Raw genomic sequence first — 56,889 nt, forward strand, 5'->3', positions numbered from 1 at the left:
AGGCGGCGCTGTACTACCACTTCCCGACGAAGGACGACATCGTGTCGAGCCTGATCGAGCAGCGGATCGCGGCGGTGGACGCCCTGCTGGACTGGGCCGAGTCGGAGCCGCGCGACACGGCGCTGCGGCTGCGGTTCATCGAGCGCTACTCGGTCCTGCACGACGAGTTCGCGCACGAGAACGTGATCCGCTTCTTCGAGCGCAACCAGACGCTGGTCAACACCCTGCCGGCGGGCAAGCGCATGCGCGAGCAGATGCTGCGCGTGTTCGCCCTGCTGTGCGACCCGGAGGAGTCCCTGGCGCAGCAGCTACGCCGGGCGATGGCCCTGTTCTCGATCCACGCGAGCTGGTTCCTGCTGCGCGAGCGACCGGGCACCCCGGAGGAACGCCGAGCGGCGGCCTTGGAGGTGGCGTCGGAGCTGATGTCGTCGGCGGACGAACACGGCATTTCACCCAAACCCGACGAACCGCCGACGGATCACTCAGACGACTGATTCCCGCGCAATTGCGGCTTTTCGCTCCCAGGCTTGCTGGCGCTCCGCGTGATCCACATGATCCACGTGATCCGCGCCATTCCCTCGCAGCCATGCCGGAAGCTCAGCCGCCACCTCGGGTCCGGCGATCACTCTTTACATCGCCGGACATATCCCCCGACGGTCGATAAAGGCGAAATATACCCTATTTATCGGAGTTCGCCAGCTCCAGCCGCAGGCCAAGCAGGTTGACCTTGGGCACCGGCGACCAGTCCAACGAGGGTTCCCGCACAAACCCGAACCGCTCGTACAGCGCAAACGCCCCCGAATTGTCATCCCGCACGCAAATCACAACAGCGCGACACCCAAACCCGGCGGCCCGCTCGAGGCAGGCCTGCACCAGCGCCCGGGCGACCCCACGCCGCTGAGCGGCGGGATCGACGGCGAGCGTACGGAACTCAGCCTCCCCGGCCCGCGAAACCTCCGCGTACTTCCCGCCGGCGAGCGTGAACGTCACCGCCCCGAGCAGCACCCCGTCAACCTCGGCGACGAGCGTGTCGGCCGCCTCGGCCCGGCTGGCAACGTCGGCGAGCACCGCCGCGTACTCGGGGGCCGCCTCCAACTGCCCGTCCGCCCGATAGGCCTCGACCGTCAGCCGCGACACGTCCGCGTAGTCGCTCACCGCGATCATGCGGACCCGCACACCATCCACCGGGGCACCAACCGCCCGGACACCATCCAGCCGGGCATCGACGCCGCCCGCGCCCGCCCCGCCGGCATCATCCAGCCGGACAACATCCACCCGGACAGAAGCCGTCCGGGCATCATCCGTGGCCGGCGCCGCGGTCCGGCCTTGCACCGGCACGCGGCCGGCCGTGCGGTCCGAACCCGTCGAAGTCACCACCGTCGCGGCAGACCCCAAAGACGGCGCCCCCGAAGACAAGGCCCCCGAAGACGCGACCCCCGGAGACGCGACCCCCGGTGACGGGAAGCCCGAAGACGGGATCGCCGCGGAATCGGCCGGCGGCGGGAGCGAACTCACCCGATCACGGCGATCAGGTCGCCCTCCTGCACCACGTCGCCCTCGTGCACGGCGATCTGGCTCACCGTGCCGTCCGACTCGGCCATCACCGGGATCTCCATCTTCATGGACTCCAGGATCACCACGGTGTCGCCCTCGGCCACCTCGGCGCCCACCTCCGTCGTGATCTTCCAGACGTTGGCGACCATCTCGGCACGGATCTCGTCGGACATCCCGGTCTCCCTCGAGGGCACGGCTGCATCGTGTGCGCTCGCAGCATATCGGGGCCACCACCCGCCGCGGAGCCCTACCGCGACGGGGGTACGCAACCCAAAGACCAAGAGGACGCGCAACCCAAAGACCAAGAGAGGACCAGCGCGCGCCCCCGGGGGGAAAAGAGACTCGGGCGGTGCGGGCCGATCAAACCTAAGCCTACACAAGCCATCCAAATCTGACGATCAAGGTTCTACGCGATGGCAACGACAAGGCACACAGCGTGAACTAGTCCGTCCGCAGTTCTCGCGAGTCGGCGTTCACCACGAACTCCGAGAGCTTCGCGCGCAGCCGGGCCTTCAGCTCGGCCGGCGCCAGCTCCGAGCCGCAGCAGCGCGCGACAAGGGCCTTGACCTCCTGCTCGATGCCGAACTCGCGCAGGCACGGCGAGCACTCGTCCAAGTGCTCGCGAATCATGCCGCGCCGGTCGTCGGTGCACTCCAGGTCGAGGTAGAGGTACACCTCGGCGAGCACGTCACTGCAGTCGGTCTCGTGCGGGTCTCCACAGCTCATCGGATCTCAGACCTCGCTCGGCTCAGCGGACGGGGTGCGGGTGAACCCACGGTCGGCAGCATAAGTCTCGAGTTGCTTGCGCAGGTTGCGCCGGCCTCGGTGCAGGCGGGACATCACGGTGCCGATCGGCGTGTTCATGATGTCGGCGATCTCCTTGTAGGAGAAGCCCTCGACGTCGGCGAGGTAGACCGCGAGGCGGAACTCCTCGGGCAGCGACTGCAGGGCCTCCTTCACGTCGGAGTCGGGCAGCCGGTCCAGGGCCTCGGTCTCGGCCGAGCGCAGGCCGCTGGACGTGTGCGACTCCGCCTCGGCGAGCTGCCAGTCGGTGATCTCCTCCGTGGGCGCCTGGACGGGCTGGCGCTGCCGGCGACGGTAGGAGTTGATGTATGTGTTGGTGAGGATGCGGTACAGCCACGCCTTGAGGTTCGTGCCCGACTCGAACTGGTGGAATGCCGCGTAGGCCTTCAGGAAGGTCTCCTGCACCAGGTCCTCGGCGTCGGACGGGTTGCGCGTCATCCGCAGCGCGGCGGCGTACAGCTGGTCGATGAAGGGCAGCGCGTCGTGCTCGAACCGGACCCGCTGCTGCTCCGCGCTCTCGCTGCTGACCACTCGTGCGACCCCCACCCTCGACCGTCCGGTCGAGGATACGCCGAGTTGCTGGACGAATTCTGTGTTTGTGGCGCCCGTCAACCGCTCCCGGGTGATCGGCTGCCACGCCGGATCCGGCTCGGCATCGGATGCCGCCGGCCACGCCGGGCTGAACAGCAGCTCGCGGATCCGCAGGTCATCACGCTCAAGTGTTGCCACGCTCTGGTTCCCTCCGCTGGCGGCGCCGTCGGCAGCGTCGCACGGCTGGTGTAACACCGGAGCCGGCGTGGTCATTCCACCGCGAAGGGGACCTGCCTCACCTGCCCCGGCGGCCGGTCGCGCTTGGGACCGGACCGGCCGCCGGGAGCAGGAAGGGCCTGGGAGTTGTGGCACTGTGACCGGCGCAACCGGCCACGTTCCCTACAACGAGGCGGCCCCGTCGCCGGTGACGAAGCCGGCGGCGGCCGCCGCGAGGGCCGCGGGATTCTTGGACAGCGCGTGCGTCTCCCCGGGCAGAACCTGCACCTGTACCCCGGGGGAAGCCGCCGGCACCCCGAAGGCGTCCCGGTCGCCGTTGAGCACCAGCGTGGGCACCCCGGTCAGGAGCTCGTCCGCCCGCGACTTGTCGGGCTTGCCCGGCGGGTGCAGCGGGAACGCCAGCGCCAGGATGCGGGCGGCGCCGGCCTCGCGCGCGGTGCGGCAGGCGACCCGCGCGCCGCTGGAGCGGCCGCCGACGACGAGCGCCGAGAACTCGAGGTTCTTGCGCAGCCGGGCGACGACGGCGAGCCAGGCGGCGTCGAGCTGGGCGGCGGGTGCGGGCGCACGCCGACCGGCGACGCGGTAGGGCTGCGTCACCAGCGCCACGGCCACCCCGCGGGCGAGGGCCTCGGCGCGCACGGCCACCAGGTCGGGCGCGTCGACGTCGCCGCCCGCCCCGTGGCCGAGCACGAGCAGCGTCCCGCCGTAGTTCTCGGGCACGTCGAGGCGATACCGCGCCGGCCCGTGCGGTGTGGCGACCGACCGTCCGCCGCCCGGACGTGACCGGGCGGCGGACGGGGACGGCTTTATTGCGGAGCGCCCACCCCGACCGGGTCCGGCTTCTCCTGGCTCCGAGCCGATCGCTGCAGGGGCAGGATCGGCAGGTACGCCACTGCGCCGAGTCTTGGGTCGCTCTGGCCGGGAACCCCCGGCCCCTGCCCCTCGTTGCGCCATGCGACGAGCATCGCACGCCGCTCGCGGGGTGTTGTGGCTCCCCAGACGCCGTGGCAGTCGCCGACGTCGAGCGCCCACGCTAGGCAGGCCCCCTGGACGTCGCACGTGCGGCACAGGGCCACCGCGGCATCGGCCGGCTCGGTCGGAGCCGGGAAGAACGTTTCTGGATCGACGGCCTGGCATGCGCCGCGGATCCGCCAGGCCCCGTCGCCTTGCTGCTCCTTGACGGCTCTGAGCAGTCGCGGGTCTCGCCGCGCGGCTGCGACTTCATGAGGGCGTGGCATCCTCGCCCGGGTCATACACCCACCTCCCCCGTGGGTCAAACGAATGCAAGGTGGATGAACGTCGGGATGCCCCCATCCGACATAGACCCACCGGCGCTGTGTTCTATCGCACTAACGATGGCAAATTCAAGAGTTAGTTGGCCGATCCGCAAAAACGGTCTGATTTTTATCTGGACTTACAGCCTAAAAAAGGGTCAGATCGATCGGATCCACATCCCCGGAACGCAGCGGAGGGGCCGGAACTTTCGCTACCAAGTCAGGTCCGTCGTTGCGTACGTCACCCACGCGAGCCCCTACAGGGCGTAGTTCCAGGCGTGCGACGTGCGACGATGGCGTCGGCAACAGGAGGCTCGCATCCGCTTCCGCGGAAAGCCAGTCGCCCCATCGCTCGGCCGGCAGCAGCAACGGCATGCGGTCGTGGATGAGCGTCAGGTCATCCACGGCCGGCGTGGTGATGATGCTGCACGTGAGGAGCCGGTCGTCGCCTTTGCCCCACACGGTCCACAGCCCCGCGAATACGCACGGCTCGGCGTCGCCGAGCGTCATGAAGTACGGCTGCTTGGATTTTCCGTCGTCACTGCGGACCCACTCGTACCAGCCGTCGGCGGGCACCAGGCACCGGCGGCGCGTGAACGACTGCGCGAAGGCGCTGGAGGACTCGACGGTCTCGGCGCGCGCGTTGATCATCCGCGCGCCGACCTTCGGGTCCTTGGCCCACGACGGCACGAGCCCCCAGCGGGCCGTGGACAGGACCTTTCCGCCCGCGGACTGCGAGATCCGCACGACCGGCACCGGATCGGTGGGGGCCACGTTGTAGTCGGGCTCCAGGCCGTCGGTGTCGTCGGCCGCCTCGAAGAGCGTGCTGAGGTCGACGTTGCTGCGCGAGGTCGCATACCTGCCACACATGCCGTCACCGTATCCGCGGGGTGTGACAAAAAACCCCGCCGCTTCCGCGGATGGTCGCTACATATCGAAACTGATTGCACACTGAGCGCGTGGAAACGCACTTACCGTGGCCGGCTCCGACCGCCTCGGGCCCGCTGAACGCGGCGCTGCGGCTGCCGGGTTCGAAGTCGATGACCGCGCGGGCGCTCGTCCTCGGGGCCGTCTCGCACGGCGCGAGCACGCTGCGGGCCCCGCTGCGGGCCCGCGACACCGAGCTGATGGCGGCCGGCCTGCGCGCGATGGGCTGCCACGTGTCGACCGCCGACGACAACCTGTGGCTGCTGCGCTCGCGGCCGCTGGAGGGCCCGGCCCGGGTCGATGTCGGGCTGGCCGGCACCGTGCTGCGCTTCCTGCCGCCGGTCGCGGGCCTGGCCACCGGCGCGGTGTCGTTCGACGGCCAGCCCGCGGCCCGGCGCCGCCCGATGGCCCCGCTGATCGGCGCGCTGCGGACGCTTGGCGCGCGCATCGACACCGCCAACGGGCTGCCGTTCACCGTGCACGGCCACGGGCGGATCGCGGGCGGCCCGGTGACCATGGATGCCTCGGCGTCCAGCCAGCTCGTCTCCGGGCTGCTGCTGTCGGCGGCCGGCTACGACCGCGGGATGGTGCTGCGCCACGTCGGCGCCCCGGTCCCCCACCCGCACGTGGCCCTGACGGTGCACATGCTGCGCTCGGCCGGCGCCGGCGTCGACGACACCCGCCCGGACGTGTGGGCGGTCGAGCCCGGCCGGCTCAAGGGACGGGCCTGGGACATCGAGCCCGACCTCGCCAGCGCCGCCCCGTTCCTGGCCGCGGCCCTGGTCGCCGGCGGGACGGTCACCGTGCAGGGCTGGCCGGCCGCGACCAACCAGCCGACCCGGCGCCTGCTCGACGTGCTGCGGCAGATGGGCGGCGAGGCGGCCCTGACCGCGCGGGGGCTGGTGGTGCGGGGCTCCGGGGCGGTACACGGGGTCAGCGCCGACCTCTCCGGCCTGGCCGACGTGTCGGCGGTACTGGCGGCGGTGGCCGCGCTCGCCGACTCGCCGTCGCACCTGCGCGGCCAGGAGCCCCCGGACCGCCTCGCCCAGGTGGCCTCGGCGCTGGCCGGCCTGGGCACCGACGTCACCCAGGAGGCCGACGGCCTGCGCATCCGGCCGCGGCCCCTGCGGGGCGGCACGCTGCGCACGCACGGCGACCGGCGCCTCGCCCACGCCGGCGCGGTGCTCGGGCTCGCCGTCGCCGGACTGCGCCTCGACGACGTGGCATGCACCGCGAAGACGCTGCCGGAGTTTCCCCGGCTATGGTCAAGCATGGTGTCGAGCTACGAGGGAGGCCCGGCTGACGCGGAAGCGCGAGTACGACGAGGATGACGTGCGGGTGCGCCCCAGCCGGTCCTCGCGACCGCGCACGCGCACACGCCCCAAGCACAACGACGCCGTCGAGGGCTTCGTGGTCGCCGTCGACCGCGGGCGGTACACCTGTGACATCGCCGGCACCGGCGCGACCGTGACCGCCATGCGCGCCCGGGAGCTCGGGCGGCGCGGCGTGGTCGTCGGCGACCACGTGCAGATCGTCGGCGACGTGACCGGGCGCCCGGACACGCTGGCCCGCATCGTGCGCATCGACGAGCGCAGTTCGATGCTCATGCGCACGGCCGACGACGAGGAGGGCGGCACCGAGGGCCGCTTCGAGCGCGTGGTGGTGGCCAACGCGGAGCAGCTGGTCATCGTCAACTCGCTGCACGACCCGCCGCCGCGGACCGGGTTCATCGACCGGTGCCTGGTCGCGGCCTACGACGCCGACATCGACCCGCTGCTGTGCCTGACCAAGGGCGACCTCGCCGGGCCGGAGGCCGTGCTGGACTACTACGCCGAGCTGGACCTGCCCTATGTGCTGTGCTTCCCCGACCGCCCGCTGGACGACCTCGTCGCCGAGCTCACCGGGCGGGTGTCGGTGATGATCGGGCACTCCGGCGTCGGCAAGTCCACGCTCGTCAACCGGCTGGTGCCGGGCACCGACCGGGCGGTGGGCGTGGTCAGCGCGGTCGGCAAGGGCCGGCACACGTCGACCAGCGCCCTGGCCCTGCGCATGCCGGGCGATCCCGCCGGCAACCCCGGCTGGATCATCGACACGCCGGGCATCCGCTCGTTCGGCCTGGCCCACGTCTCCGCCGACAGCCTCCTGCACGGCTTCCCCGACCTGGTGGAGGCCTCGACGCGCTGCGCGCCGAACTGCGACCACACCGGCGCCGGGGGCGACTGCGGCCTGGACAAGATCGTGGCCGAGGGCACGGCCGACGCGCGCCGCCTGGCCTCGTTCCGCCGGCTGCTGGCCTCCAAGGAGGGCACGCCCTCAGACGACGACGGGGCCGCCTGAGCGCCAGTACACGTTGCTGTCCCGGGACAGCAGCCCGCCGTCCACGAGGTACCGGCGCAGGGCGGCGTGGTCGTCGTGCCAGGCGCGCAGGATCGCGTCGACCTCGCGCTCGGGGTAGCGCACCCCGGGCTCGAAGGACGAGACGATGTGCTCGAGCACGACCATGCGCTTGCCCTGCGCGGCGGGGATCTGGGTCAGCCGGCCGTCGTTGATGAAGGTGCGCAGCACGAGGTCGCGCTGCCGGTCGGGGTCGAGCCGCGGCTGGGGACCGGCGGGCACCGCGGCCGTACGGACGGCGTCCTTGAACGTCTCCGCCGACGCGGCGAGCTCGCCGCCGGCGACGCCGAGCAGCCCGCCCTGCTGGAGACGGCGGATCGCGGGCTCGACGACGCGGGCGGGCAGCCCGGTGGCCGACTCGACGGCGCTGGGCGTGCGCGCGCCGAGCACGACGGCCGCGAAGACCCGCAGGCGGTCGGACTCGGCGAGCAGGCCGCACAGGGCAGTGGGAGTCACAAACGGCGACAGTACTGCCAGAAGGTGGCGATCGTCGGCTAAGTTTCCGCCCATGGCTCGCTACGCGGACGATCTGGCCCTCGCTCATATGCTCGCCGACACCGCGGACGCGATCGCCGTGCCCCGCTTCCGCGCCCAGGATCTGCACGTGACCGAGAAGCCGGACCTGACACCGGTGACGGACGCGGACACCGCGGTGGAAAGGGCGCTGCGGGCCACCCTCGGCCGGGCGCGCCCGCGCGACGGGGTGCTCGGCGAGGAGTTCGGCGCGACCGAGGCCGCCGCGGGCCCCGGCAGCCGCCAGTGGGTCATCGACCCGATCGACGGCACCAAGAACTTCGTGCGCGGGGTACCGATCTGGGCCACGCTCATCGCGCTCATGGAGGGCGACCATCCGGTCGTCGGCCTCGTGTCGGCGCCGGCACTCGGGCGGCGCTGGTGGGGTGCGCTCGGCCACGGGGCGTACGCCGGGCGCCACACCGCCGCCGCCACGCCGATCCGGGTGTCGGGGGTGTCACGGCTCGCCGACGCGTCGTTCTGCTATTCGTCGCTCGGCGGCTGGGAGGAGGCCGGGCGGCTGGGCGCCATCCTCGACATCAGCCGCCGCACGTGGCGGCAGCGGGCGTACGGGGACTTCTACGGGTACATGCTGCTGGCCGAGGGCGCCGTGGACATCATGGTGGAGCCGGAGCTCTCGCTGTGGGACCTGGCCGCCCTGATGCCGATCGTGACCGAGGCCGGCGGCACCTTCACCGACCTGCAGGGCAACCCGAGCCCGGGCGGCGGGAGCGCGGTGGCGACGAACGGCCCGCTGCACGAGGACGTACTCACCCGTTTGGGCACGACCCGGCTGTCCGGTTTGTCAGGATAACACCAAAGGTCCGTATGCTCAGCACCCGCGCGGGGTCTATCCTGCCCGGGTGGCATCTTGGAGTTGGCTGTTCCTCGGCGCGATGATCGCCGCCTATGGCGTCGCCAACCTGCTGCAGTCCGTCGCCGCCGCGCGCACCGACCTGCACCAGGGCTTCCAGCCGATGCTCCTGCTGCGCCTGGGCCGCCACAAGTCCTACCTGGTCGGCGTCGCCTGCCAGTGCGCCGGCTTCGCGCTGGCCTTCTTCGCCCGCCGCGACCTGCCGCTGTTCCTGGTGCAGTCGGCCATGGCCGCCGGTCTCGGCGTCACCACCATCCTCGGCGTGCTCATCCTCAAGTGGAAGTTGCCGCGCACCGAGATCGCGCTGTTGCTGGCCCTGACGGTGGGCATCGCCGCGCTCGTGCTCGCGGCCAAGCCGTCCCCGTCCCGCCAGCTCGGCACCGGCGGCGTGATCGGCCTGATCGTGGTGCTCGTCGTGCTGGCGGTGCTGGGCTTCTTCGCGGGGCGCCTGCACGGCGCGCCCGGCTCGGTGGTGCTGGGCTCCCTGTCGGGCGTGGCGTTCGGCGCCGCCGCGGTGGCCTCCCGCCCCCTGGCCTCGGCCGACTCGTTCGCCCAGTTCGTGACCGACCCCCTGTCGTACCTGCTGATCGCCCATTCGCTCGTCGGCCAGCTGCTGCTGGGCCTGGCCATGCAGCGCGGCTCGACGACGGCCGCGGTGGCCGCCATGGACGCCGCGGGCGCCGTGCCGGCCGCGCTGGTCGGCCTGTTCTTCCTCGGCGACGGCGTGTGGCCGCACCGCGAGTGGCTGGTGGCCGTGGGCATCATCGTGACCCTGGCCGGCGTGATCGGCCTGAGCTTCTACGCCGAGCCGCAGCACCACCACGAGACGGCCGAGGAGTCGGAGCCGTCCCCGCCGGGCCTGGCCTTCAGCGCCTCCCGCCGCCCCGCCCGCTGACAGACGCCCCACGAAATGTCGGACGCTCCGCGCCGCGACATTTCGGATTTATACCCTGGCAGGGTAAAAGCCGGAAAAGCGGGATTGCTCGGGCCCGCGTCACCTGCGGACCGCCGCTCCCGCCAGACACCGGTCAGGCCTGGCGGCCTTCCCTTCGGCGTCCGTAGCGCCAAGAGCGAATACCGCATGTAGTTTATTGAACACAAAACGTCATCCGAACGGCCGGTACCGTCCGGCAACTCGGAGGACTCAGCCCGCACCCGGGTTCTCGTTCAGACGCCCTCCACCTGACCGATCTGGGCTTTCGCAAGAGCCCGATCGTGAGCAGGAAGGAGGCGGACCCAGTGGTGAAGAGCAGGATCAGCGCCTGGTTCGCGATCTGGATGGCGCTGCTCACCGTGGCGTTCTACCTCTGGCCCGAAGAGCACATGGTCTGGTGGGGCGCCATCGGCCCGTCCAGCGTGGCCGGGGTCGTCGCGGGCGATCGTGGTGCACAAGCCGAGCCGCCGCTGGCCGTGACCCCTGCTCGCCGCCGCGCTGGCCTGCTTCGGCGCCGGCGCCGAGGAGGAGCTCCTGACGGGCTCTTCGCACGGCCCGCGGCGTACACCTGGCAGGCAACCTCGGCCACGATGCACACCCTGCCGGGCGGCGCGTTCGTCATCGCCGAGGCGGACGGCGCGGAGCACGGCCCGGACGGGGCGGTGGAGCAGTTCGCGTACCGCATCACGGGCCTGCTCTCGCGCCGCAACTCGGGCGCCTGGCTGTGGCGGGCCGTGCAGGGCTCAGAACCGACGTAACCCTCACCGCCGAACCAGGTCCTCACAGCTCAACTCATGAGGCAGCAGGACCCGGAACGACACCGCCCACCGCCGGCCCCCCGACAGCCACGGCGTACGCGCATCCGCAGACCGCCCCGCCGCCAGCACAGGCCCCGCCTCCGTAACCAGACACGGCACGCCCAGGCCCCCCACAAGACCCCCCGGCAACGAAGCCCCGGGAAAGTCGACCGCCGGCACCTCGCCCTGGCGCTCCACCCACTCCCGCCCCACCGCCGCGACCAGCCGAGGCTCGTAGGCAACCGAGGCGCCCAACGGCAGTTCGCGCAGGTACCGCACAAGATCTGACAACCGCCGGCGCGCCTGCCGCTGCGACATGCTCAGCCCGTCGTCCACCCCCAGAGCCGGCGCGTCCGACGTGAGCAGCCCGCCCTCGGCGCGGACCGTGATCATGGTCGCGCCCGCGTCCATGACCTGCGGGGTGCCCAGGTCCGCGCCGTTGCCGACGCCGGCCTCCAGGGCCCGTTTTGCCAGCTTCCGCACGTTCTCCGGGGTGGTGCGGCGCACCTCCAGGTTCGGCACGGCCGGGGCCGGGTAGCGGTGGGACGCGGCGCCCGGGGTGATGACGCGCCCGTCGCCGTACACGCTGATCTCCGGCACGGCGGTCACCAGCGTCTCGACCGGGACCAGGCCGCCGGACGTGCGTACCTGCAGCACCAGCTCGTCCGGCGCGTACGACGCGGGCGGCTCGCCGGCCACCTCCGCGCCGCAGCCGGCCAGGAGCACGACGATCGCGAGAACGAGACGCTTCATGGGGCGTTGGACGCGGTCCCCGGGCAGACGGTTCCCGGGCCGACTAACAGTGTTAGTTTTAGGGGCATGCGAACCGTGTACTTTGCCGCCGCCCGGCGTACGCCGATCGGGAGGCTGCGTGGGGCGCTGTCCCACGTGCGGCCCGACGACCTCGCCGCGGCCGTGGTCAGGGAGCTGGTGTCGGGCATCGACCCGGCGCGCGTCGACGAGGTCTACTGGGGCGCGGCCAACCAGGCCGGCGAGGACAACCGGAACGTGGCGCGGATGGCGGTACTGCTGGCGGGCCTGCCGGACAGCGTGCCGGGCGCGACCGTCAACCGGCTCTGCGCCTCGGGGATGGAGGCGGTCACGATCGCGGCCCGCACCATCGCCGCGGGCGAGGCCGACGTCGTCGTGGCCGGCGGGTCGGAGTCGATGAGCCGCGCGCCGTTCGTGCTGCCGCGGCCCGAGGACGCCCTGCCGCACACGATGTCCATCGCCGACACGCGGCTCGGCTGGCGACTGGTCAACCCGCGCATGCAGGAGCTGCACGGGCTGCTGAGCATGGGCGAGACGGCCGAGGAGGTCGCCGCGCGGTACGGCATCGGCCGCGAGCGCCAGGACGCGTTCGCGCTGCGCAGCCACCAGCGGGCCGCGGAGGCGACGAAGAACGGCCACTTCGCCGCCGAGCTGCTGCCGGTCGAGGGGGTCGGGGCCGACGAGGGCATCCGCGCCGACACCAGCCTGGAGAAGCTGGCCAAGCTCAAGCCGGTGTTCCGCGCCGGCGGCACGGTGACCGCGGGCAACTCGTCGCCGCTCAACGACGGCGCGGCCGGGCTGCTGCTGGTCAGCGAGGACTTCCTGAAGGAGTCCGGCCTCGAACCGCTGGGCCGGTACGTGGCCGGCGCCTCCGCCGGCGTGCACCCGGACGTGATGGGCGTCGGACCGGTGCCGGCGACCCGCAAGGCGCTCGCCCGGGCCGGCTGGAGCATCGGCGACGTGGCCCAGGCCGAGCTCAACGAGGCCTTCGCGGCCCAGGTGCTCGCGTGCGCCGGCGAGCTCGGGCTCGACCCGGAGATGATCAATCCGGACGGTGGGGCGATCGCGATCGGGCACCCGCTGGGCTGCTCGGGCGCGCGGATTCTCACGACGCTGCTGCACCGGCTGCGGCGCACCGGCGACTCCCGCGGGCTGGCGACGATGTGCGTGGGTGTCGGGCAGGGCTCCGCGGTCCTTGTAGAAAGATGATCTTGGAGAAAGGGTCGGCAATGCGATTCGAGGGCAGGACGGCGGTCGTCACCGGCGGCGCGCAGGGCATCGGGGCGGCCACCGCGGCACTGCTGCGCGAGCAGGGCGCCGAGGTGGTGGTGCTCGATCTCAAGGGCGGCGACGGCGTCGTGGCGTGCGACGTCACCGACCGGTCGCAGGTCGACGAGGTGTTCGCCGGCATCGGGCGCATCGACATCCTGGTCAACAACGCCGGGATCACGCGGGACAACCTGCTGTTCAAGATGCCGTTCGACGAGTGGCAGGCGGTGCTCAACACCAACCTGACCAGCATGTTCCTGTGCTGTCAGGCGGCCCAGAAGGTGATGGTGCCGGCGCGGTACGGCCGGATCGTCAACCTCAGCAGCCGCTCGGCGCTGGGCAACCGCGGCCAGGTCAACTACGCCGCGGCAAAGGCGGGCGTGCAGGGGCTCACCGCGACGCTGGCGATCGAGCTGGGGCCGTACGACATCACCGTGAACGCGGTCGCGCCCGGCTACATCGCCACCCCGATGACCGCGGCCACCGCCGAGCGGGTCGGCAGCACCGCTGAGGAGCACCAGGCGATGGTGGCCGAGCGCACGCCGCTGCGCCGGGTCGGGCAGCCGGAGGAGGTCGCCGCCGTCATCGCGTTCCTGGCCAGCGACGAGGCCTCCTACGTCTCCGGCCAGACCCTCTACGTCAACGGCGGCGCCCGCTAGCTACTTCAATACGAGGTCGACCTCGGCGACGTCGCCGGCCTGGCGGTCCTTGTGGTCGCCGAGGTCGACCAGGCGCAGCTTGTACGTGCCCGACAGATCCTTCTTGACCTGGAACGCGAGGTCGGTGCCGACCGCCTTCTGCCCGCCCGACAGCGCCTCGTTCGGCGCCGTGTCCGGGCCGAGTTCGGTGTTGTCCGGCGCGCCGAGGCGGAAGTGCTCCTGGCCGACGTACTCGCTGGACTTGCCGGTGTACTGGATGTCGACCTTGCACATCACCACGCGGTAGCCCTTCTTCGCCTGCCCGTTGTAGTCGTAGAAGCCGCCGCGCAGGTCGCACGAGGTGAACGTGGCGGTCACGTCGTGTACGGTCACCGTCTTGTCCTTGACCAGGTTGACCGGCTCGTACGCGTTCACGTCCCCGGTGGCCAGCGAGATCTTCGGCTGCTCCCGGTCGGCCTCGCCGAAGATGAGCTCGCCGGTGGCGATGCTGACCTTCAGCGGGTCGTAGATGGCGAAGTCGAGGTTGTAGTTGCTCTTCTGCCCGCCCGCGACGGTGGTGTTCTCGCGGAAGCTGCTGGTGTACTGCTGCCCGCCGACGTTGAACACCGTGGGCAGGTACGGCCGGTCGTTGTCCGAGCCCAGGTTCTCGACCACGACCTCGGCCGACAGCTTCGGCTGGTTCTCGTCCTTGGCGTCGTAGACGACCTTGTTCACGGTCACCTTGAACTGGCTGTACCAGATCGTCTTGTTCACGGCGACGGTCTGCTGGGCCGCGCCGGGCCTGGCGTTGCCGGTCGGGGCCGCCCCGCCGTCGGCCCCGTTGCCCCCGTTGCCCGCGTTGGCGCCGTTGCCGCGGCTCCCGGCGCCGGCGGTCCGGTCGGTGTCGGGCTTGTTGTTGCCGACTGCGTTCCAGGCGACCGCGCCGCCGACGCCGAGCAGCAGCACGGCGCCCACGACGATGAGGACGAGCAGTCCGGTCTTGCTCCCCCCGCCCGGGCGCGGCGGCGCGACGGACCCGAACGGCGGCGCGACCGGGGGCGGCGCCCCGAACACGGCGGTCCGGTTCGGCGGGCCACCCATCGGCGGAGCACCCATCGGCAGGCCGCCCATCGGCAGGCCGCCCATCGGCAGGCCGCCCATCGGTGGCCCGCTCATCGGCGGTCCACCCATCGGCGGGCCGCTCGTCGGCGGCGACTGCGGGGTGGCCGCCGACTGGAAGGCGGCGGGCGAGACCGGCCCCGGCACCGGGGCCGAGGTCGGCACGGTGGACATTCCGGGGCCCGAGACGGGAATCGGCGCCGGGCCGGAGACCGGGGCGTTCGGCGGCGGTACCGGCATCGGCATCGGCATCGGGGCGCCCATCATCGGCGGGCGCGGGCCGGGCGGCGGCGCGCCCTGCGGGAACGCGGCCGGGCGCGTGGGCATCGCGGCGAGCACGCTGCCGAGGGCCACCACGAGCTCGGGCTGCTCGATCAGCGTCGGGGCCACGCCGAGCCGCTGGTGCAGCAGGGTGCTGACCATCGGGATGCGGCTGGAGCCGCCGACGAGGAACAGACCGCCGATCTGGTCGGTGCGCACGCCGGCCCGCTGCAGGGTGCTCGCGGTGAGGTCGACGGTGCGCTGCAGGTACGAGCGGGACAGCTGCTCGAACTCCGAGCGCGTGATGTGGATGTCGGTCTCGAACACCGGCAGGTGCACGCTCGCCGTCGAGGAGCGCGAGAGCTGCTCCTTGGCCGAGCGCACGTCCTCGCGCAGCAGGTGGTGGCGGCGCCGGCCGGCGTCGTCGGCGGGCTCCACCAGCTGCCGCCAGCGCTCCGGGTCGCTCGCGGTGAGCGACTGGCCCAGGTGGCCGATGATCGCGGCGTCGAGGTCGACCCCGCCGACGTCGGGCAGGCCGTCGCTGGCCAGCACGTCCCAGCCGCCGTCGGGGCGGCGCCGCAGGATCGTGGTGTCGAAGGTGCCGCCGCCGAAGTCGTACACCACCAGCACCCCGCCGGGCACGATGTTGCGCCCGAGGATGCTGGTGAAGTACGCGGCGGCCGCGATCGGCTCCGGCACCAGGATCGGCGACGGCATGCCGGCCCGGGCCGCCGCGTCGGCCAGCACCGAGCGGCGGTGGGTCGCCCAGTTCGCCGGATAGGTCAGCACGGTGCGCACCGGCATGATCCCCAGGACCCGCGACGCCTCGTCGGCGGTGCGCCGCAGCAGCGCGGCGAGCAGGTCGGAGACGGCGTACTCGCGCTGGCCCAGCAGCACCGTGCCGTCGTCGACGCGCCGCTTGGGGTTGGGCTCGAAGCGGGACGGGTCGAGCCGGGCACTGCGCTCGGCGTCCCTGCCGACGAGCAGGTGCCCGTCGACCTCGGCGTACACCGACGACGGCAGCAGGAAGCTGGCGTCGAACAGCAGCGGCTGGCTTCGACCGTCGGCGGCGGTCAGCGCGGCGACCGTGTGGGTGGTGCCCAGGTCGACGCCCAGCTGCGACTCGATATGCCTCGTCACGCCGACACGGTAACGCCTCCCATCAACGCCGCCCGTTGGCGGCTGCCCTCGCCTCCTCCTCGGTCCGCACGAGCGGGGTGTCGACGAGGTGCTCGGCCAGGAACCAGGCCTCCAGCTCGTTGGTGCGGATGATGTCGGAGACGAGCAGGTCGTTGGTGCCGTCGTCGCCCTGCTCCATGACCCGGGCCGCGGCGTCGTGGGTGTCCTGCAGGATCATCTCGTGCGCCTCCAGGAGCCGGGAGAGCATCGCCGGGACCTCCTCGGCACCGTCCGGCGGCCGCGGTACCCGGGTCAGCTCGGCCACGTGCCGCGGATCCCCGACCGCGATGCCGCCCAGCGTCTGCACCCGCTCGGCCAGGGTGTCGATGAGCTCGATCTGCTCCCCGGCGTGCTTGTCCAGCAACAGGTGGAGCTGGTAGAAGGTCGGGCCGCGCATGAGCCAGTGGTGCTTCTTGTAGAGCGCGTAGAGGATCTGGGTGTCGGCGAGCACCTGGTTGAGCCGTTCGCACGAGTACATCCGGGCGTCGTAGGACAGCGCGACCGGGAACTGGCGCAGCTGGCCGAAGTGCTGGATCTCATTGCCCTGCTGGTGCAGCCAGGGCTGGCTGGCGGCCTGGCTGCTTTTCTTCTTGGTGGCTGGCATGACGCGCCTGTGCCCGTTCGCCGCCGCTCAACCCTCACCCGGAGCGGTGACTCCGTCGCGGATGAGCCCGACGAGCCGCCGGGCGTGGGCGGCATCGGCCGCGGTGACGGCCGCGCCCGCGGCGACGGTGAGCAGGTCGAGCGCCGTGACGCCGGGGCGCAGCCGGGGCGCGGCGAGCTCGAACAGGCCGGCCGCGGCCGCGTTCACCGACGCGTGCCACTCGTCGAACAAGGTGGTCCGGCGCCCGGTCGGCCCCTCGGTCGCGGCCAGGGCGAGCGGGCGTTTGGTCGCGACGTGCTCGACGAACTCGTCGAGCCAGGCGAACAGGGCGGCGAGCGGGTCCCCGGCCCCGCGCAGCTGCTCGCCCCGCCGGCACAGGGCCGCGACCTCGTCGGCGTAGACGGCCACGAGCAGGTCGCCGCGGGTCGGGAAGTGGCGGTACAGCGTCGCATTGCCGACACCGGCCCGCCGGGCGACCTCGTCCAGCGCCACGTCGTTGCCGGCCTCGGCGACGAGCGCGCGGGCGGCGGCGAGGAGGCGGGCCGCGTTGCGGGACGCGTCGGCGCGCCGGCTAATCGGGGACATCCCCGCTTATGCTACGCGAGCGTGTAAACGGGGAGATCCCCACTCAGCCGGAGGAGTACTCATGGCCCGGGCCGCGGCCGAGGCGCCGGGCGACGCGATCCCGGTCGCCCAACATCGTGCTCACCGAGGCCGCCGACGGATCGGTGCGGGCGCTGTCCAAGGGCCTCGGCGTGCGGCGGGACGGCACGGTGGGCAGCGTGACGTACGAGGACACCTTGGCGCAGGTGGACGCCGGCTGGCGGATTACGCACAGAGTGGTCCGCCGGTGATCGCGATCGGCCCGCGTGGGGGGATGATGAAAGGGTGACGCGGTAAGCTGTCCAGCCTGCCGCCATAGGGTGAGCGGGATAGGTAAGCTGCGATCCCGAACGGCTAGTTGAACGGCTCGAGCTACGGGGGTGCCGGCCTGATGACACAAGCGCCCGTGTCCGCGCGGGGCGGCGCCCATCCCGGCGCCGGTCCCGCCGTGCGGTCCGACGGACGCGGCCCGAGCCGACCGGCCGGGGCGCCCGAGGCCGCCGCCGACCGGCCGCAGCTGCGGCGCCGGGCCGGATACGTCGGCGGCGTCCACATCGGGCGCCTGGTGCTGGTCGAGGCCGTCCTGTTCGCGATCGCGGCCGTGCTGCCGCGGGGGCCCGTGGTCACCGGGATCGCCGCCGCGCTCGGGCTCGTCGTCCTCCTCGTGGCCCTGCTGCGCAGCCGCGGCCGCTGGTGGCTGGAGCGGCGCGCGATGTCCCGCGAGCACGACCGCCGGCGCCGGGCCGCGCCCGACCCCAGCCCCGAGCCCGACCGCCGCCTGGTGATGCTGCGCACCCTCGCGCCCGGGATGCTGGTCCGGGAGGTGACCGGCGCGACCGCCGAGGCCCCCAAGATCGGCATCGGGTGCGACGCCGCCGGTTGGTACGCCGCGGCCGTCGTCGGCGCCGAGACGTCCATGCGAGGAGATGCCGAGCCGGGGGTACCGCTGGATCTCCTCGCCCGCGTGCTGGACGAGGCCGAGCACCCCGGCGCGGTCGTCCAGGTCACCACCGTGAGCGTCCCCGCGCCGTGGCAGCGGGTCGACAACAACCAGTTCGCCGCGCGCTCCTACCGCGACCTGCAGCACCTGCAGCCCGGCCCCGCGCTACCGGCCGAGCGCACCACCTGGGTCGCGGTCCGGCTCGAGGCCCGCTCCCGCGCCGAGGTCGGCATGGCCGGCAGCTACGACGCCGAGCACGCGCCCGCGCTCGTCGGCTCGCTGATCCGCAAGGTCGGCCGGCTGCTGCGCGACGCCGGCCTCGAGCACCGCATCCTCACCGGCGACGAGCTCACCGACGCCCTGACCCGGGCCTGCGAGCTCGACCCGGACGCGCCCGGCGAGGCCTGGCGGCCGCAGGAGGAGTGGACCGCCTGGCGCTCGGGCGAGCTCTCCCACAACGTCTTCTGGATGCGGACATGGCCCCGGCTCGAGAACACCTCGGCGCTGCTGGAGCACCTGATCTCGCTGCCGTCGGCCTCGTCGGCGACCTCGCTGGTGCTGACCCGCGACGGCGAGGGGCTGGCGCTGCGCGGCCTGGTGCGCGTCTCGGCGCCGGCCGCCGCCCTGGAGCCCTCGGCCCGCGCGGTGACGGAGGCCGCGACGGCCGCCCACGCCGAGCTCGTGCGCCTCGACGGCGAGCACGGGCCGGGCATCTACGCGTGCGCCCCGACCGGTGGCGGTGCCAAGTGAGCCACCCCCAGCAGCCGCCGGCCGACCGCGAGCCGCACGAGGAGCAGCGCGGGCGGCACAGCGCCGAGCCGCCCCCGGAGCAGCTCGGCTTCTACCGCGGCGCCGCCGGCCGGGCCCAGGTCCCGGCCCAGCCGCAGATCCCCGCGCAGCCGGCCCAGTACGCGGCCGACCCGGCGCAGGCCCAGGCGGCCGCAGCGTACGCGGCGCAGCTCCAGGCCGCGCAGGCCGCCCAGGCCCAGGCCCAGGCGTACGCGCAGGCCCAGGCGGAGGCCGCGGCCCACGCGCAGGCTCAAGCGGCATACGCCGCCCAGGCTCAAGCTCAAGCGCAGGCCCAGCAGGCGCAGGCCGCCCAGGCGCGGGCCGCCGTCGTACCGCAGCAGGCCAGGCCGACCGGCCGGGAGCACGTGACGACCGAGGTGCGCCCGGCCGCCGCGCCGCCGCAGTTCGACCTCGAGACCTCGCTGTCGCGCTCCGCCGCGCCCAGCCTGCCCTGGCAGCAGGCCCAGGCGGCGGCCGCGGCGCCCGGCACCGCCCAGCGCCACGCGGCCGGCCCGGTGCAGGCCCGCCCCGAGGACCTCGCGATCCGGCAGGAGGGCCCGACCGGCCCGCCGCCGCGCGCCCAGGCCGCCCCGCGCCGGCTCGGCAAGCCCCTCGCCCCGAGCCTGCCGCGGCTGCACGTGGGCTGGCACGACGTGAACGGGGCGGCGCTGAAGCAGATGCGCGGCGGCACGGGCGCGACCGGCCTGATGCTCGGCGTGGACTACCAGCGCCAGCCGGTGCCGATCCGGCTGTTCCGCGCCGAGTCGACCCGGGTGACCCTGGTCGGCGGGCTGTGGGCGCAGCGGCTCCTGGTGTTCCGGACCCTCGCCCTGGGCGCCCGCGTGATCGTGATGACCGGCGACCCGCGCCCGTGGCAGGGGCTCGGCGAGTGGGCGACCGGCCTCAACGACCGGCTGGTGCTGTGGAACGACCCGCGCCCGCCCGCGGCTCCGGCCAGCGCCCGCCAGCCGCTGCTGATCGTGACCGACGTCAGCCAGGTCGGCTTCGGCGCCCGCCCCGAGCTGGGCCCGTGGCAGACGCAGGTGACGGTGGTGCGCAAGCTCGGCGCCGAGCACGCGCACACGCTGCAGGGCTGCAACCTGGTGATGCTGCAGAAGCTCAACCGGCAGGAGGCCGCGGTGGCGGGCTCGGCGCTCAACCTCACGGAGAGCGGCACCGGCCTGCTGCAGGAGATGACGCCGGAGATGCTCGCGCTCATGGGCAGCGGCGCCAACCGGTACGTCTGGCTCTCCCCCACCAGCGTCGAGCAGCAGTACCACGGGCCGCCGCAGCGGTGAGCCTCAGCCGTCGTCGCGCGGGCGGTTCCGCTCCTGCATGGCCACGAGGAACAGCCGGTACATCTCGGCGAGCGCGTCGTGCGGGAGCTCCATGCCGTTCGTGCCGCCCGGGTTGAGCCGCAGCGCCGCGCCGCCCTCCCCCGAGCTCTCCGGCCAGGCGACCACGATGTCGATGAACGGCACCGCGACCCACTCGCGGTCGCCGAGCTCGGCCTGCAGGTGCGCCACCGACGTGAAGGCGAAGACGACCTCCCGGCCGTCGACCAGCTCGGTGCGCCACCAGGGGAACTCGGGGTCGGTGACGTCGCGGGAAATGCTGGGCACGATCCGGTCGGTGCGGACCACGGTCCAGTAGGCCGCCTCCGGGTCGTCCGGGTCCGGCTGCGGGTTGGCCTCGGCGAGCTCCTGCTCGGTCGGCAGCGGCAGGAGCAGATGGGCCTCGAGGAGGGCGGCCATGTACGCCTCCCGGTCCTCGGCCAGCACGGCGCGGCGCAGCGCGTCGTCCAGCGGCCACCACTCCGGCTCCCACGGCGGCAGGGTCCGCACCGCCTCCGGCGACAGGAACGCCTGCAGCGGCAGCCCCGGGTCGACGGCGATGCCCCAGCCGCGCTCCTGGATGGCGTGCACGACCTCGAACAGCGGGGTGCGGCGCACGTACGGGATCTCGGGCGGCAGGGCGGCGCCGGAGGTCCACGCCAGCACGTAGGTCACGCCGCCGGCCGGGGACGTCGCCAGGGTCACCGGCTCGCGCCCGGCGGCCGCGGCCGGGCTGATCGGCACGTACAGCGCCTCGTCGGACAGGGCCTTGCAGTACGCGATCTCGTCCCCCGCCGCGACGGCCGCGGCCATCGCCTCCTCGGCCTCCGTGCTCGGCCGCCACTGCTCGTGGCCCGGCAACGTCATGACCAGGTGCCGTCGTCGGCGATGCGGGCCGGGAGGCGGCCGCCCAGCAGCGTGGCGATCGCCTCGTCGAGGGAGGCGCCGGCGTACCAGTCGGCGGTGTGGTCGAGCACGAACACGCGGCCCCGCTCGTCGACGGCGAGCAGCCCGGCGCCGTCGTCCTGCTCGCCGATCGGGGTCAGTCGCGACCGGACCAGCTCGCCGAGCTCGGCCAGGGTCGAGGCGGCGTGCAGGCCGCGCAGCGGGTCGAAGACGATGCCGGTGCGGGCGACCTCGGCGCCGTCGCCCTCGGCGCGGACCGTGAGCCCGCCGAACTCCGCGAGCGCGGCCAGGGCGGCGGGGACCACGGTGTGCTGGTGCCCGGAGGGCGAGGCGTGGGAGGCGAGCGCGAGGCCCCACATGCGGGCGCGGGGCAGCACGTCGCGGCCGGGCTCCCACCCGGCCTCCCGCAGCGCCGTCTCAACGTCGGAAGGGAAACGGCCGGGCGCGCTCATGCGTCCCCCACCTCGATCCCCAGCCAGTCGAGCAGCGCGGCGCAGGTGCGGCACGGCCGGGCCGGTTGCCCGTGCACGGGGTCGCCCTTTTCGCGGATGTGGACGAGCGACAGGCGCGCGCCCCACAGCTCGGCCCGCGCGGCCGCGGGGGTCAGCGGCGCACCGCCGAAGAGACGCTCGGCCTCGTGCAGGCGGTCGGAGATGAGGACGATCTCCGCGCAGTAGCCGGCGTAGCGCTCCCGCGACTCGACCGGCAGCTCGTGCAGGAACCGGCGGATCAGCGAGTGCAGCTCGGGCGGGGTGTCGCCGCGGACGGAGGTGTGCTGGAACACCGTGTCGCCCACCAGCAGCGCGCCCGCGGTGAGCGGCAGTCTGCGGCCGCTCGTCGCCCTGGTCGCCATGCCGGACAGCCTAGCCGCCACCGCGTTCGCCGGTCGCCCATAGGCGGGCGTCGTCCTGAGCGCGGCTGGCTGCGATAATGCGAGTGCACCTTGAAACCTCATTACCGGGGGCTACGATTCGCACACTTCTCGTCTCACCGCAGCAGCGGGGTGCGTACGCCACCATCGGCGACGCGCTCGCCGCGGCCACCGACGACTCGGTGATCGCGGTGGCCCCGGGCACCTACGCGGAAGCCATCTTCGTCACCGGCAAGCGCCTGAAGCTGGTGAGCTCCGACCCGGCGGGCGGCCCCGTCACGCTTGACGCGTCCGCGATCCCCTACCCGGCCGTGAGCGTACGCAACGGCGCGCTGACCATCGAGGGCTTCACCCTGCGGGCGGCCGACGCCCCGGTGGTGACGGCGCGCGGCACCCAGCTCGCGCTGCACGGCTGCGACATCAGCGCCCGCTTCGGGCCGGGCGTCGACCTGGCCGGCGGCTCGATCGACATGCGCAAGTGCACGGTGACCGGCGCGCAGTACGGCGTGGTCGTCGAGGACGCCCCGGGCACCATCGACGACTGTCAGATCAGCGAGGTCGCCGAGGACGGCATCATCGTGCGCATCGGGGCCGACCCGGTGATCACCGCGACCGTCGTGCGGGGCTGCGGGCGGCGGGGCGTGTACGTGTACCAATTCGGCAAACCGACGCTCGAGGGCTGTGAGGTGACCCAGACCGGCGACGCCGGGGTGGTCGTGGCCCACCAGAGCTCGCCGACGATCCGCCGCTGCAAGATCCATGACACCCAGGGCGTCGGCATCTCCGTCGCGCGCGGCTGCGGCGGCGCGATCGAGGAGTGCCAGATCGAGAACACCGGCGTGCCGGCCGTCGACATCGCCGAGGGCGCGACCACGACGCTGGTCACCGCCCGGCCCGACGCGCCGCCGCTGTCGATCGGCGACGGCAGCCCGGCCGCCGGTGGGGACGCGGCCGCGGTCGAGGCGCTGCTGGGCGACCTCGACACGATGGTCGGCCTGGCCAGCGTCAAGGACGAGGTCCGGGGGCTCATCGACGAGATCCAGGTCAACGAGTGGCGGCGCAGCGCCGGGCTCTCCGTCGGCGCGATGAGCCACCACCTGGTCTTCGCGGGCGCGCCGGGCACGGGCAAGACCACCGTGGCCCGCATCTACGGCAAGCTGCTCGCCGCGCTGGGCGTGCTGCCGAAGGGCGCGTTCAAGGAGGTCTCGCGGCGCGACCTGGTCGGGCAGTACCTCGGCCACACCGCCGAGAAGACCTCGGCCGCGTTCGAGGAGGCGCGCGGCGGCGTGCTGTTCATCGACGAGGCCTACACGCTGTCGCGGACCATGGGCTCGGGCGGCGACTTCGGCCAGGAGTCGATCGACACCCTGGTGAAGCTGATGGAGGACCACCGGCACGAGATCGCGGTGATCGCGGCCGGCTACACCGCCGAGATGGACGACTTCATCTCGGCCAACCCGGGCCTCGCGTCGCGGTTCACCAAGACGATCGTCTTCGAGAACTACAGCCCGGAGGAGCTCGTGCGGATCGTGCGCCGGATGTGCGCCGCCGACGACTACGTCCTGGGCGACAACGTGGAGCCGGCGCTGCTGCGCCACTTCGCGGCCGTCGAGCGCGACGCCAACTTCGGCAACGCCCGCGACGCCCGCAAGCTCTTCGAGTTCATTCGCAAGGCCCAGGCGCAGCGCCTGCGGGTGCTGGGGCGCCGCCCCAGCCTCGACGAGCTGCGCATCCTTGAGCTGGCCGACCTGGAAGCGGTGGTTGGACAATGACGGAGCCCGTGTCCGAGGCGCAGGCCGAGGAGTTCCGCGCGACCTGGACGCAGACCTGGCACAACTACGCGAAGCCGTTCCTGGTCACCAACATCGTGGTGGCCCTGCTGTGCTTCATGATCGGCTACGTGATCGCCGGCTACCCGGGCATGATCCTGCTGCCGGTCGCCGTCGTGGGCGGCGTGACGCTGCTGCAGCGGGCGGCCAGCCGGGGCCACGGCCTGCGCCTGTCCCCGACCGGCGTGGAGTTCCTGCGCCGCGACGGCAAGGTCGTGCGCATGCGCTGGGCCGACATCCAGGGCGTGGTGGTCATCAACCGCCGCTCCGGCACGGTGATCGCGCCCTACGGCGTGGGCCGGGCCGCGGCGCAGGCCGGCGTCGACATGTTCGCCGACGCCAACACCGGTCCGGGCATCACCGGCGTCGGCGAGATCCTCGACCACACCCAGGCCGAGCGGCAGCGCCAGCAGGGCCCCGTCTGGGTGCCGTTCGGCGACCCGCTGACGGTGAACATGAGCCTGGCCATGATCGACCGCGGCTGGCCGGCGGGGCGCATCGGCGAGTGGTTCCGCCGCTACCGCCCCGACCTGCTGCCGTAGCCGGCTACGGCTGCGGCTGGACGCCGGGGATCTCGACCTTCCAGGGCTTGTTCTCGTCCTTGCTGTCCCAGGCGCGGTACGTCAGGTGGTCCGGCCCCGGCACGCCGTTGACGTCGCGCAGCGCGACCACCACGGCCTCGACGAGCTCCCGGTACTCGGCGCTCGTCGGCGGATACTCGACGAACCGGTGCCAGCGGTACCCGTCCTCGTACACCGGCGGCCGCCAGCCGTGCGCCTCGAGGAGCCGCTGCCCCTGGGGGGTCGGCACCTCCACGACCGACTGGTCCTGCACGGTCTCGCCGCTCACCTCGGCGAACAGCTCGTCGGGATACTGCGCGAACTGCGCGTTCTGCCAGGGCTGGCCCCGGCGGTTGAGGACGAGCAGGATGCCGTCGCCCATGCGGCCCAGCGTCTTACGCAGGGCGGCGGCGAACTCGTCCCACGTCGGCGGCGTCGGCGCGGTCATTCGGCGTCCTCCAGGTCCTCGGCGCGCCACAGGTACACCCGGACCCCCAGCTTCTCGCGCGCCATGGTGAGCACCGACTCCCCGACGCGCCACTTGAGCCGCGGGGAGTTCCCGTCCTGCAGCGCGTAGGCCCGGCCGAACGCGGCGGTGAGGGCGCGGCCCGCCACCGAGAACGCGTCCTGCCGGAAGTCGTCCAGCTCCTGGGTCGACGGCCGCGGCAGCACCGAGTGGATCGGCACGACGACGGTCTTGGCCGCGCCGTCGGGCAGCAGGCCGATGGCGGCCTCGCCGAACCCGAGGCCCGGGTCGCAGAACTTCGCGAACGCGCTGCCGCCCGGCAGCTCCGGCCAGCCCAGCTCCGCCATGATCTGCTCCGGCGCCACCCGGCCCAGCAGCGGCCGCACGGTGAGGATCCGGCGGGCCAGCGCGACGACCTCGTCGCCGCTGAGCATCCGCATGTCGATCGACATGCGAACTACCTTAGCCAACCGGTGTCCGCCCGGTGCACCGCATCCGGAGCCGCGCCGCGAACGAGCGCGGTGAGGGCCTCGTCGATGTCACGGCCGAGGAACCGCTCGACCTCGCCGGCGGTGCCGATGCCGAAGCGCGGGTGCAGCACGATCTCGCAGTTCCAGTCGGGCACGGAGCCGATCGGCAGCAGCGGGCCGCCGAGCCGCCCCTCCGCGTCCGCGAGCCGCGCGGGGTCGCTCGGCGGCCCGGCGGGCCGCAGGTGGAAGGCGGTCACGCGCCAGTCGCGGCCGTAGCCGTACACGGGGAAGGTGAGCCCGCCGAACTCGGCGAGGATCGCCGCGCGCGGCGGGTCCAGGTCCGGCTCGACCGGGACCTGGCGGCCGGGGGTCCAGCCGATGGTCAGCAGCAGGTCGTACACGTCGGGCGGCAGCCGGAACTGCATCGGCGTGGGCGGCTCGAACGGGCCGGGCATGCGCGGCAGCAGGGCCTGGTGGGCCTGGCCGCACCGGTCGGCGTGGACCCGCGGCGGGAAGTGGGCGCGCTCGGTCATCACGTCGAGCAGCGCCTCGGGCGGGGCGACGCCGTGGCGCTCCAGGTAGTACTCCAGCGCCAGCGGCCAGACCCACTCGCCGTCGGTGCGGTAGCCGCGCGGCACCGCGGGCTCGGCCTGCGGGTCGAGCGCGTCGCGGCCCCGGGTGAGCGGGTCGCGGATGATCCAGGAGCCCCGGCGCAGGTAGCGCAGGACCCGGTGGAACCGGCGGTTCTCCGCGGTCATCCCGCCGGGCACGAGCTGCCCGCCGGTGTGCTCGCCCAGCACGGCGAACCGGAACGGCTCGTCGGACTCCCCGATGCTCATCGTTCACCCTCGTCGAGATCGGCGTGCTCGGCCTGCCAGTCGCGGTACCAGTCCTCGAACCAGGGCCGCCCGGCGGCCAGCGGCACGATGGTGGCGACCGTCTCGCGGTAGTACGAGGCCCGCTTGGCCGGGCGCGGGTGCGTGCGCAGCCGCTGGACGTTGCTGAGCCGGTCGGCGAGCTTCACGGCGAGCGCGGCGTCGGGCGCGCCGCGCAGGGCGGCGAGGTACGCGCCCCGGTCACCCTCCTTCGTAACCCACCCGACGAGCTCGGCGACCCGCGGGCCGAAGCGCTCCCGCACCTCGTCGAGGGTGGTCGGGGTGTCCTCGACGACATCGTGCAGCACCGCGGCGCGCAGGGTGTCGGGGTCGCGCTCGCCGACCCCGTCGACGAGCACCTCCAGGGCCTCCAGCAGGTGCTCGACGTACGGCTCCCCGGCCGGGCGGCGCTGGTCGCCGTGACGCTCGGCGGCGAAGGCCAGGGCCTCGTCCAGCGCGGCCAGGGTGTCCGGGCCGAGCGCGCCGGCGAACCGGGCGCGCAGCGCGGGCCAGCCCACGGAGCCGTCAAACGTGCGCGGCACCGGCGGCACCTCCCGGGGCCTCGAAGGTGGTGGCGTGCACGACCGGGGACGTGCCGGTCAGCCGCACGGAGTTGTTGCGCTTGCTCCAGACGGCGACGATGGTGTACCCGGACTGCTCCGACGGCAGCGTGACGTACCCGGGCGACTCGGCCGGGGCCGCGACCGTCCAGCCGCCGGCGTGCAGCGCGCCGGCGATCTGCCGCAGCACCGCCTCGGGCCCGGCGCCGGCGGGCGGCACGGCGAGGTACTCGCCCTCCGTCCGGTACTGCTCCTCGGCGAGCACGACCGAGCCCGGTCCGATCCGGTGCGCCTCGGGCTCGCGGGTGCGCCGCACCCGGGCCCCGCTCACCGCCCCGGCCGCCGCGGCGAGCTGGGCGTCGAGCCACGTGCGGGCGTACTCCAGCCAGCGCCCCATGTCGTCCCAGCCCGCCGGGGTCGGCTGGGCGTCGGGGCGGGGGCGCACGCCGATCGGCTCGCCGGCCTCGAGGTGCCGGGCGCGCCACTCGCGCCAGGAGGGCAGCGGGATTCGGGGGGCTTCCGGGCGTACCGCCGACGTCTCGAAATCCGCGATGAGCCTCCGCTCGCGCAGGGCCGCCCGCGCCGCCCCGACGTCGGCGCGCACGGCGTCGTCGTCGGGGTAGTCGCGGCCGTCGACGACGAAGGCGGGGGTGAGGTCGTCGTCGGCCTCACCCAGCCGGAACACGTACAACGTCTCGCGCTCGGTCACGTCGTCACCTCCGCTTCGCTCCGGACCGCTCACGGCCTGTCCTCCAGCTGGTCCAGCGCGGCCGCCTCCTCGAACGCCTCGCGGACCGCCTGGGCGTCGGCCGCCGAGAGGGCGACGTAGGGCTTGTACAGCGAGTTGTGCTCGATGTCCGCGGCGATCGACGAGCGCAGCGTGGTGAGCTGCAGCTCGATCGCGTACTTGTGCCCGTTGACCTCGATGCCGATGCAGAGCGGGATCACCCGGTACTCCGGGCTCTTCGACTTCGGGGAGGCGTACATGTTGTCCACCTCAACGATCCGGCCGCCGTCGCCGATGCCGAACTCCTGGACGACCGCCTGCAGCGTGCGCCACAGGCTCTTGGTGTCGGGCACGGTGATGCGCGCACCGACGGCGTCGATGATATCGCCGACGCGGTACCAGGGGCGGCCGGGCGCGTTCTCCCGGCCCCGGCTCATCCGGCCGACCTTGTCGATCAGGCCGTCGGCGTCCTTGGCCCGGCTGTTGTAGTCCACCGGCCCGTCCGTCGTCTCGCGGATCCGCTGGGCGATCTCCCCCAGCACCCGGTCGACCTCGGGCTTGAGCTCGTCCTTGAGCCGGTCCGCGTACTCGCGCACCAGCCCCATCTCGGCCTCGCTCGGGTGCGCGCCGACGCTGAGGGCCGGGTCGGAGTCCTTGAGCTCGGCGACGTACCGGTTCATGCGCGTCTGCTCGACCCCGTCGACCACGACCTTGTTGACCCAGTCCGGCACCTTCTCGTAAAGCGGCCCGCGCCCCGGGTTGTCCTCCAGGAACAGGTGCAGGTCACCGCCGTAGCGGGCCAGGGCGTCGCCGCGGGCCAGCTCCTCGAGGTGGCGCAGGACGGTGTCGCGCAGCTCGGGGTTGCGCAGCGAGTTGGTGACGTTGAGCGCGTGCGGGTCGTCCAGCAGCTTCTCGACCACGCCCGCCAGCTCCGGCGAGTGCGGCGCGATGCGCTCCTGGACGAGCTGGTGCGCCTCTAGGTTCGCCTGGGCGTGAGCATGATCCGCCGCAGCTCCGGCTCCGACGGGATGATCGTGCGCGCCGCCCGCAGGGTCTGCTCCGCCTGCTCCCGGGTGATCTCCTGGGAGGCCGGCGGCGGGCTCGCCGCGAAGAATCGCTCCAATGTCGACAGCCGGATGGTCACCGCCCGGCTCGTCCCCGGGGTGGCCTCCGAGATCGTCACCAGGTCCGCCGTCGCGAGGTCCGGGGTCGCGTGGAACCGGTACGCCACCGTCGGGCTCTCCTCCACCTTCAACATCACCCCCACGGCCGCCGGGCTCGGCGTCGTGGACTCCAGGAGCAGGGTGACCCACCCCTCCTGCCGGTCCCGCGGGCTCTCCGGCTCGATCCGCAGCACCGTCGCGCGGGTCCCCGTGCCGTTGCCCAGCCTCATCCCCGGCTCGATGATGCCCCCCATCTGAAAGCCCGAGAGCATCAGACCCTTGCCCGTCCAGTCGAACAGCTTCTCCACCATGAAGCGGATCACCGGCACCCCCTCCGTGTTCGCGCAGCGTCGCGGCCAGCGTGTCGCGGTCGGCGAACGCGGCCGGGCCGAGCTCCACCACGCGGCCATCCGGCCAGGCGACCGCGGCGATGCCCTGTTCCTCCATGTGCCGCACCAGCGACGGGTCCTCGGCCACCCGGACCTCGACGCCGCGCAGGTCGACGCCGGCCTCGTGCGCGACGGCGTACGCGTGGGCGGCGGTCATCGGCTCACCCACCGGCGGCGGCACGTGGTCCGCCGGCGGCACGTGGTCGGACGGTCCTCCGTCGTGCGGCGGCGGCCCACCATCGTGCGGCGGCGGCGGTCCACCGTCGTGCGGCGGCGGCGGTCCACCGTCGCTGTGCATCCGTCCCTCGATCGCGGGCGGGTCCTCGAAGCCGATGTACCGCAGCCGCAGCTCGTACCGCTCGAACCCGACCTGGCGCAGCTCCGTCACGTGCAGGCGCGACCCGGCCGGCAGCAGCGCGTGGCCCGCGGCGTGCTCGCCCGTGCCGCCGATCCAGGCGATGGGCGTTCCCGCCGGCGCGTCGACGACGACCCGCACGTTGCCGAGATCTGCGCGTTCGCCGCCGTCCAGCCGCAGGAACGAGTTCACCGTGACGTCGCCCTCGACCAGGCGCGGCAGCTCGGTCAGGTCGTTCAGGCCGAGGCTGCGCAGGTCCATCTGGCCGTCGATGCGCAGATCGGTGGGCGACTCGCGCATCAGGTCCTGGATGCGGTACGCGTCGGCGCGCAACGACCGGTCGTTGGTCTCGCCGGTGCGCATGAACTGGTTGAAGGTCGAGTCGCCGCCGCCGTGCGCGTACCGCTCGATCGCTCCGCGCTGCGACTCCGACCAGTCGGCCGCCTGCCGGGCGCTCTCCCGCTCGACGAACTCCGGCGACGGCGCACGGAACGGCGAGCCCTCCGGGTCGAAGTGCGGCGCGTGGTTCGTGGCGAGGTCGAGCTCCGTGGCCGCCTGGTGGTGCGCGCGGCCCTCCGGGCTTTCGAGGTACCTGTTGATCTCCCCCTCGAAGTCCGTGTGCCTGCCCTGGGCCGCGTTCAGCTCGTCGACGGCCCGGGCGGCCTCGCGGACCGTCATGCCGTGCGCGAACTCGCCGGTCTCCTTGTACGCCAGCTCGCGCAGGGTGTCGTAGATCAGGTGACCGGGGTTCTCGGGGCGCAGGTACTGGCTGCCCAGGCGGGCCATCTGCCGGACCGTGGCCGGGTCCGGCGGCCGGTTGTGGCGCTCGATCGTCGCGTCGCGCCGGGCGGCGAGCTCGGAGGCCATCCGCGCGGCCGGCTCCCCGGTCAGCCCGGCCGTGGCGACAAGCGCCGCGATGTGCTCGTCGGACAGGCTGCGCAGGGACGCGGCCGCCCGGTTGGTGTCGTGTGGGGGCAGCGCCGGCTCGCCGTCGCGGCTCGGGCCGTGCAGCGGCTCCTGGCCCGTCCGCTCGGCGAGCAGGCGGTCGACCTCGGTCAGGACATGGTCGGGACGGGCCGGCGGGCGCGGCTCGCCGGCCGGTTCGTGGGCCGGTGGCGCCTGCCGGTCCACCTCGCCCCGGATGTGGTCGCGCAGCTGGTCCGCGCCCTGGAAGGCCAGGTCGGCGTCGGTACCGGTGCCGTGGCGCTCCGCCGGGAACGGGAAGCCGTCGGCGTCCGGCCCGTCGTGGCGCGGGGACTGCAGGAAGTCGCGCACCGCGGCGCCGTCGACCTCGATCACGCGGCCGTCGGTGAGCTCGACGCGCAGGACCGCCGAGTCGCCGAGACGACCCATCTCGACACCGTGGGAGACGCGGCTGATGCCGGCCACGCCCTCGATCTCGCCGGGCCGGTTCAGCTCGGCGACCGCCCGGTCGAAGGCCTGCTCGCCGCGCACCCGCGAGTGCTCGGTCGGGCCCTCGCCGACGTCGGCCCGGAACTCGGTCCGGGTGAGGTCGGCGCCGTTGTGCACGAGCGCGTCCCGGGTCCGGGCCACGTGGTCGGCGACCGGCCGGTAGTGGCCGCTGGCGTTGTCGACCTCGACGAGCCGGCCGTGGTCGATCCGCATCGTGCCGGCCCCGTCGACCGCGCCGCCCGCGAACAGGCTCGAGTGGCGGGTGTTCTCGGCCTGGAACCGGTACGCGTGGATCTCCTGCGTGTGCGGGTCGACCGCGTAGATGAACTCCCCGTGCAGGGGCAGGCCCTCGTGGTCGTACAGCCGGCCCTCGGAGAAGCGGACCGTGGCCCGTTCCTGCTGGGCCTCGTTGAAGTAGGGCACGTTGTTGGCACGGTCGGCGTCGATCGTGCGCTGCGGCAGCTCGATCGGCTCGCCGTGCAGCCGCGGCCCCTCGACGGTGATCCGCGGCGGCGGGACCGGGTGCTCGGGGTCGGGCTGCGTGAACTCGATGCGGGTGTGCTCGATCTGCCGCGCGGTCGCCGCGTCGATGCCGTGCTCGGCGTGCACCACGATGTGCGGCGGCGCGCCGTCGACCCACGTGCTCGGGTCCGCGGCGCCCTCCAGCAGGTGCCGCACGTGCGCCTCGACCTCGTGCGGCGTCGCGCCGTGCCAGGCCATCGCGGGCGGTACCTCGGCGTGCCAGACCCGGCCGGCGTTGCTCACGTGCACGCCGTGGACGCTCTCGGGGTCGTGCTGCCCGAGGCTGTCCGGCAGGTGCGTGCCGTTGGCCCGCGCCTCGGCCTCGGCGGCCAGCCGCGCCGCCCGCGCCTCGAACTGGTCGAGCCGCTTCATGTCGGGGTTGAGCTTCGACTGGTCGAAGGGGTGGTCCGTGTCCCTGATGTCGAACGTCCGGACCGTGGTCCGGCTGCTGTCATCGACAAGCACCGGCCGGCCGGTCTCCGGGTCCCGCACGACGCGGGTCCGGCCCGGGCGGGCGGGGTCGGGCTCGGTGACCGCGTCCATCCGGGTGGTGCTGACCTTGTGGTACTCGACGTGGACCCGGCCCTCGCGGATGTCGGTCAGCAGGTTCGGGTGCTCGCGGTACAGCCGCAGCATCTGCGGGTCGTTCTCGAGCATCCACTTGAGGTAGGGCCCGCTGCCCTGCTCCGCCTTGCCGTTGATCTCGGGTACGAAGTGCCCGTTCGTGCCGCCGGAGCCGCCCTTGGCCTCCCAGAGGTCGAGCCGGTTGTACCCGTCCGGCGCGCCGCCGGACTCGTCGTAGCGCAGCGCGATGATGTCCAGCTCGTGCTGGCGGGCCGAGCCGGGGTCGCCGCTGAGGTGCACGTGTTCGGGGTTGACCTCGGTGTGCGGCGGCAGGTTGCCGTGCATCGCCTCGTGGAACGCCACGCCGAGGCCGGCGTGCATGCCCACCGTGCTGCTGGACATGCGCACCACGTGCATGTCGCGGTTGTACTGGTCGTGCAGCTCCTTGAACTTCGCCGCGTACTCGGTGCTGCCGGGGCGGGTCGCGAGCTCCTCGAGCGACTCTTTGAAGCCCTTGCCGGGCTCGAAGTCCGAGGGCTCCAGCTCGAGCCCGAGCTCCTCGTTGATCTCCTCGATCAACGCGGCCCGCTCGTCGTGGAACTTCTGGTTGGCGGCCTCGTGGGCGTCGTGGTACGCCTGCGAAACGTCGTGCACGGCCTCGACCGGGAGCTCCGCGCGCTCCGGGTGGTTGGCGAGCTCGTGCGGCTCCGGGGGGCCCGCGTGCGCGGGGACGTCGATGCCCTGCCGCCCAGGGGTGTCCCAGTCGGTGACGAAGCCGTTCTCGTCACGCAGCTGCCCGTCGGGGAGCCGCCACGTGCCCTTCGGGTCGTTGGCCATGTGCAGCCGTTGGTCGTCGCCCCGGTACAGCTCCCGCGGCACGTGGGTGCCGCGCGCCACCGGCTCCTCGGACAGCTCGAAGGGCTGGTAGCGGTCGACCGGCTCGTCGGCGCTGCCCGCGTTGCGCGGGTGTTCGCCGGCGTGCTCGCCGCCGGCCGGGTGCAGCGGCTCACCGTGCTCGTTGACCGTGATGGACCAGACCCCGGCGACGTTGTCGTGGTACATCGGCCCGTGGTCGGAGATGATGCCGCGCTGCAGGTCGACCCAGACGATGTCACCGTGGATGTTGAGCGCGTTGAACGCGTGGCCCTCGCCGGTGTCGCCCCACTTGATGACGACGATCGCCCCGGAGCCGTCGCCCGCCCGCTCCAGGTCCCGCACGACGCCCTCGAAGCCGCTGGGGTTGTCGCCGTGCATCTGCCATTCGCCGCCGGTCCACGCGGCGATGCGGTCGGCCCCGCGGTGCTCGCCGCCGGCCTGGGGGTCGCGCATGGAGCCGGCGACGGTGGGCTCGCCCAGGTGGTTGGCGAGCCCGGCCATGGAGACGTCGGCGCAGTTGTTGTTGCGGCCCGGCTCCGTGTGGCCGCCGTCGTTGGCACGCAGCGCCCAGTCGCCCTCGCGGACGTCGGGCGACTTGAGCGGGTTGCCGTCCGCGTCCCGCGGGAAGCGGGACTCGAGCTCGTGTACGTCGCGCGCGGTCGGATGGTCCATCTCGTGGCCGGGCCGCGTCTCGCCGACGGACTGCCCGTCGCCGAGGCGCCCGAGCGACTCGGGCGGCCGCTCGCTCTCGGTCCGCGTCGTGTGCTCGCCCGTGCCGGTCTCGTGCTCGCCCGGCTGGTGCTCGCCCGTGCCGGTCTCGTGCTCGCCCGGCTGGTGCTCGCCCACGCCCGGCTCGTGGCCTCCGGGCTCGTGCCCGGACGGCTCGTGGGGGCCCGTTGTGGGTTCGTGCGCCCCCGCGGTCTCGTGCGGGTCGATCGGGTTGATCCCGAAGTCGCGCACGAACGGCTCGCACGACGAGCACGGCGGCGCGAACTCCCCGTGCTCCTGCCGCGACCCGTCCCCGATCCAGTGCGTGGAGACGACACCGTCGCGGAGGTGGTCGCGGGCGTAGGACGGGAAGTCCCCCGGCTCGCCGGCCTCGTGCCACTGCCGCTCGAGGTCGTACAGCTTGTCGGAGACCAGCACCACCTCGGCGCACTTGCCGTGGTTCTGCCCGATGCGCTTGTCGGGATCGTTCTCGGCCGCCGCGCGAATCTCATCCAGGACGCGTTGGGCTTCCGGGTGAACCTGCACGTCGGTGGCCGTACCATCCCCGTGCTTCATCGGCCGCGTGCTCGTGTGACTCTGGATCGTCGGGTCCTCGGGCGTCAGCAGCGCCCCGGCGACGCGAACCCGGTTCTTCTTCCCGAGCCCCTCGTCGTCCATCTGATCGCGAACGGCATCGGCGAGATCCCGCGCCGACCGGTCGACGGCCGCCCGCCCCTCGGGGCTGTTGGGCTCCCCTTCGAAGTGCTGCGGCGGCCCTTCATAGCTACGCGTACCGTCGGCGGTCTCGGTCGTGGAAAGCTTCGACGGCGGCGGCTCTTCCCCGCCCCCACCTCCGGGCCGATCCCCGGGCGGCGGCGGATTGTCGTCGCCCCCGCCGGGCCCTTCGCCCCGCTCACCGGGCGGCCGCTCGCCGGGCCCGTGCTCGCCCCCGGGCACCGTGTCGGTCCCCCGCCCGCCCGCGACCCCTTCGTGCACCGAAACGGGCCGGGTCGGCACGGTCCCGGTGTCGGTACCGCCGATCCGAACCGGCATATCATCGAGCCGGGGAATGGGCACGAACACAGCGGCCGGCTCATCGGCCCGATGCCGCCCACTAGCGTCGCCGCGCTCGGTCCCGTCATGCACCGGCGCGTGCTCGGCCCCACGGACAGGCTCCCCCGCGTGCACGGGCTGCGCACCCGGGTCATGCTCCCCGGGCCGCGCACCGTTCTCACCGGGCCGCGCACCGTTCTCACCGGGCCGCGCACCGTTCTCACCGGGCCGCGCGCCGTTGTCCCCGGGCCGTGCGCCGTCTTCACCAGGCCTGCCCGAATGCTCACCGGGCCGAGCCGAGCCATCCCCGACCTGCGTGTGCTCTCCAGGCCGCGCCCCGTTGTCCCCAACCTGCACGTGATCGCCCGGCCGAGCCCCGGCCTCGCCCACCTGCACGTGCTCGCCCGGCCGACCCCCGGTCTCCCCGGCCCGCACATGCTCACCCGGCTGCGCCCCATGGTCCCCGACCTGGACATGCTCGCCCGGCTGCGCCCCGTGATCCCCGACCGGCACGTGTTCGCCGGGCCGGGCCTCGGTCGACTCCGGCGCCCGGAAAGACCCATTGGTGCGGTTCTCCTCGGCCGTACGCCCACCCTCGGTCGTACGCGCCCCGTCCCCGCTCCGATCCCCGGCCCGCCCGGACTCCCCGGTCCTGCCCTGATCCCCGCGCCCGGTCCCGTCGGTGCCCCGCCCGGTCCCGTCGCCGCTACGTCCGGTCTCCCCGGTCCGGGTCTGCTCACCGGTCCGACCCTGCTCGCCGCCGCGCCCGGTCCCGTCAGCGCCTCGCCCGGTGCCGTCGCCAGTGCGCCCAGTGCCGTCGCCGGTCCGCCCGGTGGCGTCCGTCGTTCGACCGGTCGCATCGGTGGTACGCCCGGTCGCATCCGTGGTACGCGCCCCGGCATCGGTGGTCCGCGCCCCCGTGTCGGTGGTCCGCGCTCCGTCCGCAACCCCGGCCGGCCGGTCCGCGCCCATGACGGCCGCGGGATGCTCGGCCACCGTCGACCCACCGGTGCCCGCCGCGCCCCGATCCCCGGCCGGCCCGCCATCGGTTCCGGCATGCGCACCGGTGTCGGCCGCCGCGTGAGTCCCCGTCTGGGTATCGGTCACGCGCGGCCCGGTGTCGGCCCGCTGCGTGACCGGGTCTCCGGCCGTCTGCGTGACCGGCTCGCCGCCGCGCTGCGTAACCGGATCCCCGCCGCGCTGGGTGACCGGGTCGCCGCCGCCCTGTGTGCCGGAATCCCCGCCACCGTGGGAGCCCGCGCCGGCGTTTGAGTCCACGGGGGCGGCGACCGAGCCGCCGGCCGGATTGTCCGAGGCCGGTGCGATCGATTGCCCGTCCCCCGGAGTGTAATCCGCCCCTGTGACACCCGTCCCGGACCGATCACCGCCCGTAGTGCCGCCATCACCGGTAGCCCCGCGATCGCCGGTCGCGCCGGAATCCCCGGTCGCGCCACGGTCGCCCGTCGCACCGGTGTCGCCCGTAGAACCACGATCGCCGGTCGCACCCGAGTCGCCGGTAGCACCTCGATCGCCCGTCGCGCCCGAGTCGCCCGTCGCGCCATGGTCGCCCGTTGCGCCCGAATCGCCCGTCGCACCATGGTCGCCCGTCGCGCCCGAGTCGCCCACGTTGCCCATGTCGCCGAGGTTCGGGTCGCCCACGTTGGTGTCGCCGATGCCGTGTGTGCCGTTCTCCCCGGTGGCGCCCGTCTCCCCCGAACCGCCCGTCTCGCCCGGTCGGCCGGTCTCCCCCGGGCGGCCGGTCTCCCCCTCGACGTGCGGAGCGGTGGCCCCGTGCGGGTTGCGCAGCGCGCCGATCCCGCCCATGGTGCCGCCCATCCCGGCCCCGGCCAGGAACGTCTCGAGGGAGATGCCCTGCGTGATGTTCTTCCAGCTCCAGTCGCCGGTCATGAAGCCGGTGGTGAGCATCATCGACGCGGGCATGATCGCGGCGTTGGCCAGGCCGTGCACGCCCATGTTGGCGGCGACCCGGGGCCAGCGGCTCTTGATCGGCAGGTGGACGAAGTTGAGCGGGAAGGTCAGCGCGCCGGTGATGGCGCCCGAGACGAGGCTGTTGAGCAGGGAGTGGGTGTCGAGCTCCTTGCGGTTGCCCTCCTGGATCTGGATCTCCTGCGCCAGCCAGTCGGTGCCGACCGAAAGAGCGATCTGCTGTACCTCATGAATGACGAACTTCACGAAGAGCTTGCGGATGATCCCCTTGCCCACCCACTGGATCAGGCGCTGCAGGACTCGCCCGGCGATCGTGCGGGCCGTGGCGACCGCGGCGCCGGCGGCCGCCTCGGAGCCGCCGAAGGTGAACGCGGCGAGGATCTGGCAGATGACGATCGTGATGACCGTGATCACCAGCGTGATCATGAGCACGAGTTTCGCGTACTCGATCTCCATGGCGGCGTTCTCGGCCCCCGCGGAGTAGTTGAGCGCCATATCGGCGACCTGCGGCAGGCCGTGCTGGGGGCCGACGGCCAGCCCCGACCAGTACGTGTTGAAGGCCTCGCCCGCGTCGCCGCCCCACGACTGGGCGATCTGCATGGCGAGGGTGTCGGCGTTGTTGAGCGCCCCGTTCAGCTCGGTCGCGAGGTCCTGCCAGGCGTGCGCGAGATCGCGCAGCTCGTCCTCGTTGCCCTCCGGCCACGCGGAACCGCCGCCGATGATGCAGACGGCGTCCCACAGCCAATCGACGGGATGAAGGTCGGGCTTCTCAATGGCCAACTTGGACGGCTCCCCGTGTCAACCCGCGAGGGGCCGCGTCACTTCTTCTTGAACCATTCGGCGGTCAGTTCGTCGATGTCCACGACGCCCTGGACGCCCTCCTTGACCTGCTCACCGAGCTTGGACAGGGCGACGACCAGGCTCTCGCCGCCGTCGAGCACGCTGGTGCAGGGCGGCGGGTTGCCCTCCAGGTAGTACTTGTTGAAGTTCTTCCCCGGCTCGTCGTTGCCCCACGGCTGGCCGCCGTTGAGCGCGTCGATGCGGGCGCGCAGGCCCCGCCACTGCTTGAGCATGCTCTCGCCGGCGGTCGTGAGCTGCGTCGCGGCGCCCAGCGCCTGTTTGGGGTTGACCGCGGTGCTGTCCGTCATCGCTGCTCCTTCTCCTTCTCCGCGTCCACCGCGAGCAGGCCCAGCTCGGAGTCGAGCTTGTGGGTCATGCCCTGCAGGTCGAACGCAAGGTGCGCCTGGACGTCCGACTCGGCCATGAACGGCTTGCACGCGTCGGTGACCTGCTTCATCGCGTCGGCCGACGCCGCCTGGATCGTCTTGGTGATCGACTGCGCCAGCTGCCGGGAGTCCGGGCGGCGGTAGATTCGCGCGTCGATGTCGAGCCGGATGAGCTGGCCGCGCGGCCCGACGACGGCGGTGATGAAGCCGTCGTCCGACTTCGCCGTCGCGGTGATCGCCTGCAGCTTCTGCTGCAGGGTGCCCATACCGCCACGCACCCGCTCGAGCTCGCCCATCAGCTCGTCTGCGCGCGCTCGGAGCGCACGGTTGTCCAAGGTGCCCTCCCCGTCGCAAGCCGTCCAACCGTACGATACTCAACAACGGCAATACGCCACCAGTGCGAATCGATGTCACAGAAGGGCTCCGACGTGCAGCGCAAGCGTTGGTTCGCCGCCTTCGCAGCGCTCGGTGCCGCGGCGGCGCTGCTCACCGTGCCGCAAACGGCACTCGCGGGGCCACCTCCGGCCGGAACGTGCAACAACCCCGCCAAATCGGGTGACGTGGTCAAGGAGGCGCCCTGGCCGCAGCAGGCCTTCGGCACGTCGCGGATCTGGCCGACCACGACCGGCGCCGGCATCACGGTCGCGGTCGTCGACTCCGGTGTCGACGGCGCCCACCCGCAGCTCGCGGGCCAGGTGCTGCCCGGGTTCGACTTCCTGCGCAACGCCGCCGGGGCCGACTTCGACTGCACCTCGCACGGCACGGCGGTGGCGAGCATCATCGCGGCCAAGCACGCCAACGGCGTGGGCTTCGAGGGCCTGGCCCCGGGCGTGAAGATCCTGCCGATCCGCGTGTCCGACCACGAGGAGGGCACGAACGGCGAGGCCGCGCCGCCGGACGTCTTCGCCAAGGCGATCAGGTACGCCGCGGACCAGGGCGCCCGCATCATCAACATCTCGCTGAGCCTCGACGCCGACTACCCGGCCGTCGCCCAGGCCGTCGACTACGCGATTAACACCAAGGGCGCGCTCGTCGTCGCCGCGGTGGGCAACCACCACTCGACCGCGGATGCGACCCCGCCACCGATCGGCTCGCCGAAGAACCCGATCCCGAGCGACCCGCCGTCCTACCCGGCGAGCTACCCCGGCGTCCTCGGCGTCGCCGGGATCAACCAGGACGGCACCCGCGTCGCCGAGTCGCAGGTCGGCCCGTACGTCGACATCGCCGCCCCGGGCAACCTCGTGCTCGGCGCCACGCGCGAGCGCGGCCACCAGTACTGGAAGGGCACAAGCTTCGCCGCGCCCATCGTGAGCGCCGCCGCGGCCCTGGTGTGGTCGGCCCAGCCGGGCCTGAAGAACTCCGACGTGTCGTGGCGGCTGCAGGTGACCGCGGACCGGATGGCGGGCGCGCAGCGCAGCAACGAGTTCGGGTACGGCATGGTCGACCCCTTCCGCGCCGTCTACGAGACCGTGCCGAAAGAGGGCGCGGCCACCCCGCCGCCGATCCCGCCCGCCGTGAAGGACGCGGCCGCCGCCGCCCGCCTGAGCCGCTGGCGGGCGACGGGCCGCATCGCCACCTTCGCCGGCCTCGCGATCCTGGTCGCCGCCTTTGTGATCTTCGCCATGCGGATGGCGGTGCGCCGCGGCCGGGCCCGCAACTGGCGCCCCGGCGAGGTCCGCCCGGTCCCGCGCCGGGCGCTCGACCCGGACATCGAGCCGGAGGACGTGTTCTTCGCCCTGCCGAGCCGCTCGTCACGCCCCGACTGAGGCCCGCGCCCGTAAGAAACGACAGAACCAACAGATCCGAAAAGTCCGAAAATTCGGGTGGAAACCACCGTGCCCCCGCCGAACGAACGGCGAGGGCACGGCGCACAGCAGCGGTCAGGAACGGCCGATGGCCGGCCCCGCCTCCGGCGACGACGGAAGGTCGGGCGTGTCGATGACGGCGCCGCCCTGGTTGGGCCGCTCCACCGTCCACAGCTCGTCCTCCGTGGCCTCCCCGTGGTAGTCGTGGTCGGCCCGCTGGTCGCGGCGCACCGGCCGGTAGCCCTGCTCCCCGGAGCCGGGACCACCGCGCCCGCGCAGTGCGGGGTTGCGCCCCGCCTCTTCCGGCATCGAGGCGCCGGCCGGGCGCGGCGCCCCGCCGCGGCCCTCGATCGCCGGGCGCGACGCCTGGCGGTTGAAGGCCTCCTGCTCCTCGATCGGCAGGCCCGGGGCGCGGCGGCCGCTGAGCCGCTCGCCCGGCGCGCCGGCGCGGCCCGCGCCGCGCTGGCCCGGCGGCATGCCGTTGCCACGGCCGCCGAGGCGCTCGTTCTCCGGGCCCACGTGGCCGGACTGGCCGCCGGGGCCGCGACGGCCGCCCAGGCGGGGCGGCATCGGGCTGCGCGGCGTGCCGCTGCGCGGCATCTCCTCGCTCAGGTCGGGGCCGTGGACGCCGCCGGGGAGGCGGCCCTTCGACCCGCGCAGGTTCGGGTTGCCGCGGCCGGGCGGCATCGGCGGGCGGGCGCCGCCGCCGGGCGGCGGGCGCATGCCCGAGAGGTTCGGGCGGCCGGGCAGCTGCGGGCGCAGGCCGCCCTGGCCCTGGCCCAGGCGCTGGGCCGCCTCGGCCGGGTCGAGGCCGGACAGGCCGCCGCCGGCGCGGAAGTTCGGGCCGCCCGGGAACGCCGGCAGGCCGGGCACGCCCATCGTGGGCACCACGCCCGGGCCCGGGGCCGGGGGAAGGTGCATCTCGGGCAGCGGCGGCAGCGGAGGCGCGACCGCGCCGCCGGCCAGGGTCAGGGCGTGGTCCGGGTCGTACCCGGGCACGCCGAGGCCGGCCAGCTGCGACTGGAGCTGGTTCGGGTCGGGCGGCGTGATCTTCGGGATCGACGGCGGGTTGAGGATCGGCGGCGGCGGGATGCTGCCACCGGGGCCGCCGGGGTGGATGGTCGGCCGGACCGGCACCGCCGCGTTCGTCGGGCCCTTGTACCGCGAACCGTGCGTCAGGTGGTTGAAGTACACGCTGAGGTAGGTGTCCGCGAGATCCTTGACGAACGGCTTGATCTTCGCCGTGTATTCCTTGATCAGCCGCTTCTTGCGGTCGTCCTCGGGCTCGACCTCGTTCGACGTGGCGCTGTAGCCGTGACCGCCGCCGACGTAGCGCTTGGTGACCGCCGGCGCCGAGCCGGCCACGCTGCCCGGGTTCTTGATCGCCGCGACGAACTCGTTCCAGATCCCGAGAGCCTTGCCCTGGTTGTACTTGATCGTGCTGGCGAGCACGTCGAGGCCCTCCGCGTTGGTGTTCGCGGCGTCCTTCCACTCGTCGATCGAGGACAGCGAGGCGCCGATCTCGCGCAGGAACACCTTTGACGCGTCCGAGGTCCAGTTGGCCGCGAGCTCGTCGGTGTACCGCCGCAGATTGCGCCCGGTGTTGTCCAGCAGCGTGTGCACCCGGCGCCACATGTCGGCCAACGCGGTCGCGCGCGCGTCGGAGTCGATCTGGATCCAGGGCCACATCATCTCGATCGTCGTCGACTCCGCGTCCCAGTCGGTGGGGTTGTAGTCGACGATGTCGTTCGAGGAGGAGTAGTTGTCGTACTGCGAAACGCTCGGGGGGAGTGTGTACTTCACATACCCGTAGTACTGGTCCGTCATCGGTGTCCCCGTCTCACTTCTTCAACGGGTCTTCGGGCGCGCCCATCATGTTGTTCCCGTTGTCGTTCACGTGGTAGGCGTTGTTGCCGTCGCCCACCGTGAAGCCCTGGTCCCAGGTGTTGAAGTACGTCGAACCGGGGGTGGGCGGGATGACCCCCTCGGTCTCCGCGCCGTACTCCGACGCCTCGAACGACGTGTTGTCGGTCGAGGCCGGCGGCGGCTGCTGCTCCTTGAGCTTGTCCTGCAGCGTGGGGCGCCCGTCGGACGGCCAGAAGACGTCGTACACGTCGTCGACCTTGGCCTTGCCGAGGTCGTCGCCGCCGAGGTACTCGTAGTAGATCCCGACCGCGGCCGAGGCGATCGCCTGCAGGCTGAACGCGACGTCCTTGAGCATCTCGCCGGTGGCCGCCAGCGCGTTCGCGTGCACCCCGCGGTAGAGCTTGGCCTCCCCGAAGCCGGCGAAGGTCGACTGGACCTTCGTCATCGGCAGGACGCCGTCCTTCAGGTTGGTGTTGTAGTCCTCGATCTCCTTGTTGACGTACGTCACATAGTCACCGAGGCTCGAGACGTTGACCTTGATGTCGGTGTGTTCGACCGGCTTCCAGGAGTCATGCCCCGGCTTGTAGTCATAACCGTCTCTGGTCATTCGCCCTCCCCGTCGGCCGAAGTCGTCCCGATAGATTTAACTCAATCATATAGTTCACGCACCACAAGAAATCGAGGTTCATCAGCTCGGCGGCGGACGCCAGGCCAGCTGGACGAGCCGGCCGCCCTCCTTGCGCGTCACGTAGTACCCGCGGCCGGGCGGCTGGTGCGACGAGCGGACGTTGCCCAGCAGCGCGCCCTCGTCCCGCTCGCCGGACAGCAGCATGCCGGGCGAGCCGAGCTCCCGCAGCCGCATGAGCACCGGCTCGTACAGGGCTCGGCTGGCGCCGCCGGTGCGCCGGGTCAGGATCAGGTGCAGGCCCACGTCGCGGGCCTGGCTGAGGAAGTCCAGCAGCGGCGTGACCGGGTTGGTGCTGCCCCCGGCGACCAGGTCGTAGTCGTCGACGAGGACGTACAGCTCCGGGCCCTTCCACCAGCTGCGGTTGCGCAGCTGGTCGATCGTGACGTCGGGCCCGGGTAGCCGGCTCTTGAGCACCGCGACGACCTCGCTCATGATCGTCTGAGCCGTCTGCGCGGAGGTGCCGGTGCCGATGAGGTGCTTGCTCTCGAACGCGCCGAGCAGGCTCCGCCGGTAGTCGACCACGATCATCCGAGCCTCGTTGAGCTCGTACCGGTCGATGAGCGCCTGCCCGAAGGCCCGCAGGAACGCGCTCTTGCCCGACGCGGAGTCGCCGAAGAGCAGGAAGTGCGGGTCCTGGTCGAAGTTCACCCAGACCGGGCTCAGGTCGGCCTCCGCGATGCCGATCGGGATGCCGGCGCGCTCGCGGTCGGTGATCGGCAGGCTCTCGTACGGCAGCATCGCCGGCAGCAGCCGCACCGGCGGGGCCCCGGCCGCGGGCCAGCTCTGGCGGATCTCGGCGACCAGCTTCTCGACGCCGTCGGAGAGGTCCTCGACCGTCTGCTGCCCGTCGACGCGCGGCAGGGCGCCGAGGAACTGCAGGCCGCCGGGGACGATGCCGCGGCCCGGCGTGCGGTCGGGCACGTTCATCGCCGCGCGCCGGTCGATCTGGGAGTCGCTCGGGTCGCCCAGGCGCAGCTCGAGGCGGCTGCCGAAGAGGTCGCGGATGGCGGGCCGGACGTCGTTCCAGCGGGTCGCGGAGGCGATCACGTGGACGCCGTAGGTGAGTCCGCGGTTCGTCAGGTCGTTTATCGTCCCCTCGAGGTCCTCGAAGTCGGAGCGGATCGTCGACCAGCCGTCGATGATCAGGAACACGTCGCCGAACGGGTCGTCGGCGTGCTGCCCGGCCCGGCGCGCCCGGCGGTAGGTCGCCATCGAGTCGACGGCCGCCGCGGCGAAGCGCCGCTCGCGCTCGGCCAGCAGCACGTAGAGCTCGGCGACCGTGCGGCGCACCGCGCCCGGGTCGAGCCGGGTGGCGACCCCGCCGACGTGCGGCACCTCGCGCAGCGTGCCCAGGGCGCCGCCGCCGAAGTCGAGGCAGTAGAACTGGGCCTCGCGCGGGGTGTGCGACAGGGCCAGGCTCAGCACCAGGCTGCGCAGGATCGTGCTCTTGCCGCTGCCCGGGCCGCCGACGACGACCGCGTGCCCGGCCGAGCCGGCCAGCTCCCACCAGACCGGGTCGCGGCGCTGGTCCAGCGGCCGGTCGACGATGCCGAGCACCGCGTGCAGGCTGCCCTGCAGCTCCGCCACCTGCACGGTCAGGCCGCGCTCGGGGTCCACGATCCGCGAGGGCAGCAGCGTGTCGAGCGACGGCGGGTCGGACAGCGGCGGCAGCCACACCTGGTGGGCCGGTATGCCCTTGCCCCGCATGCGGTCGACCAGGAGGTCGAGCATGCTCTCGCCGACGACGTTCTCCTCCTCCTTGACGACCACCGGCTCCTCGGTCACCGGCGGGGCGACGTAGCCGCTGACGTAGTCGCGCACGACCGGCCCGCCCCCGGCGGCGGCCAGGGCGACGGCGGTGTCGCGGCGGTACACGCCCGAGACGTACGCGGCCCGGAAGCGCTTGAGCGGCTCGGTACCGAAGCGCAGGTAGCCGTGGCCGGGCGAGCGGGGCAGCTCGAAGGCGGCGACGTCGCCGAGCACGATGCGGCTCTCCACCGCCGAGAACGTCCGCAGGCCGACGCGGTACGACAGGTGCGTGTCCAGGCCTCTGAGCCGGCCCTCCTCCAGCCGCTGCGAGGCGAGCAGCAGGTGCACGCCCAGCGACCGGCCGACCCGTCCGATCTGCACGAACATGTCGATGAAGTCCGGTTTGGCGGTGAGCAGCTCGCTGAACTCGTCGCAGATGATGAGCAGGCTCGGCAGCGGCTGCAGCGGGGCGCCGGCCGTGCGGGCCTTCTCGTAGTCGCGCTGGGAGGCGTACATGCCGGCCTTGCGCAGCAGTTCCTGGCGCCGCAGCAGCTCGCCGTTGATGGCGTCGGTCATGCGGTCGACCAGGGGCAGCTCGTCCTCGAGGTTGGTGATCACCGCGCTGGTGTGCGGCAGCACGTCGAGCTTGGTGAAGGTCGCGCCGCCCTTGAAGTCGATGAGCACGAAGTTGAGCACCTCGGAGCTGTGCGTGACCGCGAGCGCGAGCACCAGCGTGCGCAGCAGCTCCGACTTGCCGGAGCCGGTGGCCCCGATGAGCAGGCCGTGCGGGCCCATGCCGTCCTGCGCCGACTCCTTCAGGTCCAGCTCGACCATCGTGCCGTCCGGCGACCAGCCGATCGGCACCCGCAGCCGGTCGCGCTGCGGGCGCGGCACCCAGTGGCGGGTGGGGTCGTAGTCCTCGGGCGAGCCGATCTCGAGCAGGTCGGTGAGGTCGATGGTGCCGGTGGCCCGCTGCTCGGTGCGCGAGGCCGCGGAGAGCCGCAGCGGTGAAAGTTGCAGCGCCAGCGCCTCCGTCTCGGCCAGGCTGAGCCCGTCGGCCCGGCCGACCTCGGCCTTGCCCTCGAAGGTGCTGCTGGACAGGGCGCCGCCGGGGTCGATGCTCAGCACGAGCGCGGTCTGGTCGAGCAGGCGCGGCGGCGGGGTGGACAGGTCGAGCACCGTGACGCCCTCGACGCCGCCCTCCGTCATGAGGTGGTCGGAGCCGAGCACGTCGCCGCCGTCGAGCACGACGATGAGGTGCGGGCCGCCGACCCGCTCCGAGCTGCCGGACGGGTTGAACCGGGGCCGGGAGCCCAGCACGTCGTCGAGCATCGCCTCGAGGCCCGGCACGTTTGTCGAGACCAGGCGCAGCTGGCCGAGGGCGTCGTTGCGCCCCGGGTGCAGCGCGTGCGGCAGCCACTTGGCCCACTCCCACAGCCCGGCGCTGCCCGGCCCGGCGCACACCGCGACGAGCAGGTCGTCCGGGGAGTGGAAGGCGGCCGCCTGGGCCACGATCGCGCGGGCCAGTCCGCGGGTCTGCTCGATCCCGCCCTGCATGTACACGCGGGCGAAGCCGTCGAGCGCCATCACGATCGGCAGGTCGTCGACGGTGGCGTAGGTCGTCACGAACCGCCGCAGCGCGACCGCGCACATCGGGTCGAGGTCCTCCAGCGGCTTGCTCGCCGGGGGCACCAGGGGCGTCGCGAGGTCCTGCGGGCCGAGCGCGAGGCGGACCATGCCGAAGTCGGCGTCGCCGGAGCGGCGCTCCCAGAGCCGCTGGCTGGCCGGGATCGACCACAGCGCATCGGGGTCGGGGTAGCGGTACAGCTGCGCCGCTCTCTGCTTCTGCCCGGCGCGGCGCACCTGACGGCGGCGCTGGGAGAGGTGGCGCATGTAGTTGCGCCGGGCGAGCAGCATCTCCTGCCGCCCCGGGCCCGCGTTCTGGCCGAACTGGGACGCGAGCATGCCGATCGCGGACAGGCCGAACATCGCGCCCGTCATGTAGGCGAGGGGGCCGCCCCGCTGACCGGCGAACATCAGCGCCATCGAGCCCGACCCCGCCAGCATCGGGATCATCATGAGCATCTGGGTCCAGCCCTTGCCGGTCGGGGCTGGGACCTCCGGTGGCGCCTCCAGCAGGACCTCGCCCGAGGGGTACTCGGGCTCGGCCCGCCGCGAAGGCCTGCGGCGCACGACAGTGCTCACGTCGAGCTCATCCCTCCCCGTAGAACCCGTTCGATCACCCATGCTATCCACAGGGCTGCTAGGTTGGGCACTCTCGTTCGGGCGCTGGAACTGGCAGGGAGCACGGGGCGATGGCCGAGAACGTTGGTGCCGGGCTGGCCCGGGTGGTGCTGGCCGCACCCAAGCGGCGGCTCGACCTGGCGCTGCCGGAGCAGATTCCGCTGGCCATGCTGCTGCCGGGGGTACTGCCCCGGGCCGGCGAGGCCCTGGCCGACGACGGCCTCGACCACGGTGGCTGGGTGCTGCGCCGCACCGACGGCAGCACGCTCGACATGAGCCGCACCCTCGCCGCCCAGGACGTCCACGACGGCGACATCCTGCACCTCGCGCCGCGCTACGAGGAGTGGCCCGAGCTCGAGTACGACGACGTGGTCGACGCGATCGCGGCCGGGGCCCGCCGCTACGGCGCCGCCTGGACCCCGGCCGCGACCCGCGTCACCGGCCTCGCGACCGGCGTGCTGCTGCTCTTCGGCACCCTGGCGCTGCTGTTCTTCGCCGGCCCGTCTTGGACGCTGCCCGGCATCGTCGCGCTGGTGATCGCCGCGGGCCTGCTGACCGGCGGTTTCGTGCTGTCCCGGGCGATGTCCGACGCCACCGCGGGCTCGACCCTGGGGGCGGCGAGCCTGCTGTACGCGTTCGCCGGCGGCCTGCTCCTGCTCGGTGGCGACGAGAAGCTCTCCCGCCTCGGCGCCCCGCACCTGCTCACGGGCGCGGGCGCGCTGCTGGCCTTCGGCGTGATCGGATACGTCGCGGTCGGCGCGAACATCCGCCTCTTCGTGGCCGGCATCTTCGCGGGCGCCATGGGCGTGCTCGCCGGCCTGCTCGGCCTGACCTCGCTCGGCGCCCCGGAGTGCGCCGCGGCCCTGGTCGGCCTGCTGGTGCTGCTGGCCCCCGTCCTGCCGCTGACCTCGGTGCGGCTGGGCAAGGTACCGGTGCCGCAGCTGCCCCGCACGACGGACGACCTGCTGCAGCAGGACCCGGTGCCGCCGGCCGTGACCACGTACGCGACAGTCGCCCGGGCCGACGAGATCTTCACCGGCCTGCTGTTCGCCTTCGCGGTGCTCAACGTCGCCTCGTTCTGGCTCATCAGCCGCGAGCACGGGATCATGGCGGGTGTCCTGGTCGGCGTGGTGGCCGCGGCCAACATGCTGCGCGCCCGGCTCTTCGCGACCGTCCGGCACCGCCTCCCCCTGCTGCTGACCGGCCTGGCCGGCATCGCGCTGCTCATGGCCCGCCTGACCGGGGCCTCGTTCGCCGTGCAGGTCGGCGTCGGGGTCGCGCTGCTGGTGGTGGCGGTGCTCGCGGTGACGGCGGGGATGCGGTACAGCGTACGGCCGCCCTCGGTCTACCTGGGCCGGCTCGCGGACATCTTCGACGTGCTGCTGGTGCTGGCCACGATCCCGATCGTCTGCCAGGTGCTGGGCGTGTACTCGTGGATTCGCGGCCTCGCGGGATGAAACCGGGGAAGCCGGGCGCCCCGCGCCCGGCTTCCGGCCCCGCCGGTCAGGGCGCGATGACCTCGCCCGAGTCGTCGACCTCGGCGAACGGCTCGCCGCGGACCAGGCGCGTCACGGCCTCGTCCGGCGTCGCCCCGACCAGGAACTCGCCCACCTCGTGGAGCAGGAAGACCCGCCCGTCGGCCGCGGCCACGATGTCGCTCGGGCCGTCCTCGAACCAGGCCAGCGGGAACACCGGCATCCCGAGGTCGGCGGCGAACTCCACGAAGAGGTCGGCCAGCAGCCGGCCCTGCGTGGGCCAGAACTGCACGTCGAAGCCGCCCGTGGCCACGCCCGGCTGCTTGAGCTGACGAAACGCCAGGCCGCCGAACTCCTCCAGGATGCGCCGGGCGACCGGGAACAGGGGCAGGCGCGCCTCCAGGCCCGGCGTGGCCGCGTAGACGTCCCGCAGCCAGCTCGAGATCCAGGTGCCGACGTTGCGGTCCGAGCGCCAGCCCGCCTTGGCGAGCACCTGCCGCACGTCGTCGGGGAACCGCCGGCGGGCCGCCACCTCGAGCTCGTAGAGCTCGGCGACGCCCTGCGGCGACAGGGACGGCCACGTGGTCAGCTCGCCCGACTCCTTGTCGATCACGGCCAGCGGCGCGCCCAGCACCTCCGGCGGGCGGTCGGGGTCGGACGGCGGGACCTTCGCCCACGCCACGAACCCGTGCTCGAACTCGAACAGCCCGACGTCGCCCCCGCTGACGGGAAGGCTGGCCAGGGCCCAGGGCCGGGCGATCTGCGTGGCCTCATCAGACGTCACCAATGCCGCACCTCCGTGGTCGCTGGCCTATCGTATGCAGCCGAGCGCCGCGCAAGCGCGAGGGCCACGGGGAGGGGACCAACCGGACATGCCGTCCCGACGGGAACAGATCCAGTCCTATCAGTACCTGATGCAGCGTGTGGTCAACGCGTTCGTCGCGGGCGAGGCCGACCCGGCGATGTCGCCGACGCGCCGGCTGGCCGGGGCCGGGTACGCCAGCGTCATGGTCGCCGTGCTGGTGCTCGCCGTCTTCGGGGTGATCGGGCTCGTCAAGCACGGCGGCAACACGAGCTGGCAGGCCAGCAACGCGGTCGTCATCGAGAAGGAGACCGGGACGCGGTACGTGTACCGCGACGGCGTGCTCTACCCGGTGGCCAACTACTCCTCCGCGGTGCTCGTGATCGGCCAGCCGGCCACGACCGTCTCGGTCTCCCGGGAGTCGCTGACCGGCGCCACCCGCGGCCCGCTGATCGGCATCGCGGGCGCGCCCGACGCGCTGCCCCCCGCGAGCCGGATGAGCCGCTCCGCGTGGGCCATGTGCGCCGTGGCCGGCCACGACTCCAGCGGCGGCGCCACCGTGTCGAGCCAGATCATGGTCGGCGCCACCCCGCCCGGCGGCCTCGACCTCGGCGACTCGGCCCTGATCGTGCGCGAGAACAACAGCCAGAAGGCCTACCTGGTCTGGAACGGTCACCGGTACCGCGTCGACTCCCGCCAGACCTTCGCCGCCATGGGCATCGACGGGCAGCCGCGGGTGCTCGTCGACGAGGCGTTCCTCGACACCGTGCCGCTGGGCCTGCCTATCGTCCAGCCACAGGTGGACAACAAGGGCAAAGCGTCCACCGCGCTGAAGAACTACCTCATCGGGCAGCTGCTCACGGTCACCGTCGGCGGCTCCACCACCGGCTACCTCGTGCGCGCCAACGACATCATGCCGGTCACCGGGGTCGAACAGGCGCTGATCCTGGCGGATCCGGGCACCGCGGCGGCGTACCCGAACGCGACCCCGCAGGCCAAGGCGGTGCAGGCGGCCGAGGTCGCAAACGTGGCCAAGGCCAACCGGCCGCAGACCGACCTCGACCCGCCGGCCCAGGTGCCCTCGATGGCCGCCGTCGACCCGGACAAGACGCTGTGCACCACCTGGGCCGACGGGCAGGGCGCGGCGAAGGTGCTCGTCAACGCCGGCCCGCAGCCGGAGGGGGCCGGCATCGCCACCAACGGCAACGCGACCGACCAGGTCGCGACCCGGGTCGTCGTGCCGTCGGGCGGCGGGGCGGTCGTGCGCTCGGCCCAGTCGGCCGACACCGACTCCGGCCAGGTGTTCTTCGTCACCGACCAGGGCCGCCGCTACGCCCTGGTGAACCCCGCGCAGCTGGCGTGGTTCGGCTACGGTTCCGTCAAGCCGATCGAGCTGCCGTCGTTCGTCGTGGCCCGGATTCCCGCCGGACCCGGCCTCGACCCGAGGGCGGCGCAGCGTCCGCTGGCGGGCTAGCGCGCCAATCCGGGCACCGCCCACTACGGGAAGTGGGAGAACTTCGATACGGTGATATACACAAGCGCCGCCCCACGGGGGCGTCGGCATCCGAATGGAGGTGGGTCTGACGATGGCTGGCAAGGGAGTAACCACTGACGCCGCGGTCATGGCGAAGACCGCTCAGGAGATCGACGGGGCCGCGGACCGGCTCACCGGCATGTTCAACAAGCTGATGAACGAGCTCACCCCGCTGCAGTCGTCCTGGGTGGGCGCCGGCGGCTCGTCGTTCCAGGGGATCAAGGACCGTTTCGACGGCGACGTCGCGAACCTCAACGTCGCGCTGCGCAGCATCGCGCAGGCCGTGTCGACGGCGGGCCGCGACTACACCCTGAGCGACGACGAGATGCGCCAGGAGATGCAGCAGGCCGGGGCGAGCGCCGGCGAGATCACGCGCGCACTGATGATCAACTGAGCCGAAACGGGGAGGAACACCATGGCCGGTGACGAGATCGTCGTCCAGTTCGCGGCACTGAACCAGGCGGCGTCCGACATCAGCACCGCGCTGTCGTCGATGCAGTCGGAGCTCGACGGCGTCAACCAGCAGGTGCAGCCGCTGCTCTCCAGCTGGCAGAGCGACGCCCAGGAGGCGTTCGCCCAGCGCAAGGCCGAGTGGGAGAGCGCGGCGAACGACCTGCACCAGCTGCTCAACGGCATCAAGGGGGCCGTGCTCAAGGCCGCCGAGATCATGCAGGCCCGCGAGCAGGCCAACGTCGCCAAGTTCTCCCGCTGAACGCGGCGACAGCGAACATCTGGGAAATGGCCCGGCCCGGCAGCGGCCGATGCGCCAAGCCTCACACTCACGTCTGTGTGGGTGCGCAGGGCCGGGCCATGCCTGTTAACGTGCTCCCCTGACTCGGAGGCAAACCGCAGGGAACCGCGGAACCGCAGAGACTGGTTGGGGGGACCGTTCCGCGATGGCTGACCACACCGATTGGCCATTGATCAGCGTGGTCGTGCCCGCGCTGAACGAGGAACGCAACCTGCCGTACGTGTTCGAGCGCCTGCCCGAGCCGCTGCACGAGGTCGTCCTCGTCGACGGCGGCTCGCGGGACCGGACCGTCGAGGTGGCCCGCCGGCTGCGGCCCGGCATCCTGGTCGTACAGCAGACCCGCAAGGGCAAGGGCAACGCCCTGGCCTGCGGCTTCGCCCACTGCACGGGCGACATCGTGGTTATGATCGACGCGGACGGCTCGACCGACCCGGCCGAGATCCCGCGCTTCATCGCCGCCCTGGTCGACGGGGCCGACCTGGCCAAGGGCACCCGCTTCCGCGACGGCGGCGGCAGCCACGACATCACCCGGCTGCGACGGCTCGGCAACGCGGGGCTCAACCTGGTCGTCAACGTGCTGTTCCGGACGCGGTACTCCGACCTCTGCTACGGCTACAACGCCTTCTGGGCGCGGGCCCTGCCCGGCTTCGACCTGCCCGACCCGCGGCTGCCGGCGCCGGCCGACGGCAGCAAGCTCTGGGGCGACGGCTTCGAGATCGAGACCATGCTCAACGTCCGCGCCGCCGTGGCCGGCCTGAACATCGCCGAGGTCGGCAGCGTCGAGGGCGCCCGGCTGCACGGCGTGAGCAACCTCAACGCGCCGCGCGACGGCCTGCGCGTGCTGCGCACGATCCTGGTCGAGTTCCGCCGCAAGCGCCGCGCCCGCACCACGGACCGCCGCGCCGTGCTCGCGAACACCCAGGAGCTGCCGACGGTGCCCCGGCCGCGACCGGCGCCCACGGGCGTGGTCGCGCGCCACTCGGTGCCGGGAGCGGCCGTCCCCGGCCAGCGCCGTCACCGGCCCGCGCACGACGACGAGGCGCTCGTCGGATGAGCGCACCGGACGTCAGCGTGGTCATCCCCTGCTACTCCGAGCGGCGCTGGGAGCAGCTGCGGGCCGCCGTCGCCTCCGCGTGGGCGCAGGAGCCGCGGCCGGAACGGGTCGTCGTGGTCGTCGACCACAACCCGGCCCTGCTCGCCCGGGCCGAGCGCGAGCTGCCCGGCACCACGGTCGTGGCCAACGAGTCGGAGCGGGGCGCCTCGGGCGCGCGCAACACCGGCGTTCGCCACACCACCAGCCGGTTCATCGCGCTGCTCGACGACGACGCCACCGCCCGCCCGGGCTGGCTGGCCGGCCTGCTCGCGCCGTTCGCCGACCCGGGCGTGGTCGGCACCGGCGGCGCGATCGCCCCGGCGTGGGAGCGGGGCCGGCCGGGCTGGTTCCCGGACGAGTTCCTGTGGGTCGTCGGCGCCTCGTACCGCGGGATGCCCACCGAGCAGGCCCCGGTGCGCAACGTCTGGTCGGAGAGCATGGCGGTGCGCCGCGACGCGTTCCTGGCCGTCGGCGGTTTCCGGGTCGGCTTCGGCAAGGTCGGCGAGCGGGCCCGCCCTGAGGACACCGACCTCTGCCTGCGCATGGGCGAGGACGGCGGCCGCTGGGTCTACAACCCCGCCTCCGTCATCGACCACTCGGTGCCCGCGGCCCGCTCGACGCTGCGCTTCTTCGTGGCCCGCTCGGCCAACGAGGGCCGCGGCAAGGTCGAGCTGGCCCGGCTCAACCTGGGCCGCGAGAGCCTCGGCTCGGAGCAGGACTACGCGCGCGAGCTGCCCCGCGCGGCGGCCCGGGCGCTGCTCGACGGCCTGCGCGGCCGCGGCGCCCACCGGTTCGGCCAGGCGTTCGCGCTCGTCGCCGGGGCGGGCGCGGCCGGCGTCGGGGCCGGCTACGAGTGGGCGTTCGGCGCGCGCCGGCGCAAGGTGCTGGAGCCGGCGGTCGGAACGGCATGAGCGTCGGGATGGCGGTCGCGGACTACAACCTTCCGTCCGCCGCGACAACCGACATGTCCGGAAAATCAGAGAAGTCACAACAAACGTGGCTCCTCGTCCGCGTCCACACCGAGCCGATCGGCGCCCTGGTCGTCGCGGCCGGCGAGGACCCGCACGCGGCCGTGGACCGGAAGTTCGGCCCCGCTGTCGCCGAGCGCCGGGACGGCGACTTCCTGGCGCGGCGCGCGGCGGTCCTGCGCGACGCGCCCCCGATCACGGTCGTCGTGTGCACCCGCGACCAGCCCGAGGCCCTCGCCACGTGCCTCGACAGCGTCGCGCGGCAGCGGTACCCCGACTTCCAGGTCCTGGTCGTGGACAACGCCCCCACCAGTGACGTAACGGAGCAGGTCGCGCGCGCCCGCGGAGTGCGTTACGTGCGGGAGCCGCGGCCGGGCCTGTCCAACGCCCGCAACCGCGCCCTCGCCGAGACCGGCGACGAGATCCTCGCCTGGCTCGACGACGACGAGGTTGCCGACGAGCACTGGCTCGCCGAGCTCGCCCGCGGCTTCGCCGAGCACCCCGAGGCCGGGGTCGTCACCGGCGCGGTCGTCCCGGCCGAGCTGGCCACCGCGGCGCAGGTCTGGTTCGAGGAGTTCGGCGGGCACAGCAAGGGCCGCGGGTTCACCGCCGCCGTCTTCTCCCCCGCCACGGCGAAGGTGCAGAGCCCGCTGTACCCCCTCCCGCCCTTCGGCGCCGGCGCCAACATGGCCTGGCGCGCCGCCGCGGCCCGGGCGATCGGCGGCTTCGACCCCGCGCTCGGCGCCGGCACCCCGGCCATGGGCGGCGAGGACACCGTCGCGTTCGCGAAGGTGCTGCTCGCCGGGGGCACCATCGCCTACCGCCCGGCCGCGCTGACCCGCCACACCCACCGCCGCGACCTGGCCGGCCTCGAGCGGCAGCTGTTCGGCTACGGCGTCGGGCTCACCGCGGGGTACACGAGCCTCGTGCTCGGGCGCCCCGCGCTCGTACCGCGGCTGCTGCGGCTGGCCCCGACCGCCCTGCGCGACCTGCGCAACCCCGACGGGGCCCGGCTGGCGACGGTCGGCCCGGACTTCCCGGCCCACATCCTGGCCAACAACCGCCGGGGCATGCTGCAGGGCCCGGCCGCCTACCTGCGCGGCCGCCGCGAGCAGCGCCGCCGCCCGCGCACGCCCGAGCCGGCGGAGGTGGCCGCGTGAGCGCCCCCGCCCGCCGGACGACCGTGCGCAAGACCCCGCCGCCCGAGCCGCGGACGCCCGCCGGCAAGACCGTCTCCGACGACGAGACCGTCGAGGTGAGCCGCGAGGAACTGATGCGGGTGCACACGACCCGCCGCACCGTGCGCCGCACCCCGATCCCCGCGCCACGCCTGCCCGCCGACGACGACGCGACCGTGGAGGTCAGCGCCGAGCAACTCGCACAAGCCAAGGCGCCTTCCAGCGGTACCGTCAAAATGTCCGATCCCACCGGCTGGCTCGCCGCGCACGTCCCGATGCTGGGCCAGGCCCCCTGGATCATCGCGCTCTCCTCGGCCGGGGTCGCCCTGGTCGCCCTCGCCTACTCGGGCGGGCGCGACGGCGCCGGCTGGGCGGTCGCGGCCTACTGGCTCGGCCAGGTGCTGGTGTTCGCGCCGGTCGCGGTGCGGATGCTGGCGCGGCTCGCGGGCACCGCGGAGGCCTACGCGCTCGTGCTCGGCCTGGCCGTGAACCAGTACCTGCAGAAGTGGATGTACAGCCCGGACCAGTTCCGCTTCCCGGACGAGCTGCAGCACTGGGCCGCGACCTCGACCCTGGTCCGCACCGCGCACCTCTACGAGCCCGACCACGGCCTGCCGGTCGTCGAGCACTTCCCCGGCCTGGAGGAGATGGGCGGCTCGGTCGCGCTGCTCACCGGGCTGCCGGTCACCGTCGCCGGGCTGGTCGTGGCCGGGCTCGCGCACCTGGCCTTCGTGAGCCTGCTCTTCGCGGTGGTGCGCCGGGTCGGCGGCTCGCCGCGCCTGGCCGGGCTGACCTGCGTGATCTACGCGACCTCGCTGCACTACCTGTTCTTCGACTCGATGTACGTGTACCAGACCGGCGCGCTGCCGTTCCTGATGCTCGCGGTGTGGGCCGCGATCTGCTGGCAGTACGAGCGGCGGGTGCTCGCCCACCTCGCGATCGGCGGGTTCGCGATCGCCGGGGTCGTGGTCACGCACCACGTCACCGCGATGATGACGGTCGGCACGCTGCTGCTCATCGGCGCCTGCGAGTTCCTGTTCGGCCGGCCGCGCCGCTACGGGGCGCTCATCCTCGGCGGGCTGGCCGCGGCGGCGACGGGGACCTGGTTCGTCTTCGTGGCCACTGACGTCACGACGTACCTCACCCCGGCCGCGCGGGGCCTCTGGAGCGCGGGCGTCCGGCTGCTGCTGCACGGCGAGTTCGGCGGCGCGGCGAACGGGTCGGCGACGCCCCCGCGCTGGGAGACGGCGGTGTCCGTGGTGGCCGTGCTCGCGCTGTTCGCACTGTTCGTGCAGCAGCTGCGCACGGCGGTCGCCGGCCGGTCCCGCGACGTCTGGCACTGGTCGCTGCTGGCCGGCACGTTCGTCTTCTTCGCCACCGCCGGCCTGCGCTTCATCGGCACCCAGGGCCCGGAGCTGGCCGGGCGGGCCGCGACCTTCACCTACGTGCCGGTGTCGCTGCTGGTGGCGAGCACCGTGCTGGCGTGGCGGCGCAACGGCGGCCTGCGGACGCGGCGGCACCTGTCCATCACCCGCACCCGCACCGCGGTCACCTGGTCGCTGGCGGCCGGGCTGGCCCTGCTGCTGCTCGTCAACTCCCGGGTCGGCGGCTGGCCCGCCTTCTACGGCCGGCTGCCGGGCGGGTTCCTGGCCTCGGGCTTCGAGCGGGCGGTCGACCCGATGGGCGTGACCGCGGCCAACTGGAGCCGGGCCTACCTGGGCACCGGGCACCGCTTCGCCGCCGACACCACCGGGTTCGGCCTCGTCTCGACGTACGGCGGCCAGCGCATCGTCCGCGAGACCGCGCCGCTGTTCTACTCCACCGCGTGGGGCCTGAAGGACCAGGAGCTGGTCCGGGCCCGCTCGGTCGAGTTCGTCTACGTCGACATCCGCCTCGCCGACCACGAGCCCGTCACCGGCTCGTACTTCCCGCAGGACCCGATGGTGGGCAAGCGCACGGGCCCGCTGGACCGGGCCGGGCTGACCAAGTTCGACGCGATCGTCGGGGCCGACCGGGTCTACGACAACGGCACCATCCGCATCTACGACCTCAGGGACAGCTGAGCATGGCCCCCAACCGCGCCGGGACGCCGGCGGTCCTGCTCGCGATCACCTCGGTGGCCGCGCTCGCGGTCGTGCTGCAGTTCGACGGGCCCCCGGCGGTCGTCGCCGGCCTGCTGCTGACGCTGGTCCTGCCCGGCTACGCGATGACCCGCGGGCTGTTCCCGGGCCGCTCGCTGAGCCCGATCGAGCGGGGCACGCTCGCCGTCACGCTGAGCCTCGCCGCGCTCGCGCTCGGCGGCATCGGCATGTTCGCCGGCGGCGCGCGGCTGAGCCGGCTGTCCTGGGCCGAGCTCGGCGTCGGGGTCACGGTGGTGTCGGCGCTGGTCTGGTACCTGCGCCAGCGCAGCCGGCCGGACTCGAACTGGTCGACGGCGGACACCGTCGAGCAGGGCGCGGTGCCGCTGCGCGCGACGACGCTGAGCACCCGCAAGGCCGCCCTGCGCCTGGCCCCGCTGGCCCTGGCCGTGCTCTTCGTGACGGTGGCCGGGGTCGTGAGCTGGCACAGCGCGAGCCGGGCCGACGCGGTGGCGTTCACCGAGCTCTCGATCGTGCCCGCCGGGCCGGTCGAGGAGGGCGCGGCCCAGCGTGACGTCGTGATCGGCGTGATCTGTCACGAGCAGCACACCACGCAGTACACCGTGAAGATCCACGACAACGGCAGCTTCCAGGCCTCGTTCACGCCGCGGGTCCGCAACGACGCGACCTGGGCGGTCACCACGGCGGTCCCCGCGACCGGCACGATCACCGCGGAGCTCTACCGCGAGGGCGACACCATGCCCTACCGCTCGGTCCATCTGAGCTAGACCATGACCGTCTACGAGGGCACCAGCGCCACCCGCCCCGACCG

General features: G+C 73.2%; 51 protein-coding genes (2 of these 51 only partly in view). 24 read left to right on the forward strand and 27 right to left on the reverse strand.

Features of this window, described 5'->3' with window-relative positions; all coding sequences use genetic code 11:
- Positions 1-494: the 3' portion of a helix-turn-helix domain-containing protein gene (locus AB0B76_RS28435; RefSeq protein ID WP_360381253.1), read on the forward strand. 199 nt of this gene lie to the left of the window's left edge; only the last 494 of its 693 coding nucleotides appear in the window; its start codon lies beyond the left edge, outside the window; the stop codon is at positions 492-494.
- A gap of 184 nt (positions 495-678) precedes the next feature.
- Here AB0B76_RS28435 and AB0B76_RS28440 read toward each other — a convergent pair whose 3' ends face one another.
- From AB0B76_RS28440 to AB0B76_RS28470, 7 genes are all read right to left on the reverse strand, one after another.
- Positions 679-1,164, reverse strand: a complete 486-nt coding sequence (locus AB0B76_RS28440) for a GNAT family N-acetyltransferase (protein WP_360381391.1) — start codon at positions 1,162-1,164, stop codon at positions 679-681.
- Between the two features lie 347 nt (positions 1,165-1,511).
- On the reverse strand, positions 1,512-1,727 hold the full coding sequence (locus AB0B76_RS28445) for a biotin/lipoyl-binding carrier protein (protein ID WP_360381392.1): 216 nt from the start codon (positions 1,725-1,727) through the stop codon (positions 1,512-1,514).
- A 268-nt stretch (positions 1,728-1,995) separates the two neighbouring features.
- Positions 1,996-2,280: a mycothiol system anti-sigma-R factor gene (gene rsrA, locus AB0B76_RS28450; RefSeq protein WP_360381255.1), complete on the reverse strand. Its 285-nt coding sequence runs from the start codon at positions 2,278-2,280 to the stop codon at positions 1,996-1,998.
- 6 nt (positions 2,281-2,286) lie between these two features.
- A complete protein-coding gene (locus AB0B76_RS28455) occupies positions 2,287-3,087 on the reverse strand; it encodes a sigma-70 family RNA polymerase sigma factor (protein WP_360381258.1) in 801 nt (266 codons plus the stop codon).
- A 201-nt stretch (positions 3,088-3,288) separates the two neighbouring features.
- Positions 3,289-3,846 carry an alpha/beta family hydrolase gene (locus tag AB0B76_RS28460; protein ID WP_360381260.1) on the reverse strand — a complete coding sequence of 186 codons (558 nt, stop codon included), beginning with the start codon at positions 3,844-3,846 and terminating at the stop codon, positions 3,289-3,291.
- Positions 3,847-3,932: 86 nt separating this feature from the next.
- A complete protein-coding gene (locus AB0B76_RS28465; protein WP_360381263.1) occupies positions 3,933-4,379 on the reverse strand; it encodes a WhiB family transcriptional regulator in 447 nt (148 codons plus the stop codon).
- A 168-nt stretch (positions 4,380-4,547) separates the two neighbouring features.
- Positions 4,548-5,270, reverse strand: coding sequence for an SOS response-associated peptidase (locus AB0B76_RS28470; protein WP_360381266.1), 723 nt, complete (start codon positions 5,268-5,270; stop codon positions 4,548-4,550).
- Between the two features lie 89 nt (positions 5,271-5,359).
- Between AB0B76_RS28470 and aroA the strand changes: the two genes are divergently transcribed.
- Together aroA and rsgA are read left to right on the forward strand one after the other, a co-directional pair.
- Positions 5,360-6,658, forward strand: coding sequence for a 3-phosphoshikimate 1-carboxyvinyltransferase (gene aroA / locus AB0B76_RS28475; RefSeq protein WP_360381269.1), 1,299 nt, complete (start codon positions 5,360-5,362; stop codon positions 6,656-6,658).
- 7 nt (positions 6,659-6,665) lie between these two features.
- On the forward strand, positions 6,666-7,664 hold the full coding sequence (gene rsgA, locus AB0B76_RS28480; protein ID WP_360381394.1) for a ribosome small subunit-dependent GTPase A: 999 nt from the start codon (positions 6,666-6,668) through the stop codon (positions 7,662-7,664).
- On the opposite strand, the gene AB0B76_RS28485 is transcribed toward rsgA, so the two are convergent.
- Complete coding sequence (locus AB0B76_RS28485; RefSeq protein ID WP_360381272.1) at positions 7,641-8,177, reverse strand: DUF2087 domain-containing protein; 537 nt, start codon at positions 8,175-8,177, stop codon at positions 7,641-7,643. The two genes, rsgA and AB0B76_RS28485, sit on opposite strands and share 24 nt — an antisense overlap.
- A gap of 52 nt (positions 8,178-8,229) precedes the next feature.
- Here AB0B76_RS28485 and hisN point away from each other — a divergent pair, with 52 nt between their 5' ends.
- From hisN to AB0B76_RS28500, 3 genes are all read left to right on the forward strand, one after another.
- A complete protein-coding gene (gene hisN, locus AB0B76_RS28490) occupies positions 8,230-9,048 on the forward strand; it encodes a histidinol-phosphatase (RefSeq protein ID WP_360381274.1) in 819 nt (272 codons plus the stop codon).
- Positions 9,049-9,130: 82 nt separating this feature from the next.
- Positions 9,131-10,003, forward strand: a complete 873-nt coding sequence (locus AB0B76_RS28495) for a hypothetical protein (RefSeq protein WP_360381395.1) — start codon at positions 9,131-9,133, stop codon at positions 10,001-10,003.
- Between the two features lie 347 nt (positions 10,004-10,350).
- Entirely contained in the window at positions 10,351-10,800 is a 450-nt protein-coding gene (locus AB0B76_RS28500; protein ID WP_360381277.1) for a hypothetical protein, read from the forward strand.
- A gap of 3 nt (positions 10,801-10,803) precedes the next feature.
- Here AB0B76_RS28500 and AB0B76_RS28505 read toward each other — a convergent pair whose 3' ends face one another.
- Positions 10,804-11,592, reverse strand: coding sequence for a hypothetical protein (locus AB0B76_RS28505; protein WP_360381280.1), 789 nt, complete (start codon positions 11,590-11,592; stop codon positions 10,804-10,806).
- A gap of 66 nt (positions 11,593-11,658) precedes the next feature.
- Between AB0B76_RS28505 and AB0B76_RS28510 the strand changes: the two genes are divergently transcribed.
- Both AB0B76_RS28510 and fabG read left to right on the forward strand, forming a co-directional pair.
- Positions 11,659-12,819 carry a thiolase family protein gene (locus AB0B76_RS28510; protein ID WP_360381283.1) on the forward strand — a complete coding sequence of 387 codons (1,161 nt, stop codon included), beginning with the start codon at positions 11,659-11,661 and terminating at the stop codon, positions 12,817-12,819.
- 20 nt (positions 12,820-12,839) lie between these two features.
- Positions 12,840-13,538 (forward strand): 3-oxoacyl-ACP reductase FabG, encoded by a 699-nt coding sequence (fabG, locus tag AB0B76_RS28515; RefSeq protein WP_360381285.1) that lies wholly within the window; start codon positions 12,840-12,842, stop codon positions 13,536-13,538.
- Here fabG and AB0B76_RS28520 read toward each other — a convergent pair whose 3' ends face one another.
- From AB0B76_RS28520 to AB0B76_RS28530, 3 genes are read right to left on the reverse strand one after another with little or no spacing between them, the layout of a single operon-like run.
- On the reverse strand, positions 13,539-16,037 hold the full coding sequence (locus tag AB0B76_RS28520; protein WP_360381288.1) for an Hsp70 family protein: 2,499 nt from the start codon (positions 16,035-16,037) through the stop codon (positions 13,539-13,541).
- Between the two features lie 22 nt (positions 16,038-16,059).
- Positions 16,060-16,680 (reverse strand): DNA starvation/stationary phase protection protein, encoded by a 621-nt coding sequence (locus tag AB0B76_RS28525; RefSeq protein ID WP_360381291.1) that lies wholly within the window; start codon positions 16,678-16,680, stop codon positions 16,060-16,062.
- A 27-nt stretch (positions 16,681-16,707) separates the two neighbouring features.
- Complete coding sequence (locus AB0B76_RS28530; RefSeq protein WP_360381294.1) at positions 16,708-17,265, reverse strand: TetR/AcrR family transcriptional regulator; 558 nt, start codon at positions 17,263-17,265, stop codon at positions 16,708-16,710.
- Positions 17,266-17,381: 116 nt separating this feature from the next.
- On the opposite strand from AB0B76_RS28530, the gene AB0B76_RS28535 reads away from it, so the two are divergent.
- The 3 genes from AB0B76_RS28535 to AB0B76_RS28545 all read left to right on the forward strand — a co-directional run bounded on the left by AB0B76_RS28535 (position 17,382) and on the right by AB0B76_RS28545 (position 20,310).
- A complete protein-coding gene (locus AB0B76_RS28535; RefSeq protein WP_360381296.1) occupies positions 17,382-17,534 on the forward strand; it encodes a hypothetical protein in 153 nt (50 codons plus the stop codon).
- A 140-nt stretch (positions 17,535-17,674) separates the two neighbouring features.
- Positions 17,675-18,973 (forward strand): type VII secretion protein EccE, encoded by a 1,299-nt coding sequence (locus AB0B76_RS28540; protein WP_360381299.1) that lies wholly within the window; start codon positions 17,675-17,677, stop codon positions 18,971-18,973.
- Positions 18,970-20,310: a hypothetical protein gene (locus AB0B76_RS28545; RefSeq protein WP_360381302.1), complete on the forward strand. Its 1,341-nt coding sequence runs from the start codon at positions 18,970-18,972 to the stop codon at positions 20,308-20,310. The genes AB0B76_RS28540 and AB0B76_RS28545 overlap by 4 nt, the downstream gene beginning before the upstream one ends.
- 3 nt (positions 20,311-20,313) lie before the next feature.
- On the opposite strand, the gene AB0B76_RS28550 is transcribed toward AB0B76_RS28545, so the two are convergent.
- Genes AB0B76_RS28550 through AB0B76_RS28560 form a run of 3 tightly spaced genes read right to left on the reverse strand, consistent with a single transcriptional unit; the run spans position 20,314 to position 22,105 of the window.
- Positions 20,314-21,213 carry an SseB family protein gene (locus AB0B76_RS28550; protein WP_360381305.1) on the reverse strand — a complete coding sequence of 300 codons (900 nt, stop codon included), beginning with the start codon at positions 21,211-21,213 and terminating at the stop codon, positions 20,314-20,316.
- Positions 21,210-21,704, reverse strand: coding sequence for an SUKH-3 domain-containing protein (locus AB0B76_RS28555; RefSeq protein ID WP_360381307.1), 495 nt, complete (start codon positions 21,702-21,704; stop codon positions 21,210-21,212). The genes AB0B76_RS28550 and AB0B76_RS28555 overlap by 4 nt, the downstream gene beginning before the upstream one ends.
- Entirely contained in the window at positions 21,701-22,105 is a 405-nt protein-coding gene (locus tag AB0B76_RS28560) for a YwqJ-related putative deaminase (protein WP_360381310.1), read from the reverse strand. Before AB0B76_RS28560 ends, AB0B76_RS28555 begins: the two co-directional genes overlap by 4 nt.
- Positions 22,106-22,188: 83 nt before the next feature.
- Between AB0B76_RS28560 and AB0B76_RS28565 the strand changes: the two genes are divergently transcribed.
- Together AB0B76_RS28565 and AB0B76_RS28570 are read left to right on the forward strand one after the other, a co-directional pair.
- The gene (locus AB0B76_RS28565; protein WP_360381313.1) at positions 22,189-23,895 is read left to right on the forward strand and encodes a right-handed parallel beta-helix repeat-containing protein; all 1,707 of its coding nucleotides are present in this window, start codon (positions 22,189-22,191) and stop codon (positions 23,893-23,895) included.
- Positions 23,892-24,494, forward strand: a complete 603-nt coding sequence (locus AB0B76_RS28570; protein WP_360381315.1) for a hypothetical protein — start codon at positions 23,892-23,894, stop codon at positions 24,492-24,494. The genes AB0B76_RS28565 and AB0B76_RS28570 overlap by 4 nt, the downstream gene beginning before the upstream one ends.
- Positions 24,495-24,498: 4 nt before the next feature.
- On the opposite strand, the gene AB0B76_RS28575 is transcribed toward AB0B76_RS28570, so the two are convergent.
- The 8 genes from AB0B76_RS28575 to AB0B76_RS28610 are packed head-to-tail and all read right to left on the reverse strand — an operon-like array spanning position 24,499 to position 38,161.
- Positions 24,499-24,960, reverse strand: coding sequence for a hypothetical protein (locus AB0B76_RS28575; protein WP_360381317.1), 462 nt, complete (start codon positions 24,958-24,960; stop codon positions 24,499-24,501).
- The gene (locus tag AB0B76_RS28580; RefSeq protein ID WP_360381320.1) at positions 24,957-25,430 is read right to left on the reverse strand and encodes a DUF6301 family protein; all 474 of its coding nucleotides are present in this window, start codon (positions 25,428-25,430) and stop codon (positions 24,957-24,959) included. The genes AB0B76_RS28575 and AB0B76_RS28580 overlap by 4 nt, the downstream gene beginning before the upstream one ends.
- Positions 25,431-25,435: 5 nt before the next feature.
- Entirely contained in the window at positions 25,436-26,287 is an 852-nt protein-coding gene (locus AB0B76_RS28585; RefSeq protein WP_360381323.1) for an SUKH-3 domain-containing protein, read from the reverse strand.
- Complete coding sequence (locus AB0B76_RS28590; RefSeq protein ID WP_360381326.1) at positions 26,284-26,865, reverse strand: HD domain-containing protein; 582 nt, start codon at positions 26,863-26,865, stop codon at positions 26,284-26,286. The genes AB0B76_RS28585 and AB0B76_RS28590 overlap by 4 nt, the downstream gene beginning before the upstream one ends.
- A complete protein-coding gene (locus tag AB0B76_RS28595; RefSeq protein WP_360381329.1) occupies positions 26,849-27,592 on the reverse strand; it encodes a hypothetical protein in 744 nt (247 codons plus the stop codon). The genes AB0B76_RS28590 and AB0B76_RS28595 overlap by 17 nt, the downstream gene beginning before the upstream one ends.
- A gap of 29 nt (positions 27,593-27,621) precedes the next feature.
- Entirely contained in the window at positions 27,622-37,380 is a 9,759-nt protein-coding gene (locus AB0B76_RS28600) for a toxin glutamine deamidase domain-containing protein (RefSeq protein WP_360381332.1), read from the reverse strand.
- 38 nt (positions 37,381-37,418) lie between these two features.
- The gene (locus tag AB0B76_RS28605; RefSeq protein ID WP_360381335.1) at positions 37,419-37,748 is read right to left on the reverse strand and encodes a hypothetical protein; all 330 of its coding nucleotides are present in this window, start codon (positions 37,746-37,748) and stop codon (positions 37,419-37,421) included.
- Complete coding sequence (locus tag AB0B76_RS28610; RefSeq protein WP_360381337.1) at positions 37,745-38,161, reverse strand: YbaB/EbfC family nucleoid-associated protein; 417 nt, start codon at positions 38,159-38,161, stop codon at positions 37,745-37,747. Before AB0B76_RS28610 ends, AB0B76_RS28605 begins: the two co-directional genes overlap by 4 nt.
- 93 nt (positions 38,162-38,254) lie before the next feature.
- On the opposite strand from AB0B76_RS28610, the gene mycP reads away from it, so the two are divergent.
- A complete protein-coding gene (gene mycP / locus AB0B76_RS28615; RefSeq protein ID WP_360381340.1) occupies positions 38,255-39,592 on the forward strand; it encodes a type VII secretion-associated serine protease mycosin in 1,338 nt (445 codons plus the stop codon).
- A 114-nt stretch (positions 39,593-39,706) separates the two neighbouring features.
- On the opposite strand, the gene AB0B76_RS28620 is transcribed toward mycP, so the two are convergent.
- From AB0B76_RS28620 to eccCa, 3 genes are all read right to left on the reverse strand, one after another.
- The gene (locus AB0B76_RS28620; RefSeq protein WP_360381343.1) at positions 39,707-41,434 is read right to left on the reverse strand and encodes a hypothetical protein; all 1,728 of its coding nucleotides are present in this window, start codon (positions 41,432-41,434) and stop codon (positions 39,707-39,709) included.
- 37 nt (positions 41,435-41,471) lie between these two features.
- Positions 41,472-42,104, reverse strand: coding sequence for a hypothetical protein (locus tag AB0B76_RS28625; RefSeq protein WP_360381345.1), 633 nt, complete (start codon positions 42,102-42,104; stop codon positions 41,472-41,474).
- Positions 42,105-42,185: 81 nt separating this feature from the next.
- Positions 42,186-46,139 carry a type VII secretion protein EccCa gene (eccCa, locus tag AB0B76_RS28630; RefSeq protein ID WP_360381348.1) on the reverse strand — a complete coding sequence of 1,318 codons (3,954 nt, stop codon included), beginning with the start codon at positions 46,137-46,139 and terminating at the stop codon, positions 42,186-42,188.
- 110 nt (positions 46,140-46,249) lie between these two features.
- Between eccCa and eccD the strand changes: the two genes are divergently transcribed.
- On the forward strand, positions 46,250-47,635 hold the full coding sequence (eccD, locus tag AB0B76_RS28635; protein WP_360381350.1) for a type VII secretion integral membrane protein EccD: 1,386 nt from the start codon (positions 46,250-46,252) through the stop codon (positions 47,633-47,635).
- A 46-nt stretch (positions 47,636-47,681) separates the two neighbouring features.
- Here the strand turns inward: eccD and AB0B76_RS28640 are convergent, their stop codons facing one another.
- A complete protein-coding gene (locus AB0B76_RS28640; RefSeq protein WP_360381353.1) occupies positions 47,682-48,437 on the reverse strand; it encodes an SUKH-3 domain-containing protein in 756 nt (251 codons plus the stop codon).
- Positions 48,438-48,525: 88 nt separating this feature from the next.
- Here AB0B76_RS28640 and eccB point away from each other — a divergent pair, with 88 nt between their 5' ends.
- The 9 genes from eccB to AB0B76_RS28685 all read left to right on the forward strand — a co-directional run.
- Positions 48,526-49,929, forward strand: a complete 1,404-nt coding sequence (eccB, locus tag AB0B76_RS28645) for a type VII secretion protein EccB (RefSeq protein WP_360381355.1) — start codon at positions 48,526-48,528, stop codon at positions 49,927-49,929.
- A 112-nt stretch (positions 49,930-50,041) separates the two neighbouring features.
- On the forward strand, positions 50,042-50,383 hold the full coding sequence (locus AB0B76_RS28650; protein ID WP_360381357.1) for a WXG100 family type VII secretion target: 342 nt from the start codon (positions 50,042-50,044) through the stop codon (positions 50,381-50,383).
- Positions 50,384-50,404: 21 nt separating this feature from the next.
- Entirely contained in the window at positions 50,405-50,701 is a 297-nt protein-coding gene (locus tag AB0B76_RS28655; RefSeq protein ID WP_360381360.1) for a WXG100 family type VII secretion target, read from the forward strand.
- Positions 50,702-50,885: 184 nt separating this feature from the next.
- Positions 50,886-51,794 (forward strand): glycosyltransferase family 2 protein, encoded by a 909-nt coding sequence (locus tag AB0B76_RS28660; RefSeq protein WP_360381363.1) that lies wholly within the window; start codon positions 50,886-50,888, stop codon positions 51,792-51,794.
- Positions 51,791-52,744 carry a glycosyltransferase gene (locus AB0B76_RS28665; protein ID WP_360381365.1) on the forward strand — a complete coding sequence of 318 codons (954 nt, stop codon included), beginning with the start codon at positions 51,791-51,793 and terminating at the stop codon, positions 52,742-52,744. The genes AB0B76_RS28660 and AB0B76_RS28665 overlap by 4 nt, the downstream gene beginning before the upstream one ends.
- Positions 52,741-53,961, forward strand: coding sequence for a glycosyltransferase family 2 protein (locus tag AB0B76_RS28670; RefSeq protein ID WP_360381368.1), 1,221 nt, complete (start codon positions 52,741-52,743; stop codon positions 53,959-53,961). The genes AB0B76_RS28665 and AB0B76_RS28670 overlap by 4 nt, the downstream gene beginning before the upstream one ends.
- Complete coding sequence (locus AB0B76_RS28675; protein WP_360381369.1) at positions 53,958-56,042, forward strand: hypothetical protein; 2,085 nt, start codon at positions 53,958-53,960, stop codon at positions 56,040-56,042. The genes AB0B76_RS28670 and AB0B76_RS28675 overlap by 4 nt, the downstream gene beginning before the upstream one ends.
- A gap of 2 nt (positions 56,043-56,044) precedes the next feature.
- The gene (locus tag AB0B76_RS28680; RefSeq protein WP_360381371.1) at positions 56,045-56,845 is read left to right on the forward strand and encodes a DUF1616 domain-containing protein; all 801 of its coding nucleotides are present in this window, start codon (positions 56,045-56,047) and stop codon (positions 56,843-56,845) included.
- A gap of 3 nt (positions 56,846-56,848) precedes the next feature.
- On the forward strand, positions 56,849-56,889 hold the start of the coding sequence (locus tag AB0B76_RS28685) for a hypothetical protein (RefSeq protein ID WP_360381372.1). Its footprint extends 1,303 nt past the window's final position; 41 of the gene's 1,344 nt are visible here — the first part of the coding sequence; the start codon lies at positions 56,849-56,851; its stop codon lies off the right edge, out of view.

Source organism: Dactylosporangium sp. NPDC049140 (assembly GCF_040648435.1).

Coding starts and splice junctions, on each gene's coding strand:
- AB0B76_RS28575 (WP_360381317.1), bottom strand. CDS start 24,960: ATGACCGCGCCGACGCCGCCGACGTGGGACGAGTTCGCCGCCGCCCTG.
- hisN (WP_360381274.1), top strand. CDS start 8,230: ATGGCTCGCTACGCGGACGATCTGGCCCTCGCTCATATGCTCGCCGAC.
- AB0B76_RS28680 (WP_360381371.1), top strand. CDS start 56,045: ATGGCCCCCAACCGCGCCGGGACGCCGGCGGTCCTGCTCGCGATCACC.
- AB0B76_RS28580 (WP_360381320.1), bottom strand. CDS start 25,430: ATGTCGATCGACATGCGGATGCTCAGCGGCGACGAGGTCGTCGCGCTG.
- AB0B76_RS28625 (WP_360381345.1), bottom strand. CDS start 42,104: ATGACCAGAGACGGTTATGACTACAAGCCGGGGCATGACTCCTGGAAG.
- AB0B76_RS28560 (WP_360381310.1), bottom strand. CDS start 22,105: ATGGCGACCAGGGCGACGAGCGGCCGCAGACTGCCGCTCACCGCGGGC.
- AB0B76_RS28605 (WP_360381335.1), bottom strand. CDS start 37,748: ATGACGGACAGCACCGCGGTCAACCCCAAACAGGCGCTGGGCGCCGCG.
- AB0B76_RS28650 (WP_360381357.1), top strand. CDS start 50,042: ATGGCTGGCAAGGGAGTAACCACTGACGCCGCGGTCATGGCGAAGACC.
- AB0B76_RS28510 (WP_360381283.1), top strand. CDS start 11,659: ATGCGAACCGTGTACTTTGCCGCCGCCCGGCGTACGCCGATCGGGAGG.
- AB0B76_RS28445 (WP_360381392.1), bottom strand. CDS start 1,727: ATGTCCGACGAGATCCGTGCCGAGATGGTCGCCAACGTCTGGAAGATC.
- AB0B76_RS28550 (WP_360381305.1), bottom strand. CDS start 21,213: ATGACGTTGCCGGGCCACGAGCAGTGGCGGCCGAGCACGGAGGCCGAG.
- AB0B76_RS28665 (WP_360381365.1), top strand. CDS start 51,791: ATGAGCGCACCGGACGTCAGCGTGGTCATCCCCTGCTACTCCGAGCGG.
- rsrA (WP_360381255.1), bottom strand. CDS start 2,280: ATGAGCTGTGGAGACCCGCACGAGACCGACTGCAGTGACGTGCTCGCC.
- fabG (WP_360381285.1), top strand. CDS start 12,840: ATGCGATTCGAGGGCAGGACGGCGGTCGTCACCGGCGGCGCGCAGGGC.
- eccB (WP_360381355.1), top strand. CDS start 48,526: ATGCCGTCCCGACGGGAACAGATCCAGTCCTATCAGTACCTGATGCAG.
- AB0B76_RS28585 (WP_360381323.1), bottom strand. CDS start 26,287: ATGAGCATCGGGGAGTCCGACGAGCCGTTCCGGTTCGCCGTGCTGGGC.
- AB0B76_RS28465 (WP_360381263.1), bottom strand. CDS start 4,379: ATGACCCGGGCGAGGATGCCACGCCCTCATGAAGTCGCAGCCGCGCGG.
- AB0B76_RS28670 (WP_360381368.1), top strand. CDS start 52,741: ATGAGCGTCGGGATGGCGGTCGCGGACTACAACCTTCCGTCCGCCGCG.
- AB0B76_RS28555 (WP_360381307.1), bottom strand. CDS start 21,704: ATGAGCGCGCCCGGCCGTTTCCCTTCCGACGTTGAGACGGCGCTGCGG.
- AB0B76_RS28470 (WP_360381266.1), bottom strand. CDS start 5,270: ATGTGTGGCAGGTATGCGACCTCGCGCAGCAACGTCGACCTCAGCACG.
- AB0B76_RS28440 (WP_360381391.1), bottom strand. CDS start 1,164: ATGATCGCGGTGAGCGACTACGCGGACGTGTCGCGGCTGACGGTCGAG.
- AB0B76_RS28660 (WP_360381363.1), top strand. CDS start 50,886: ATGGCTGACCACACCGATTGGCCATTGATCAGCGTGGTCGTGCCCGCG.
- AB0B76_RS28530 (WP_360381294.1), bottom strand. CDS start 17,265: ATGTCCCCGATTAGCCGGCGCGCCGACGCGTCCCGCAACGCGGCCCGC.
- AB0B76_RS28540 (WP_360381299.1), top strand. CDS start 17,675: ATGACACAAGCGCCCGTGTCCGCGCGGGGCGGCGCCCATCCCGGCGCC.
- AB0B76_RS28525 (WP_360381291.1), bottom strand. CDS start 16,680: ATGCCAGCCACCAAGAAGAAAAGCAGCCAGGCCGCCAGCCAGCCCTGG.
- AB0B76_RS28570 (WP_360381315.1), top strand. CDS start 23,892: ATGACGGAGCCCGTGTCCGAGGCGCAGGCCGAGGAGTTCCGCGCGACC.
- AB0B76_RS28655 (WP_360381360.1), top strand. CDS start 50,405: ATGGCCGGTGACGAGATCGTCGTCCAGTTCGCGGCACTGAACCAGGCG.
- AB0B76_RS28505 (WP_360381280.1), bottom strand. CDS start 11,592: ATGAAGCGTCTCGTTCTCGCGATCGTCGTGCTCCTGGCCGGCTGCGGC.
- AB0B76_RS28495 (WP_360381395.1), top strand. CDS start 9,131: ATGATCGCCGCCTATGGCGTCGCCAACCTGCTGCAGTCCGTCGCCGCC.
- eccD (WP_360381350.1), top strand. CDS start 46,250: ATGGCCGAGAACGTTGGTGCCGGGCTGGCCCGGGTGGTGCTGGCCGCA.